The 54,908-nt window shown below is 62.1% G+C and carries 58 protein-coding genes (2 of these 58 only partly in view); 32 read left to right on the top strand and 26 right to left on the bottom strand.

Going from position 1 to position 54,908, the window contains the following annotated elements:
• The 10 genes from AC3IQ7_RS27835 to AC3IQ7_RS27790 form a co-directional block, all read right to left on the bottom strand.
• Nucleotides 1–283, bottom strand: the 5' portion of a protein-coding gene (locus AC3IQ7_RS27835) for a phage virion morphogenesis protein (RefSeq protein WP_489207899.1). 185 nt of this gene lie to the left of the window's left edge; only the first 283 of its 468 coding nucleotides appear in the window; its start codon is at nt 281–283; its stop codon lies beyond the left edge, outside the window.
• Complete coding sequence (locus tag AC3IQ7_RS27830) at nt 280–768, bottom strand: phage tail protein (protein ID WP_489207898.1); 489 nt, start codon at nt 766–768, stop codon at nt 280–282. The genes AC3IQ7_RS27835 and AC3IQ7_RS27830 overlap by 4 nt, the downstream gene beginning before the upstream one ends.
• Complete coding sequence (locus tag AC3IQ7_RS27825) at nt 752–1,264, bottom strand: lysis system i-spanin subunit Rz (protein ID WP_489207897.1); 513 nt, start codon at nt 1,262–1,264, stop codon at nt 752–754. The genes AC3IQ7_RS27830 and AC3IQ7_RS27825 overlap by 17 nt, the downstream gene beginning before the upstream one ends.
• Nucleotides 1,261–1,821 (bottom strand): glycoside hydrolase family 108 protein, encoded by a 561-nt coding sequence (locus AC3IQ7_RS27820; protein WP_489207896.1) that lies wholly within the window; start codon nt 1,819–1,821, stop codon nt 1,261–1,263. The genes AC3IQ7_RS27825 and AC3IQ7_RS27820 overlap by 4 nt, the downstream gene beginning before the upstream one ends.
• Nucleotides 1,821–2,192 carry a hypothetical protein gene (locus tag AC3IQ7_RS27815; RefSeq protein ID WP_489207895.1) on the bottom strand — a complete coding sequence of 124 codons (372 nt, stop codon included), beginning with the start codon at nt 2,190–2,192 and terminating at the stop codon, nt 1,821–1,823. The genes AC3IQ7_RS27820 and AC3IQ7_RS27815 overlap by 1 nt, the downstream gene beginning before the upstream one ends.
• A gap of 73 nt (nt 2,193–2,265) precedes the next feature.
• On the bottom strand, nt 2,266–2,481 hold the full coding sequence (locus AC3IQ7_RS27810) for a tail protein X (protein ID WP_034778648.1): 216 nt from the start codon (nt 2,479–2,481) through the stop codon (nt 2,266–2,268).
• Nucleotides 2,481–2,984, bottom strand: a complete 504-nt coding sequence (locus AC3IQ7_RS27805) for a head completion/stabilization protein (protein WP_489207894.1) — start codon at nt 2,982–2,984, stop codon at nt 2,481–2,483. Before AC3IQ7_RS27805 ends, AC3IQ7_RS27810 begins: the two co-directional genes overlap by 1 nt.
• A 107-nt stretch (nt 2,985–3,091) precedes the next feature.
• Nucleotides 3,092–3,808 (bottom strand): phage terminase small subunit, encoded by a 717-nt coding sequence (gene gpM / locus AC3IQ7_RS27800; RefSeq protein WP_489207893.1) that lies wholly within the window; start codon nt 3,806–3,808, stop codon nt 3,092–3,094.
• Nucleotides 3,808–4,827, bottom strand: a complete 1,020-nt coding sequence (locus tag AC3IQ7_RS27795) for a phage major capsid protein, P2 family (RefSeq protein ID WP_489207892.1) — start codon at nt 4,825–4,827, stop codon at nt 3,808–3,810. The genes gpM and AC3IQ7_RS27795 overlap by 1 nt, the downstream gene beginning before the upstream one ends.
• A gap of 48 nt (nt 4,828–4,875) precedes the next feature.
• On the bottom strand, nt 4,876–5,664 hold the full coding sequence (locus tag AC3IQ7_RS27790; RefSeq protein ID WP_489207891.1) for a GPO family capsid scaffolding protein: 789 nt from the start codon (nt 5,662–5,664) through the stop codon (nt 4,876–4,878).
• Nucleotides 5,665–5,800: 136 nt separating this feature from the next.
• Here AC3IQ7_RS27790 and AC3IQ7_RS27785 point away from each other — a divergent pair, with 136 nt between their 5' ends.
• From AC3IQ7_RS27785 to galE, 8 genes are all read left to right on the top strand, one after another.
• Nucleotides 5,801–7,600, top strand: coding sequence for a terminase ATPase subunit family protein (locus AC3IQ7_RS27785; RefSeq protein ID WP_489207890.1), 1,800 nt, complete (start codon nt 5,801–5,803; stop codon nt 7,598–7,600).
• Entirely contained in the window at nt 7,597–8,661 is a 1,065-nt protein-coding gene (locus tag AC3IQ7_RS27780) for a phage portal protein (protein ID WP_489207889.1), read from the top strand. The genes AC3IQ7_RS27785 and AC3IQ7_RS27780 overlap by 4 nt, the downstream gene beginning before the upstream one ends.
• Entirely contained in the window at nt 8,658–8,873 is a 216-nt protein-coding gene (locus AC3IQ7_RS27775) for a hypothetical protein (protein WP_489207888.1), read from the top strand. Before AC3IQ7_RS27780 ends, AC3IQ7_RS27775 begins: the two co-directional genes overlap by 4 nt.
• A gap of 673 nt (nt 8,874–9,546) precedes the next feature.
• Nucleotides 9,547–10,239: an HNH endonuclease gene (locus tag AC3IQ7_RS27770; protein WP_489207887.1), complete on the top strand. Its 693-nt coding sequence runs from the start codon at nt 9,547–9,549 to the stop codon at nt 10,237–10,239.
• Nucleotides 10,240–10,248: 9 nt separating this feature from the next.
• The gene (locus AC3IQ7_RS27765; RefSeq protein WP_489207886.1) at nt 10,249–10,893 is read left to right on the top strand and encodes a hypothetical protein; all 645 of its coding nucleotides are present in this window, start codon (nt 10,249–10,251) and stop codon (nt 10,891–10,893) included.
• Nucleotides 10,894–10,903: 10 nt separating this feature from the next.
• A complete protein-coding gene (locus AC3IQ7_RS27760) occupies nt 10,904–11,224 on the top strand; it encodes a nucleotidyltransferase domain-containing protein (protein WP_489207885.1) in 321 nt (106 codons plus the stop codon).
• Nucleotides 11,225–11,549: 325 nt separating this feature from the next.
• A complete protein-coding gene (gene trmB, locus AC3IQ7_RS27755) occupies nt 11,550–12,230 on the top strand; it encodes a tRNA (guanosine(46)-N7)-methyltransferase TrmB (protein ID WP_225242755.1) in 681 nt (226 codons plus the stop codon).
• 149 nt (nt 12,231–12,379) lie between these two features.
• Complete coding sequence (gene galE / locus AC3IQ7_RS27750; protein ID WP_489207884.1) at nt 12,380–13,399, top strand: UDP-glucose 4-epimerase GalE; 1,020 nt, start codon at nt 12,380–12,382, stop codon at nt 13,397–13,399.
• Between the two features lie 143 nt (nt 13,400–13,542).
• On the opposite strand, the gene AC3IQ7_RS27745 is transcribed toward galE, so the two are convergent.
• From AC3IQ7_RS27745 to AC3IQ7_RS27705, 9 genes are all read right to left on the bottom strand, one after another.
• Entirely contained in the window at nt 13,543–14,829 is a 1,287-nt protein-coding gene (locus AC3IQ7_RS27745) for a Glu/Leu/Phe/Val family dehydrogenase (protein ID WP_035822630.1), read from the bottom strand.
• A gap of 147 nt (nt 14,830–14,976) precedes the next feature.
• Nucleotides 14,977–15,957 (bottom strand): LysR family transcriptional regulator, encoded by a 981-nt coding sequence (locus AC3IQ7_RS27740; RefSeq protein WP_322425954.1) that lies wholly within the window; start codon nt 15,955–15,957, stop codon nt 14,977–14,979.
• A gap of 44 nt (nt 15,958–16,001) precedes the next feature.
• Complete coding sequence (locus AC3IQ7_RS27735) at nt 16,002–16,496, bottom strand: hypothetical protein (protein ID WP_489207883.1); 495 nt, start codon at nt 16,494–16,496, stop codon at nt 16,002–16,004.
• Nucleotides 16,496–18,319 carry a DNA helicase RecQ gene (recQ, locus tag AC3IQ7_RS27730; RefSeq protein WP_099376332.1) on the bottom strand — a complete coding sequence of 608 codons (1,824 nt, stop codon included), beginning with the start codon at nt 18,317–18,319 and terminating at the stop codon, nt 16,496–16,498. Before recQ ends, AC3IQ7_RS27735 begins: the two co-directional genes overlap by 1 nt.
• A 6-nt stretch (nt 18,320–18,325) precedes the next feature.
• The gene (locus AC3IQ7_RS27725) at nt 18,326–19,171 is read right to left on the bottom strand and encodes an undecaprenyl-diphosphate phosphatase (protein ID WP_086137850.1); all 846 of its coding nucleotides are present in this window, start codon (nt 19,169–19,171) and stop codon (nt 18,326–18,328) included.
• Nucleotides 19,172–19,339: 168 nt separating this feature from the next.
• Nucleotides 19,340–20,488 (bottom strand): MFS transporter, encoded by a 1,149-nt coding sequence (locus AC3IQ7_RS27720; protein WP_489207882.1) that lies wholly within the window; start codon nt 20,486–20,488, stop codon nt 19,340–19,342.
• A 33-nt stretch (nt 20,489–20,521) separates the two neighbouring features.
• Complete coding sequence (locus tag AC3IQ7_RS27715) at nt 20,522–21,292, bottom strand: DeoR/GlpR family DNA-binding transcription regulator (RefSeq protein ID WP_489207881.1); 771 nt, start codon at nt 21,290–21,292, stop codon at nt 20,522–20,524.
• 90 nt (nt 21,293–21,382) lie between these two features.
• On the bottom strand, nt 21,383–21,655 hold the full coding sequence (locus AC3IQ7_RS27710) for a YkgJ family cysteine cluster protein (RefSeq protein WP_099376335.1): 273 nt from the start codon (nt 21,653–21,655) through the stop codon (nt 21,383–21,385).
• A 70-nt stretch (nt 21,656–21,725) separates the two neighbouring features.
• A complete protein-coding gene (locus tag AC3IQ7_RS27705) occupies nt 21,726–22,595 on the bottom strand; it encodes a head GIN domain-containing protein (RefSeq protein ID WP_099376336.1) in 870 nt (289 codons plus the stop codon).
• Between the two features lie 369 nt (nt 22,596–22,964).
• Between AC3IQ7_RS27705 and AC3IQ7_RS27700 the strand changes: the two genes are divergently transcribed.
• The 4 genes from AC3IQ7_RS27700 (at nt 22,965) to AC3IQ7_RS27685 (ending at nt 26,253) form a co-directional block, all read left to right on the top strand.
• A complete protein-coding gene (locus AC3IQ7_RS27700) occupies nt 22,965–23,615 on the top strand; it encodes a TetR/AcrR family transcriptional regulator (RefSeq protein WP_034788763.1) in 651 nt (216 codons plus the stop codon).
• Nucleotides 23,616–23,783: 168 nt separating this feature from the next.
• Complete coding sequence (locus tag AC3IQ7_RS27695; RefSeq protein WP_034788761.1) at nt 23,784–24,434, top strand: protein-L-isoaspartate O-methyltransferase family protein; 651 nt, start codon at nt 23,784–23,786, stop codon at nt 24,432–24,434.
• A gap of 13 nt (nt 24,435–24,447) precedes the next feature.
• Complete coding sequence (locus tag AC3IQ7_RS27690) at nt 24,448–24,771, top strand: rhodanese-like domain-containing protein (RefSeq protein ID WP_034745954.1); 324 nt, start codon at nt 24,448–24,450, stop codon at nt 24,769–24,771.
• A gap of 141 nt (nt 24,772–24,912) precedes the next feature.
• The gene (locus AC3IQ7_RS27685) at nt 24,913–26,253 is read left to right on the top strand and encodes a TolC family outer membrane protein (RefSeq protein WP_099376337.1); all 1,341 of its coding nucleotides are present in this window, start codon (nt 24,913–24,915) and stop codon (nt 26,251–26,253) included.
• Nucleotides 26,254–26,322: 69 nt separating this feature from the next.
• On the opposite strand, the gene AC3IQ7_RS27680 is transcribed toward AC3IQ7_RS27685, so the two are convergent.
• Nucleotides 26,323–26,790, bottom strand: a complete 468-nt coding sequence (locus tag AC3IQ7_RS27680) for a DMT family transporter (RefSeq protein WP_219308336.1) — start codon at nt 26,788–26,790, stop codon at nt 26,323–26,325.
• 92 nt (nt 26,791–26,882) lie between these two features.
• On the opposite strand from AC3IQ7_RS27680, the gene AC3IQ7_RS27675 reads away from it, so the two are divergent.
• Nucleotides 26,883–27,788 carry a LysR substrate-binding domain-containing protein gene (locus tag AC3IQ7_RS27675; RefSeq protein ID WP_489207880.1) on the top strand — a complete coding sequence of 302 codons (906 nt, stop codon included), beginning with the start codon at nt 26,883–26,885 and terminating at the stop codon, nt 27,786–27,788.
• A 4-nt stretch (nt 27,789–27,792) separates the two neighbouring features.
• On the opposite strand, the gene gloA is transcribed toward AC3IQ7_RS27675, so the two are convergent.
• The 3 genes from gloA to AC3IQ7_RS27660 form a co-directional block, all read right to left on the bottom strand.
• Nucleotides 27,793–28,200, bottom strand: a complete 408-nt coding sequence (gene gloA, locus AC3IQ7_RS27670; RefSeq protein ID WP_099376339.1) for a lactoylglutathione lyase — start codon at nt 28,198–28,200, stop codon at nt 27,793–27,795.
• Nucleotides 28,201–28,312: 112 nt separating this feature from the next.
• A complete protein-coding gene (locus AC3IQ7_RS27665; RefSeq protein ID WP_099376340.1) occupies nt 28,313–28,735 on the bottom strand; it encodes an OsmC family protein in 423 nt (140 codons plus the stop codon).
• Nucleotides 28,736–28,885: 150 nt separating this feature from the next.
• Nucleotides 28,886–29,152, bottom strand: coding sequence for a hypothetical protein (locus tag AC3IQ7_RS27660; RefSeq protein ID WP_099376341.1), 267 nt, complete (start codon nt 29,150–29,152; stop codon nt 28,886–28,888).
• A gap of 256 nt (nt 29,153–29,408) precedes the next feature.
• On the opposite strand from AC3IQ7_RS27660, the gene AC3IQ7_RS27655 reads away from it, so the two are divergent.
• The 7 genes from AC3IQ7_RS27655 (at nt 29,409) to can (ending at nt 38,358) form a co-directional block, all read left to right on the top strand.
• On the top strand, nt 29,409–30,365 hold the full coding sequence (locus AC3IQ7_RS27655; protein ID WP_233515979.1) for an NAD kinase: 957 nt from the start codon (nt 29,409–29,411) through the stop codon (nt 30,363–30,365).
• Nucleotides 30,366–30,413: 48 nt separating this feature from the next.
• Nucleotides 30,414–32,081, top strand: a complete 1,668-nt coding sequence (gene recN / locus AC3IQ7_RS27650; RefSeq protein ID WP_322425964.1) for a DNA repair protein RecN — start codon at nt 30,414–30,416, stop codon at nt 32,079–32,081.
• Between the two features lie 149 nt (nt 32,082–32,230).
• On the top strand, nt 32,231–33,340 hold the full coding sequence (gene hemH, locus AC3IQ7_RS27645; RefSeq protein WP_099376343.1) for a ferrochelatase: 1,110 nt from the start codon (nt 32,231–32,233) through the stop codon (nt 33,338–33,340).
• 342 nt (nt 33,341–33,682) lie between these two features.
• A complete protein-coding gene (gene grpE, locus AC3IQ7_RS27640) occupies nt 33,683–34,219 on the top strand; it encodes a nucleotide exchange factor GrpE (protein WP_034788734.1) in 537 nt (178 codons plus the stop codon).
• Nucleotides 34,220–34,310: 91 nt separating this feature from the next.
• Nucleotides 34,311–36,254 carry a molecular chaperone DnaK gene (gene dnaK / locus AC3IQ7_RS27635; RefSeq protein ID WP_034745982.1) on the top strand — a complete coding sequence of 648 codons (1,944 nt, stop codon included), beginning with the start codon at nt 34,311–34,313 and terminating at the stop codon, nt 36,252–36,254.
• A gap of 162 nt (nt 36,255–36,416) precedes the next feature.
• Nucleotides 36,417–37,550 carry a molecular chaperone DnaJ gene (dnaJ, locus tag AC3IQ7_RS27630; RefSeq protein ID WP_034745985.1) on the top strand — a complete coding sequence of 378 codons (1,134 nt, stop codon included), beginning with the start codon at nt 36,417–36,419 and terminating at the stop codon, nt 37,548–37,550.
• A 136-nt stretch (nt 37,551–37,686) separates the two neighbouring features.
• Entirely contained in the window at nt 37,687–38,358 is a 672-nt protein-coding gene (gene can, locus AC3IQ7_RS27625; protein WP_035822585.1) for a carbonate dehydratase, read from the top strand.
• Nucleotides 38,359–38,376: 18 nt separating this feature from the next.
• Here can and AC3IQ7_RS27620 read toward each other — a convergent pair whose 3' ends face one another.
• The gene (locus AC3IQ7_RS27620; RefSeq protein ID WP_099376344.1) at nt 38,377–38,862 is read right to left on the bottom strand and encodes a tetratricopeptide repeat protein; all 486 of its coding nucleotides are present in this window, start codon (nt 38,860–38,862) and stop codon (nt 38,377–38,379) included.
• A 211-nt stretch (nt 38,863–39,073) separates the two neighbouring features.
• On the opposite strand from AC3IQ7_RS27620, the gene AC3IQ7_RS27615 reads away from it, so the two are divergent.
• Genes AC3IQ7_RS27615 through AC3IQ7_RS27600 form a run of 4 tightly spaced genes read left to right on the top strand, consistent with a single transcriptional unit; the run spans nt 39,074 to nt 42,721 of the window.
• On the top strand, nt 39,074–39,958 hold the full coding sequence (locus tag AC3IQ7_RS27615) for a TauD/TfdA dioxygenase family protein (protein ID WP_489207878.1): 885 nt from the start codon (nt 39,074–39,076) through the stop codon (nt 39,956–39,958).
• A gap of 33 nt (nt 39,959–39,991) precedes the next feature.
• Entirely contained in the window at nt 39,992–41,005 is a 1,014-nt protein-coding gene (locus AC3IQ7_RS27610) for an ABC transporter substrate-binding protein (RefSeq protein WP_416208688.1), read from the top strand.
• Between the two features lies 1 nt (nt 41,006).
• Complete coding sequence (locus tag AC3IQ7_RS27605; RefSeq protein WP_489207877.1) at nt 41,007–41,852, top strand: ABC transporter ATP-binding protein; 846 nt, start codon at nt 41,007–41,009, stop codon at nt 41,850–41,852.
• On the top strand, nt 41,849–42,721 hold the full coding sequence (locus tag AC3IQ7_RS27600; protein WP_489207876.1) for an ABC transporter permease: 873 nt from the start codon (nt 41,849–41,851) through the stop codon (nt 42,719–42,721). Before AC3IQ7_RS27605 ends, AC3IQ7_RS27600 begins: the two co-directional genes overlap by 4 nt.
• Nucleotides 42,722–42,733: 12 nt before the next feature.
• Here AC3IQ7_RS27600 and AC3IQ7_RS27595 read toward each other — a convergent pair whose 3' ends face one another.
• Nucleotides 42,734–43,627 carry an HTH-type transcriptional regulator ArgP gene (locus AC3IQ7_RS27595; protein WP_199534205.1) on the bottom strand — a complete coding sequence of 298 codons (894 nt, stop codon included), beginning with the start codon at nt 43,625–43,627 and terminating at the stop codon, nt 42,734–42,736.
• 137 nt (nt 43,628–43,764) lie between these two features.
• Here AC3IQ7_RS27595 and AC3IQ7_RS27590 point away from each other — a divergent pair, with 137 nt between their 5' ends.
• The 5 genes from AC3IQ7_RS27590 (at nt 43,765) to AC3IQ7_RS27570 (ending at nt 50,222) form a co-directional block, all read left to right on the top strand.
• Nucleotides 43,765–46,194 carry a penicillin-binding protein 1A gene (locus AC3IQ7_RS27590; RefSeq protein ID WP_489207875.1) on the top strand — a complete coding sequence of 810 codons (2,430 nt, stop codon included), beginning with the start codon at nt 43,765–43,767 and terminating at the stop codon, nt 46,192–46,194.
• A 4-nt stretch (nt 46,195–46,198) separates the two neighbouring features.
• Nucleotides 46,199–46,822: a trimeric intracellular cation channel family protein gene (locus AC3IQ7_RS27585; RefSeq protein ID WP_099376350.1), complete on the top strand. Its 624-nt coding sequence runs from the start codon at nt 46,199–46,201 to the stop codon at nt 46,820–46,822.
• Nucleotides 46,823–46,919: 97 nt separating this feature from the next.
• Nucleotides 46,920–48,797, top strand: a complete 1,878-nt coding sequence (locus AC3IQ7_RS27580; protein WP_489207873.1) for a beta-propeller domain-containing protein — start codon at nt 46,920–46,922, stop codon at nt 48,795–48,797.
• Nucleotides 48,798–48,846: 49 nt separating this feature from the next.
• Nucleotides 48,847–49,413, top strand: a complete 567-nt coding sequence (locus tag AC3IQ7_RS27575) for a sigma-70 family RNA polymerase sigma factor (RefSeq protein WP_233515980.1) — start codon at nt 48,847–48,849, stop codon at nt 49,411–49,413.
• Nucleotides 49,410–50,222: a hypothetical protein gene (locus tag AC3IQ7_RS27570; protein ID WP_489207872.1), complete on the top strand. Its 813-nt coding sequence runs from the start codon at nt 49,410–49,412 to the stop codon at nt 50,220–50,222. The genes AC3IQ7_RS27575 and AC3IQ7_RS27570 overlap by 4 nt, the downstream gene beginning before the upstream one ends.
• Before the next feature lie 6 nt (nt 50,223–50,228).
• Here AC3IQ7_RS27570 and AC3IQ7_RS27565 read toward each other — a convergent pair whose 3' ends face one another.
• The gene (locus AC3IQ7_RS27565) at nt 50,229–51,374 is read right to left on the bottom strand and encodes an MFS transporter (protein WP_489207871.1); all 1,146 of its coding nucleotides are present in this window, start codon (nt 51,372–51,374) and stop codon (nt 50,229–50,231) included.
• A 283-nt stretch (nt 51,375–51,657) separates the two neighbouring features.
• On the opposite strand from AC3IQ7_RS27565, the gene AC3IQ7_RS27560 reads away from it, so the two are divergent.
• The 3 genes in view from AC3IQ7_RS27560 to AC3IQ7_RS27550 are tightly spaced (at most 58 nt apart) and all read left to right on the top strand, a layout consistent with a single transcriptional unit that may run on beyond the window.
• A complete protein-coding gene (locus tag AC3IQ7_RS27560) occupies nt 51,658–52,425 on the top strand; it encodes a gamma-glutamyl-gamma-aminobutyrate hydrolase family protein (RefSeq protein ID WP_489207870.1) in 768 nt (255 codons plus the stop codon).
• Between the two features lie 58 nt (nt 52,426–52,483).
• A complete protein-coding gene (locus AC3IQ7_RS27555; RefSeq protein WP_099376355.1) occupies nt 52,484–53,854 on the top strand; it encodes a glutamine synthetase family protein in 1,371 nt (456 codons plus the stop codon).
• A 12-nt stretch (nt 53,855–53,866) separates the two neighbouring features.
• Nucleotides 53,867–54,908, top strand: partial view of an aspartate aminotransferase family protein gene (locus AC3IQ7_RS27550; RefSeq protein ID WP_489207869.1) — the 5' portion only. Its footprint extends 419 nt past the window's final position; the window shows 1,042 of its 1,461 coding nt (coding positions 1–1,042); it begins with the start codon at nt 53,867–53,869; its stop codon lies beyond the right edge, outside the window.

The raw sequence follows: 54,908 nt of genomic DNA, 5'->3' as shown, positions 1-54,908 counted from the left end.
GGTCGCCGGTCGCCTTTGCTTTTAGGTGTTTGGCGGTACGAATCTTGGCGAACATGGCCGCCTTCTGCCGCTTGATGCGGCCGTTTTTCCTCTTGAATTCCTTGCGCCGCTTGCGCGCAGGATAGGCCGCGCCATCCGGCCCCTGCTGGGCCTTGATGCGCTGCGCCTGGCTGCGGCGCAGGTCGATGGCCACCTTGTGATTGATGGCGCGGCGCTGGGCTGGCTGCAGCTTGGCCAGCAGCGCCCCGGCCCAGGCTTCCAGCGCGTGCAGGTCGTCGCTCATGGCGTTGCCTCGGGCGTGCGCCATTCGGCCAGCAGGGTGTCGCCGGCGTATAGCTTCCAGAACTCATCCGCGTAAGTCGGCATGTGCTGTATCTCGGCCAGGTGCTTGATGTCCAGGCGCCCGGCCTCGCCGGCCTTGACGGCTACGCGCTCGGTCAGGTCCAGTTTGATGGAAATATCGACCGTTTCGTGGTTGTTGAAGTCCACTTCAAAGGCGATGCCGTGCTTGCGGGTTTCTTCGTTGGCCATCAGGTCAAGCTGGTGGACTTTGAGCCAGGCGATCAGGGCCACCATGATGGCGTCGGCGTCGCCCGCGTAATCGGTCACGATCAGGTTGAGCTTGAAGCGGTATTCGAAGGAGAGGGAGGCGGTGGCCGACGCCACCACGTTGCCCTCGTCGGCGAAGACCAGCAGGCGGTCGGGGTCGCGCTGCAGATCGGGGATGGCGGCGGCCAGGTGCTGGCGCAGGCTATTCGGTTTGTACATGGTAGGTGTCTCGCACGGTGTTGTAGGCGTCGATGCAGGCATTTAGCTGGCGGGTGGCGTCGTCGCCGTCACCGGCAATGGCGTCAAGAGCTGCCGCAGTCGCTGGGTCAAGTTCGGCGCGCGTTTGGTGCTGATCGCTTGCGGCAGCGGCGGCATCTGCAGTTGCGGCGCACTGGCCGCTGGCGACGGGGATTGACAGGCGCACAGCACCGCTGCGCACGTCAGCATTGAAACGGTCGCGTTCAGTTTTCGCATGGGTTTGCTCCTGGGTGAGGTGGTCGGCGCGCTGCGCCAGGGCGACGTCGGCGGCGCGCTCTAGCGTGAGCACGCGGGCGGTGGACTGGGCCAGCGCGGTGGCGGCTGTTGTCTTGTTGGTGGCCGCCGCCCGCTGCAGCTCGGCGATGGCGGCATCCTTGCGCCAGCCCTGCGCCGTCCAGCCCGTCAGGGCGCCGCATAGCACGCAGGCGGCCATCGGGCGCCAGGTGGTCGTGCTCACATGGCCACCCGTTCCTTGATCCAGCCGAACAGAAAACGGCGCTGGGTCTTGTTAGCTTCGGTGATTTCCAGATAGCGCGTTGCCTGCAGACCGTTCAAGGCGCGCAGCAGCACGGTGGCGCCTTCCTGGCCGCGCCATTTCAGGAAGGATGCAAGCGCGCCCAGCGACTGCGTGCCCAGGCGGCCGTCGACGAACAGGGCGGGATAGCGCGCGCCCGTGTCATTGAAACCATTCAGCCAGCGCTGCAGGAACTCGGCCGCGCGGTGCGGCCCCATGTTCACGCCCGTGTCGATCACCTCGGCGCCGATGCCGGCATGCAGGGCCAGCACCTGGTCGAACTTGGGTTCCGTGATGTAGCGGGCCGTGTAGATGGTGCGCGCTATAGCCACGGGCAGGTCGCGCATCGGTCCGGTGTAGCCGTTGGCGCGCGCCACGGCCACGGTGATGCCGAAATTGGTTTCGCCGCCTTTGTCTTGCGGGTCGTTCACATAGCCGCCTTCGGCGCGCAGGATGGCGTCGATGGTGCGCGCGATCAGCGCATTGTCAGAGGTGGCCATCAGTGTTCCTTTGCGTCTTTGACCAGCTCGGCGATGTCCTTGTCGCTGCGGCGCTGGAACCACAGGGCCACGGCACGCGATACCCACCAGCCGGGGGCGCCCACGATCAGGTCGATGGCCGAGGCGTTGACCATGGCGCCGATGGCAGGGACCTGGGCGCATAGAAGCTGGTAGACGGTGCCGCCCAGCAGGCACGAGAACACGCCGGCGCAGGCCAGGCGGGCGACGAATTCGCCCTTGTTGAAGGTGCCGTCGGCATTCAAGGGCGGCAGCACGATGTACAGCATGGCCGCGCCGACCATGCCCAGCGCCGCCTTGAAGCCGTACAGTTTGACCAGGGTGGCGAAACCACCAAACGATTCTGCGGACATTGCTTGATTCTCCGGTGAGAGGGGTGAGAGGGGTGAGAGATTTTTCATGATGGATAAAGGGTAAATGCCAGGATCAGTCCCAAAGCTGCACAAGATCGGCTGCGGCCACCTGGCCCGTGCTGGGCGCCGGCTCGGGCAGGGTGACGACCAGGCCGGCAGGGAGCACGGCGCCGTGGCGCGCCAGCGCGGGATTCATTTCCAGGGTGTGCTCGACGTATCCCGCGCCGTCGCCAAGGTAGCGCCACACCAGGGCGTCTACCGTGTCGTGCTGTTGCGTGCGTACCTGCATCAGATCAATTCCACGGTCAGGTGCGTGCGCCCGACGATATCGGCGATGGCCCATTGCGCATTGCGCCGCTGTGCGCCGGGCGCCTCATCCAGCCATTCCATGCTTTTCTTGTCGCTGACGGACGTGGCCGTGCTGTCGTAGTCGCGGTAACGCTCGATTAGGTCCGCTTTCGCCGTGCTGTAGACAGCGCGCCGGTACTGCGCCAGCAGGCGGGATTCACGGTTGATGTGCGTGGCCGGCACATCCACGAGGGTGGCGATACCGGCAGCGGCCTGCTTGCCTTGCCAGTCGGCCAGCTCGCGGTTGACCTGCAGGATGGCATCGACCACGGCTTGTACCAGGCGCGCGTCGGTGACGGTGCCGTCCAGGCGCATGGCGTCGCGCATATCGGTAAGCAGGATGTCGGGAAACCAGCCGTCGTTCTCGATGATGCCAGGGGGCGGCGCTGGCGGTGCCGGGGCGGCGCCAGGCTGGGTTGACGGGGGCAGGGCCATGAAGGACATACGGGGCGCTTTCAAAAATGGGCGGTGGACGGGGTTCATCAGGTCAAATATCGTTGACGATGCGTGGCCAGAATCCCCCCGTGCCGCCGTGCTGCGGGGGATGCTCTTTACGTGGAACCGGCCGCGCGCTTGATGCGCCGCTCAAGCCGTTCCATATCTTTCTTGACGCCGCAGGACTCCGACAGGGCGCGGGCGCGTTTCAACTGGCCCATGGCCGTTTCCGCCTGTGCCACCAGCGCCGGGGCGATGTCGGTATCGTCGGCCTGATCCAGCACGGCGATCATGGCCAGGCCGATGGCCTTGTGCAGCTTGGCGCGCGCCTGGTCGGGCGCATCGCTGGCGGCCGTCAACTGTTCCACCTGGCCCAGCACCTGCGCGGCGTGCTGCGGATCGGCGGCCAGCTTGCCGTGCAAATAGCCTTCGGCGAACTCGTCCAGCATCAGGGTGGCGATGTCGCGGCTGTAGGTGTCGGGCAAGGTGAATTTGTGCTCCAGGGCGTAGGCGGCCATGACCAGGGCGCGCTCATACTCGCCCGTGTCGATGTGCCACACCAGCAAAGTGGCGAAGACGTCATCCTGCGCACCCTTGCCGCCGGCCAGCACGCCGTCGATCCACTGCGCATAGTCGGGCAGCAAGGTGGCCTTGACTTCGATCTTGCGTTCCACCGACTGGATGGATTTCAGGCGCCGGCGGTCGTCGGACAGCTTGTAGAGCATCATTTCGTAGGCCGTGCCGGTGGTCACGCCTTGCGGCGGCGCGGCGCCGGCCGTGCGCTCGGCCAGCATGCGCGCGCGGTGGCGCAGGGCGGGGGATTGGTTCGCCATTACTTGTCTTTCAGCTCAATGTTTTCCACCAGCGCGGCCAGGCCCAGGTCTTCGATGACGTAGGCGTCGTTGGACGACTCGTAGTTCTCGATGCGGTCGCGCTTGGGCACGTCCTCGACGCGGCGGCGGCGTGCGCCTTCCTGGAAGTAGATCGACAGATTGTCGAAACGCGTAATCAGGATGGCGTTGTCAGGGAAGAAGGGCACGCGCGCCGCCGGCAAGCCACCGATACGCTTCTGGCTGATGATGATGTCGGCCGCCAGGGTTTCCGTGGGCGCCTGCTTGGTGTTGACCAACGGGAAATACTTGTCGTTCAACAGCTTGCGCCCGACGATGGCCACCAGGTTGGTGTCTTCCTGATACCACGGGTCCAGCAGGTTGACGGCATCGGCGACGGCCGCGTCGAGGTTGGCATAGTCGGCGCCGTCCACGTCGCCGATGATGACCTTGCCCGGCATGCCTGCGGCGACCAGGCCCAGCACGCGTTCGGGCGCCTGCTCGCGCAGGTGCTGCAGCCAGCCCTTGTTTACGTCCTGCAGCAGCGGATTGGCGGCCAGGTCGGTGGTGGCCATGACTTTCACGCCATTGAAACCGATGACGATGCGGTCCAGCGCCTGGCGCGTCAGGATGGCATTGGCCACGCGCGATTGAAAGTCCTGGAACTTGGCCCAGGCGTCCAGCTTGGCATAGCTCAAATGCGTGTCGAAGTTGGTTTGCTCGCAGCGGTACTTCGTGCTGTCCATGGTGGACAGGTCGCGCGTTTCTCGTTCCTTGTCCTTGGTGTTGGTGCGGCTGGCAATCGGGCCGGACACGCCCAGGCCCAGTTTTTCGCCTTCCTGCTCGCCCACGCCGATGATGTTCACTTTCGACAGGAACTCGCTCGATTCCTGCATTTTGTTTTCCAGTTTTTGCTGCACGCTGGGCGTGACGCTGAAGGTCTTGGCCACGTTGTCCGTGTCGTTCAGTTGGCCCAGGCGGGTTTCATATTGGCCAAATACCTGGCGCGTTTGCTTTTTCATAAATCATTGCTCCGTTGTTGAATTGGGGTAGGTGGATGGCGCGGGCGCTTAAAACTCGGTCTGCACGGCGCCGTCGTTGCCGGTGGCGGCAGGGCGGCGCGGGCCGTTGCCGGGCGCTTCGTCCATCTGCGCCTTGAAGGTGGCCAGCTCTTCCTGCGTCGCTTTTTGCGCCTTTTCCGCCGCGTCGAGGCGCTTGAGGGTGTCGGCATAGTTGTCGTTGGCGGTGACGACGTGGCCGGCCAGCGCCTGCACGGCTTCGCTGATGTCGGCGAACTGCGCGGCGTCGGTACCGGATTTATTGGAGAAGCGCGACAGCAGGTTTTTCACGGCGTCGGCCAGCTTGATGCCCTGCGGCTCGTCAAATTCCAGCGTCACCTCGACGGCAGAGGTGAACAGGTTGGCGCTTTGCTGCTTGCGGCCGGCGGAAAATTTCAGTGCCTCGGTGCCAAGGCTGGCCGGGCTGTCGGTGACGCCCAGGCCGACCAGATAGGGCTGCGACGAGTCGGCAAAGTCGGGTTGGATTTCCAGGCTGGTGTACAGCTTTTGTTTCGCCTTGTTGATGGCCACCAGTTCGGGCGTGGGTTCGATCTGCGCGAACAGGGCCAGTTTCTTGCCGCTGTCGGTGTCTACTTCCTCGGCTTTCACCGCGATCACGTCGCCGTAAGCCTTGAACTGGCTGTCGGGCAGGATGCCGCGAATGTGCTCGAGCCAGATGCGCGCACCGTAGGTTTTCGGGTTGTAGGTGGCGGCGAGCTGCTCGATGGTGGCGCGGTCGATGTTGCGACCGTCCGTGGTGGCGCCTTCGGTGGCGACGCGGAAGAATTGGGATTTAGGCATGGTGGCGTGTCTCGGTTGATCGGATAACGCCATGGTCAACGTCTTGGCGCCGCGATTCAATGCGCTGCGGGTTGCTATGAGCCTTAGCGACTTTTGCCTTTCCCCGTTCCGCGCGCGCGCGGCCTACGCTGGCGGCATGCTAGCAATTGAACAAAAACCCGAAGAAATAATCGCCGAACTGGCCGTGCCCGAATCCGAGCCGCGCCGTGCTGCGCGCGCCCTCTACTGGAAGGGCTGGCGCATATCGTCCATTGCCCGACACCTGGGAATTAAGCGCAGCACCATCAATAGTTGGAAGGCACGTGACGAGTGGGACGAGGCGCAGGCCATCGAGCACGTCGAGGCAGCGGCCGAGCTGCGCCTGGTCAAGCTGATCGAAAAAGAGGTCAAGAGCGGTAGCGATTACAAGGAAATTGACCTGCTGATGCGCGCTATCGTGCAGGCGGCGCGCGTGCGCCGCTATGAGCAGCCGGGCGGCAACGAGGTCGATCTCAACCCCAAGCTGGCGAACCGCAACGCGGGGCCCAAGAAGAAGCCGACGCGCAACGACTTCAGCGAAGAACAGAAAATCCAGCTGCTCGACGCCTTCCAGGATTCGCTCTTCGATTACCAGAAGGTCTGGTACCGCAACGGCGATCAGCGCACGCGCGCCATCCTCAAAAGCCGCCAGATCGGCGCCACCTGGTACTTCGCGCGCGAGGCGCTGGCCGACGCCATGGAGACGGGGCGCAATCAAATCTTCCTGTCCGCTTCAAAAAGCCAGGCCCACGTCTTCAAGCAATACATCGTGCAATTCGCCCGCGAGGCGGCCGGCATCGAGCTGACGGGCGACCCCATCGTGCTGCCGAATGGCGCGCATCTGTACTTCCTGGGCACGAACGCGCGCACAGCGCAGGGCTACCACGGCAATTTTTACTTCGATGAATTTTTCTGGACGCAGAATTTCCAGGAACTCAACAAGGTGGCCTCGGGTATGGCCATTCACAAGAAATGGCGCAAGACGTATTTCTCGACGCCATCCTCGACCACGCACCAGGCTTTCCCGTTCTGGACGGGCGAGCTGTTCAACAAGCGCCGCGCCAAGGCGGATCAAGTCAACATCGACGTGAGCCACGGCCGCTTGTCGTCCGGTTTTACGGGGGAGGACAAAATCTGGCGCCAGATCGTCACGATCCTGGACGCGGAGCGCGGCGGCTGCAACCTGTTCGACATCGACGAGCTGCGCAACTTCGAATACAGCCCCGACCAGTTCGACAACCTGCTGATGTGCAATTTTATTGACGACTCGGCCTCGGTTTTCCCGCTGGCCGAGCTGCAGCGCTGCATGGTCGATTCCTGGGTGGAGTGGGACGACTACAAGCCATTGCTGGGCCTGCGCCCGTTCGGCAACCGGCCCGTGTGGATCGGCTACGACCCGGCCTTGAACGGCGACAGCGCCGGCTGCGTGGTGCTGGCGCCGCCCATGACGGCCGGCGGCAAGTTCCGCATCCTGGAGCGCCACCAGTGGCGCGGGCAGAGCTTCGAAGACCACGCCGACGCCATCCGCCAGATGACGCAGCGCTACAACGTCGAATACATCGGCATCGATACCACGGGCATGGGTATCGGCGTGCTGCCCATCGTGCGCGGCTTCTTCCCGGCTGTCACGGCCCTGAACTATTCGCCCGAAGTCAAAACGCGCATGGTGCTGAAAGCCAAAAACATCATCAGCAAGGGCCGGCTGGAATTTGACGCCGGCTGGACCGACATTGCGCAGTCCTTCATGGCCATCCACAAGACCCTCACCCCCAGCGGGCGGCACGTGACCTATGTCGCCGGCCGCAGCGACGAAACCGGCCACGCCGATCTGGCGTGGGCCTGCATGCACGCTCTCGATCACGAGCCGTTCGAAGGCACCACCGACAACCACCACTCTTTCATGGAGATTTATTCTTGAGCAAAGCACGACACTTGCGCGCGCGCGGCCAGCAGGCCGAGGGCACGCCATCAACAGCGGCCACGGCGCCGGCCGCCGCCGGCATCGAGGCGTTTTCCTTCGGCGACCCGACGCCCGTGCTCGAGCACGCCGACATCCTCGACTGCTTCGAGTGCTGGAAGAACGGCCACTGGTATGAGCCGCCCGTCAACCTGGCCGGCCTGGCCAAGTCATTCAATGCCGGCGTGCACCACAGCAGCGCGATTCACTTCAAGGCCAATGTGCTGGCGTCTACCCTGATCCCCAGCAAGTATTTATCGCGCGACGCCTTCAAGCGTATGGCCCTGGACTTCCTGACGTTTGGTAATGCCTACCTGGAAGACAGGCCCAGCCGCAGCGGCAAGGCGCTGGCGTACCAGCATGCGCTGGCCAAGTACATGCGGCGCGGCGTCGATCTGGAGACGTATTTCTTCGTGAACGGCTACCAGGCCGTGCACCAGTTCGACAAGGGCCGCGTCTTCCACCTGATGGAACCGGACGTGAATCAGGAGCTGTACGGCGTGCCGCAGTACCTGAGCGCGCTGCAATCGGCCTGGCTCAACGAAGCGGCCACCCTGTTTCGCCGCAAGTACTACAAGAACGGCTCGCACGCCGGTTTCGTGTTCTACATGACGGACGCGGCCGCCAACACGCAGGACGTGGACAACCTGCGCCAGGCCATGCGCGACAGCAAGGGGCCGGGCAACTTCCGCAACCTGTTCATGTACGCGCCGAACGGCAAGAAGGACGGTATCCAGATTTTGCCCGTGTCGGACGTGGCCGCCAAGGACGAGTTTTTCAACATCAAGAGCGTCACGCGCGACGACCAGCTGGCCGCGCACCGCGTGCCGCCCCAGCTGATGGGAATCCTGCCGAACAATGCGGGCGGCTTCGGCGCCGTCGAGCCTGCCGCGCGTGTCTTCGCCCGCAATGAACTGGTGCCGCTGCAGGCGCAGTTCGAAGCGATCAACGAGTGGGCCGGCGTGGAAGTGGTGCGCTTCGCGCCGTATGACCTGGCCACGGGCGGGGAGGGCGCGGCATGAGCGACCATATCGACAACACCGACAAGATCATCTTTGCCGAGGTGGCGCGCGGTCTGGCCGCAGTGCGCGGCCGGCCCGCCCTGGTGGCGCATGGCTGCTGCCACTACTGCGACGAGGCACTGGCGCCCGCGCGGTTGTTCTGCAACGTGGACTGCCGCGACGATTACGAGAAGGAGCAAGCGGCCAAGGCCCGCGCCGGCCGCACAGGATGACCGCCACGCCGCGATAGCCGGCAGGGCAGGGCCGTGATAGTCCAGTCGCGCCAAGGTGCCCCAGCCACCGCACAAGCCGCCCATGAGGCGGCTTTTTCACGTCCCAGCGAATGATGTTGCCTCCGAGGCAGGAAAAAGGTCAGTTTCGGCCCGGCGCGCGCAGTTGTCCCCCCTCCACACCTGCCCGCTATATAGGGGTCTTTTGACTCAAATTTGCAACATGGCCGAAGGCGCATGAGGACTGGTGCGGCGGGGCGAAGAGGGGGCATGCGATTTGACGCATTTTGACGCACTTTGAGCGGTTTTTCGTGTGGGTAGTCCTGTGACCATAGGAAGGACGATTTTCGTATCTTGGGTGGGCCGTACCATAGCTCCAATGTACTTGCGCAACGGGTCCTGTCCAATATTGCCGCAACCTATGTTTTAGTCTGAATCAAGGCTTAATTTTTTGTTAATCATATGTCATTTGAACACTTCAGTATTGTGGAAGGCAGTTCTCGTTTGTTTGCGACGCTGATGCGGGTGTGCACCTGAAAAAACCAAAAACCTATTATTTCTTAAAGTGAAGTTGCTTGACCGCCAATCTCAAGCATGTAAGGATCCAGGTAACTTTCTCTTGGTACAGGTGAGTGCTCAATGGCAAGCACCTGTATCGCCACAATCTCGGAAAAATATGACTTGTTCGCATGGTAGGGTGGCGCTAGCCCCAATGACAAAACTTCGACTATTTGCCGACTCTGGAGGATATTGCGCGAATCCTGGCTGTTGGGAAGAAATTTTCAAAAAATTCGACACGGAAGTTATTCATATTGCGGAGATTGCTCATATCATCAGTGCTGGGGATAAAGGTCCAAGAGCCGATATGCGGTTGACCGATGAGGAGCGAAGTAGATATGAAAACTTGGTGTTGCTTTGCCCTAACTGCCACACAATGATAGATAAGGCCGAAGAAAGTTTTCCTGAACCTCTTATTCTAAGTTGGAAAAAAAGTCATAAGGAGCGACTTGCCGCTCAGTTTGGGATAAAAGTATATTCTTCTAGAGTAGAAGTCAGAGCTGTACTTATTCCTTTTTTTAGGGAAAATAGATTCGTATTTGATAAGTACGGTCCAAATACAGATGAAAGATTTAACCCGGAAAGCTCCATGCCTGCACAGTGGCGTGAAAAAATTCGATCTGTAATCATTCCGAATAACCGAAAGATAATAGGTATTGTTGATGCAAATCGAGGCTTATTGGTCGATGGGGAATTTAATTCTGTCGAGGCATATCGACAACATGTTAATGATTTCGAAGCGAAGCATCTAGGAACCTCTGAATATAACGGCGAGCAGTTTCCTAATGATTTTCAAAAAATATTCGAGTGAGAAAATAATATGGCAGCTACAGGTGATTGGAGTGCACGTTGGTGTGCTGATAAGTTAAAGCACGAAAAGGTTTCAGTGATACGCGTTCTTGATGATAATCTAGTTGAAATGGAAATTGAAGAAATTGGTCGTGTTTTGATAGCTACAATGGCTCTCAAAAGTATTTCTTTGGCAAACTTACCTCCCTCCGCCCTTCGCCAAGATATTGACTTCATTTTAAATATTCCCAAGGATACTTTTTTTCAAGGCGATTTGATAAATTTTGCTGATAAAGTTCCCGTTGGGTTGGGTGGGGTATCCGATCTTATGAGAGCCATAAATAAGAAGGACCTACGTAACTACAAAACACAGGAGAGAGAATTTCTTTTAAGGATACTTTCTATGCACGACTCTGTGGCATCTGTGGAAATGTTGAACAATGCAACTTATATAATCCATAGAAATTCTATGGCTCCCTATCAGATATTGGCTTTGAATGAATACGATATTACGGCGGATGTGGTTAGAACGGGCTTGCAGAGATTCGGGCACAGCCGAACAATTTTTGCTAGTAATCCTAACGGTCGAGTAACCCCTGAGGGGCGGCAAGCAGCTAAGGATGCTGGTTCTCGTGTGGTCGATCTAAGACAATTACTGGGAGCTCTAAATAGTTAATCGAGAGAAATTGATTGCTGATATATTGAAATCCCTTTTGGAAGCTGCACTATCTTTTACTACTGGTAAAATATATTTGTTTGGATCTATTCTAAATTCTAGTTTAACTATTTCAGATGTGGATGTGCTGATTGTCTATACCGAGGAACACGACTTGATTGAGGTGAAATTGCTTATGTCCGACTTAGGCCTTCGCGCTCCAATTGATGTTTTATGTATGGACAGTAATGAGGAACGGTACCTTGATTTTATTGAAAAACAGGGGGCGATATTAGTGACGGAAGTTTTTGAGAGGAATTTTCGCTCCGCTCAATTGGACTCAACCGCTTAGAGACGAGCTGTGTTGAACCCGAATGACCGGGACACGGAGCCGCATCGGTTTTTCATCAAGCGGACGTAACTTGCTCCACAAACGTAAAATACACCGCATGGATGGCCGCTTCTGCGGCTGCTATAATGTCACCTTTGCGGAGCAGAAACGGGCCGCAAGCCCGCATGGTTGTTGAGTTCCTTGTCGAGCTTCCCAAGCTTACGACGAGGGTTCGATTCCCTTCACCCGCTCCATTTTTCGCTGGCGCCTGGCTTGATGCGGCGCGGCCACTTATTTCTCCATTCCCATGTCTTCTGATATCCCAGCAAACGGCCCGGCGCGGCCGATGATGTACGATCCGACCGAACACCGCATCCGCAGTTTCGTGACCCGCGCGGGACGGCTTTCCGTGGCGCAGGCGCGCGCGCTCGAGACCCTGGGGCCGCAGTTCCTGCTGCCTTTCGCCAAGGAATCGATGGATTTCGAGCAGGTGTTTGGCCGCAAGGCGCCCGTGATCCTGGAAATCGGTTTTGGCATGGGCGCGACGACCGCGCATATCGCCAAAGCCATGCCGGAGAAAGATTTCATCGGCGTCGAAGTGCATACGCCCGGTGTCGGCAGCCTGTTGAAGCTGATCGGCGAAGAGTCGCTGACGAATCTGCGCCTGCTGCAGCACGATGCCGTGGAAGTGCTGACGCACATGATTCCCGCCAATTCGCTGGCCGGTATCCACGTTTTCTTCCCCGATCCATGGCACAAGGCGCGCCATAACAAGCGCCGCCTGATCCAGTCGCCGTTCGTCAAGCAGTTGACCGATCGCCTGGCGCCGGGCGGCTATCTGCATTGCGCCACCGATTGGGAAGATTACGCGGTGCAAATGCTGGACGTGCTGGGCGCCGAGCCGCAACTGCGCAATAGCGCTGAGGGCTACGCGCCGCAACCGGCGTATCGTCCGCTGACCAAGTTTGAAAACCGTGGCTTGAAGCTGGGCCATGGCGTGTGGGATCTGGTGTTCATCAAGAAATAACCTGGCGGTTTGCCCACCTGTGCCGTTTGCACGAGAACAAGCCTGCCGCGGCGACGCCGCAGGCTTTTTTAATGCGTGCGCTAGCGTGCGCTGGCTAGGCAAGGCGGGTGAATTGCGGTAGTCTTATCTTTTTTGCATTGGTTGATATTATGTCCAAGAAAATACTCGTGACGGGCGCATCCGGTTTCATCGGTTCGCATACCTGTGTCGAATTGCTCGCTGCCGGCTTTGATGTGGTCGCAGTGGATAATTTGTGCAACAGCGCGCGCGAAGCGATGGCGCGCGTGGAGCGCATTGCCGGCAAAAGCGTACCCTTCTATGAAGCGGACGTGCGCGACCGCGCTGCCATGGCCGCCGTCTTGCGCGAGCACGCCATCGATGCCGTGATCCATTTCGCCGGATTGAAGGCGGTGGGCGAATCTGTGGCGCAGCCGCTGATGTATATGGACAACAATGTGTCGGGTACCGTGGCGCTGCTGGAAGTGCTGGCGGCGGCGAACGTGCAGCGTTTTGTCTTCAGCTCGTCGGCCACCGTGTATGGCGATCCGGAAGCCTTGCCGATCCTGGAATCGTCGCGCCTGTCCGTGACCAACCCGTATGGACGCTCGAAGCTGATGGTCGAGCAGATACTGGCCGATCTCGTGCATGCCGATGCGCAATGGCAAGTCGGCGTGCTGCGCTACTTTAATCCCGTCGGCGCGCATGCCAGCGGCTTGATCGGCGAAGATCCGGCGGGCATCCCGAACAACCTGATGCCCTTCATCGCCCAGGTGGCCGTGGGTCGCCGCGAACGCCTGGCCGTCTTCGGCGATGACTACGCTACGCCGGATGGCACGGGGGTGCGCGACTACATCCACGTGGTCGACCTGGCGCTGGGTCATGTGGCCGCGTTGAACCGCCTGTTTGCCACCGAGGGCGGTTTTACCGTCAACCTGGGCACGGGCCACGGCTACAGCGTGCTCGACACCGTACGCGCCTTCGAAGCGGCCAGCGGTCGCCAGGTACCATACGACATCGTGCCGCGCCGCCCCGGCGACATCGCCAGCTGCTATGCCTCGGCCGACAAGGCGAAGCAATTGCTGGGCTGGCAAGCACAGAAAAACATCGACGACATGTGCCGCGATCACTGGCGCTGGCAGCACCAGAATCCGCAAGGTTACGCAGCTTGACGCAAAGCAAGCACCCATAAAAAATCCCGCTCACACATCAGTGTAGCGGGATTTTTTTTAGAGCGCCAGCAACCCAATGGCGCCTGAAAAATGTCTGGGGCTAGGCGAAGCAACAACGCCCCAGGCATTTTCTCAGGCAGCCATTATGGATACAGGCCGCGCACTTCGCGAGCCTGCAGCACGCGGGTGCATGCCAGGATGAAGGTCGCGGTACGCATCGACACTTTCTTCTCTTGCGACACTTGCCATACCGAATCGAACGCTTCGCGCATGATGCGGGTCAGGCGGCTGTTGATTTCTTCTTCCGTCCAGAAGAAGCTCGAGAAGTTCTGCGCCCACTCGAAGTAGCTGACGGTCACGCCGCCGGCATTGGCCAGAACGTCCGGCACGATCAGCACGCCGCGGTCGGTCAGGATGTCGTCCGCTGCCGGCAGGGTCGGGCCATTGGCGCCTTCCAGGATGATCTTGGCGCGGATGACTTGTGCGCGTTCAGCCGTGATTTGCTGTTCCAGCGCGGCCGGGATCAGGATGTCACAATCGATGCCCCAGAAATCTTCGCGTGGCACGAATGCCTCGGCGCCAGGGAAACCTTCGACGCTGCCCACTTCGGCCACGTGTGCCAGCAATTGCGGGATGTTCAGGCCGCCGGCGTGCACGACGGTGGTCTTGTGGTCTTGTACCGCGACCACTTTCGAGCCGGCTTCAGCGAACATGCGGGCAGCGACGCCGCCCACGTTGCCGAAACCTTGCACGATGACTTTCGCGCCTTCGAGCGACATGCCGACCTTGGCGGCCGCATCGCAACCGACGACGAACACGCCGCGGCCCGTCGCATCGCGGCGACCCAGGCTGCCGCCCAGCGAGATTGGCTTGCCCGTTACCACGCCGGTCGACATATTGCCGCCGATCATGGCGTAGCTGTCCATCATCCACGCCATGACTTGTTCATTCGTGTTGACGTCCGGCGCCGGAATATCCTTGTTCGGTCCGATGATCATGCTGATCTCGCTCGTGTAGCGGCGGGTCAGGCGTTGCAGTTCGTTGCGCGACAGGGTTTTCGGATCGACACGGATACCGCCCTTGGCGCCGCCGTATGGCACGTTGACGGCTGCATTCTTGACCGTCATCCAGGCCGACAGGGCCATCACTTCCGACAAGGTCACGTCCTGGTGGAAGCGCACGCCGCCTTTGCCCGGGCCGCGCGACAGATTGTGCTGCACGCGGTAGCCTTCGTAGTGGGCAATGGTGCCGTCATCGCGCTCGATAGGCACGTCGACCGTCAGGATGCGCTTTGGACGCTTCAGCGTTTCCACCCAGCGCGACAGGTTGCCCAGGTACGGCGTAACGCGGTCGATCTGCTCGAGGTAGACGCCCCATGGGCCCAGGTCTTCAGGATTGAGGTAGGAAGGAAGTGCGTGCTTGCTGGTCATGCTTGATAAGCTCCTGACAATACGAATACGTTAGAGGCACAGCCGAGATGCAGCTGCGCGCAGCGGAACCGCATCGTAGGCGATAGCCTCATGCCCCGGCCAATGCTTTGTGCGCATCCGGTTATGCATTTATTGCATAGTTAGAGGTCAGGAGGGACTTGTGGTGACAGCCGCGCGCCGGCGTTTTTTTCCGCTGCGCGCGGCGTTTTCCTGCGCCTGCACCAGGTACTGCCACAGGCTTTCGACGATCTGCTTGCCAGGGCGCAGGCTGGACGGGCGCTCGCGGTACAAACGGATTTCCAGCTCGATTTCCCAACCTGGTGCACCGCCGTCGGCGCGCGCCAGATGCTTGTATTTGACGTCGCGCATGACGGCCGATTCGGGCAGGAAGGCAATGCCGCGTCCCTCCAGCGCCATCATTTTGAGGCCTTCGGCCATGTCCGTTTCGTAGCAGGTTTCCAGGAACAGGGGCGCCTTGGCGTCGGCCACCAGCAGTTCCACCATGCGCCCCAGGTAGGCATTGCTGGTATAGGAGAGGAAGGGCAGCGGCTCCTTGGCGCTGCCGGGCAGGACGAAGTCGGGCACCTTGTCCTGGCCGCAGCGCGCATACGCGCGCAGGGTTTCGCGGCCCATCACCAGCATGTCGTAGCGGCCCGGATCGAGCTGCACCGGCTGGCGCGGATGGTGATAGCACAGCAGCAGGTCGCAGCCGCCATCGACCAGCTGCAGCACGGCGTCGTGCACGTTCAGGGCCATCAAACGGCTGTTGATCGGCGCAAAACCTTCTTCCAGCGCCGTCAGCCATTTCGGCATGAAGGTCAGCGACAGGGTATGCGGCACGGCGAAATCGACGCTTGTTTGCGTGGCCGCGCGCTTGCCGCGCAACAGGGCGCGCACGCCATTGATCTGCCCCAGCATTTCCAGTGCCTGCTCGTAGAACACGGCGCCGGCTGGCGTCAAGCGCGTGGGGTATGAGGTGCGGTCGACCAGGTCGATGCCGAGCCAGTTTTCCAGCGACTGGATGCGCCGCGAGAAGGCAGGCTGGGTGACGTGGCGCAGGGCCGCGGAACGGCTGAAATTATGCGTTTCAGCGAGCGAGATGAAGTCTTCCAGCCATTTGGTTTCCATCGCGGCAGCATTCCGTTATCAAGGGCAGGGGCAAGGTAAAGTGGTCAGGGTGTCTCGGGCGATGCCGCCGGCTGGTACAGCGCAGCGGGCAGGCCGAAGAAGGACGGCGGGCCCAGCGTCGTGCCATCGAGCGAGCCGCCCGCATTCAAGCCCTTGTTGATGGCCGCCAGCAGGGAGCTGCGGTTGGCCAGATTCTGTATCAGCGCGCGGGGACCGTTGTGGAAGGTATGCTGGGCGATGTCCGCGGCGACGATAAAGATCGGCTCGCGGCGCAGGGGAAACTCCACCCATTCGCCGTCGTCGTCCTGCGCGCAGAAGGTATCGGGCAGGGTCATGTTTTCGGCGCCGGGAAGGTGCGACGCCAGCACCAGGCCGAAGGCTTCCGGCACCACGTCGGCCAGGCGGCGCACGGTGAGGTCGTCCTGCACCAGGGCGCGTACTTGCGCTTCCACCGCATCTTCGGCGTCAGGCTGGGCGCCGAGGATTTTCACAGCCTGATAAATCAGGTCGGACGAGAGTGCTTCCATCAAATCTTCCATCAAATCATCTCCAGGATCATGGCGACGATTTCGTCGCCGTACGAGGCCAGTTTTTTCTCGCCCACGCCGCTCACGCCGCGCATCTGCTCCAGAGAGGTAGGCTTGGCCTTGGCGATTTCGCGCAGGGTGGCGTCGACAAAAATCACGTAGGCGGGCACGTTGTGCGTGCGCGCCGTCTCCACGCGCCACCAGCGCAGCTTGTCGAAGATCGCCTGCTCGCTGGTGGACAGATCCGTCTCGACATAGCCCTTCGCCACGCTGGTGCTGCGCTTGCTGGTTTTCACCGGTTTCTGGTACTGGCGCAGCTGCACCTTCTGGCCGCCCTTGAGCACGGGGCGCGAGGCGTCCGTCAGTTTCAGCGAGCTGTATTGTTCATGGTCGACCGAGACGAGGCCCAGGGCGATGGCCTGGCGCAGGATAGCTTTCCATTCCGCCTCGCCCAGGTCCGAGCCGATGCCGAAGACGGACAGCGAATCGTGGTGCCAGGTCTTGATGCGTTCCGACTCCACGCCGCGCAGCACGTCGATCACGTGACCGCCGGCAAAGCGCTGGTCGACGCGGTAGATGGCCGACAGCAGTTTTTGCACGGGCACCGTGCCGTCGAAGGACACGGGCGGCACCAGACAGGTGTCGCAATTGCCGCACGGCGAAGCCGGTTCGCCGAAGTATTCGAGCAATCGCATGCGGCGGCAGCTGAGCGTTTCGCACAGGCCCAGCATGGCGTCGAGTTTGACACCCAGCACGCGCTTGAAGGTGTCGTCCGCTTCCGATTCATCGATCATGCGCCGCTGCAGCACCACGTCCTGCAAGCCGTAGGCCATCCAGGCGTTGGCGGCCATGCCGTCGCGTCCCGCGCGTCCCGTTTCCTGGTAATAGCCCTCGATGCTTTTCGGCAGATCGAGGTGGGCGACGAAGCGTACGTCGGGCTTGTCGATACCCATGCCGAAGGCGATGGTGGCGACCATGACGATGTTTTCTTCGCGCAGGAAGCGCGCCTGGTTGGCGCTGCGCTTGGCGTACTCCATGCCGGCGTGATACGGCAAGGCGCGGATGCCGCTCTGGTTCAAAAATTCCGCCGTCTCTTCGACCTTTTTGCGCGACAGGCAGTAGACGATACCGCAGTCGCCCGTGTGTTCCGTGTTGATGAAGTCGAGCAGCTGCTTGCGGCCATTTGCCTTTTCCACGATCTGGTAGCGGATGTTCGGACGGTCGAAGGACGAGACGAACTGGCGCGCGTCTTCCAGCTGCAGACGCAGGGCGATTTCGGCGCGCGTCTGCGGGTCGGCCGTGGCCGTGAGCGCGATGCGTGGCACGTCGGGAAACTGCTCGTGCAGCACCGACAGCTTGATGTATTCGGGACGGAAGTCGTGACCCCATTGGGCCACGCAGTGCGCCTCGTCGATGGCGAACAGGGAGATCTTCGAGGCCTGGAACAGGTCCAGGCAACGCTGCGTCATCAGGCGCTCGGGCGCCACGTAGACGACGTCGATGCCGCCCGTGCGCACCAGGCGTTCAATGCGGCTCGCTTCTTCGTAGGTTTGCGTGGAATTGAGGAAGGCGGCGCGCACGCCGACTTCCTCCAGCGCGTCCACCTGGTCCTGCATCAGCGCGATCAATGGCGAGACGACGACGCCGACGCCATCGCGCAGCAGCGCGGGAATCTGGTAGCACAGCGACTTGCCGCCGCCCGTGGGCATCAGCACCAGCGCGTCGCCGCCATGGCTGACGTGGTCGACGATGTCGGCTTGTTGGCCGCGGAAGGCCGGGTAGCCGAAGACGGTTTGCAGCAGGTGCAGCGCGCGCTGGTTAAGATCTTGATTCATAGTGCCTTATTCTGCCCAAACAACCCAGCCGTAGTGGGCGCTGGCCAACACCAGCAAGCCGAACACAATGCGGTACCAGGCAAAAAACGTGAAGTCGTGCGAGCTGATATAGCGCAGCAGCCAGCGCACGCACAGGAAGGCGGAGATGAAGGCGGCCACGGTGCCCAGGCCGAACAGGGGCACGTCGGTGGCCGACAGGATGTCGCGCGCTTTGTACAGCGAGTAGAAGGTGGCCGCCAGCAGGGTCGGGATGGCCAGGAAGAACGAGAATTCGGTGGCCGTCTTGCGCGACAGGCCCAGCAGCATGCCGCCGATGATGGTCGAGCCGGAGCGGCTGGTGCCGGGGATCAGCGCGAACGCCTGCGCGCAGCCCACTTTCAGGGCGTCGAACGGCGTCATTTCATCGACCGAGTTGACGCGCACGGTGACGGGATTGGTGCGCGCGCGGCGTTCCACCAGCAAGATCACGATGCCGCCGATGATGAAGGCCATGGCCACCGGTACCGGCTTGAACAGTGCATGCTTGATCATCTTGCCGATGGCCAGGCCGATGATGGCCAGCGGCAGGAAGGCGATGGCCACGTTCAGCACGAATTTGCGCGATTTGGCTTCGCTGCCGAAGGTGGTCAGCACGCTGCCGATGCGCTGGCGGTATTCCCAGCACACGGCCAGGATGGCGCCGGCCTGGATGGCGATCTCGAAGACATCCATGACCTCTTTCGAGACATCCTTGGTAAAGTCGAGCAGGCTGCCGGCCAGGATCAGGTGACCCGTGGAAGAAATCGGCAAGAATTCGGTAAAACCTTCGACCAGCCCCATGATGATGGCTTTTAACGCAAGAATGAGATCCATAGATGTATAAAAGGGTATAAGTACGGGTATAAGTGACAGGATGGGGTGACCGCGTGGCGCCAGCAATGTGCGCGGGGTCGAAGCTTACCATGCCGCAGGCCCGGCTAGCCGATTTGGGCGCTGGCGGACAGCGGTTTTTTGCCGCTGGCCGCCAGGCGAGGGGAGGCTTCAGGAAGCCTGTTTTGCCGGCGCCACCAGGCGCGCGCTGGCCGCCACCAGTAGCAAGGCGGCGCCCAGCATGGCGAAAGCGATATTCAGGCTGGTGGCGTGGGCCACGAAACCTATCACGGCCGGGCCCGCCAGGATGCCCGCGTAGCCGATGGTGGTGATGGCCGCCACCGCCAGGCTGGCCGGCATGGCATGCTGGTTGCCCGCCGCCGTGAACAGGATGGGCACGATGTTCGCCGCGCCCAGGCCGATCAGCACGAAGCCAAGCATGGCCAGGCTGGCGTGCGGCGCCAGGACGGCCAGGAAGAAGCCTGCGGCGGCGCACAAGCCGCCGAAAGTAAGCACGCGCTTGCCGCCAAAGCGGCTGACCACCTTGTCGCCCGTAAAACGGCCCACCGTCATGGCGATGGCGAAGGCGGCGTAGCCGAGACCGCCCTTGGCTTCTTCCACGCCGCGCGTGGTAGTGAGGAACAGGGCGCTCCAGTCGAGGATGGCGCCTTCGGCCAGGAAGACGATAAAGCACAACAGGCCAATGAAAATGACGGCGCCGTGCGGCATGACGAACAGCGGCGTCTTTTCGCCGGAGGCGGATGCCGTCGGCAGCAGATGGCCTTGCGCCGCGCCCAGCACGCCGCACAGCAGCAGCATCACTACCACGCAGGACCAGGCCGGCGTCAGGCCCAGCCACAGCAGCAGGGCCATGCAGGCCGCGCCGGCGAAGCCGCCCACGCTGAACAGCGCATGAAAGCCCGACATCATGGCGCCGCCGTTGGCTTTTTCGATGATCACGGCCTGGATATTGATGGCCACGTCGAAGGTGCCCATGGCCGCGCCGAACACCAGCAGCACCAGGCCCAGTTGCAGCGGCGTGGCGGCCAGCGCCAGGCCGGGCAGGATGGCGGTCAGCAGCAGGCCGGCGCCGGCAATGACCTTGCGGCAGCCGAAGCGTGCCGTGAGCATGCCCGTAAACGGCATCGCGCACAGCGAGCCGGCGCCCAGGCACAGCAGCAAAATGCCGAGAGTCGCTTCATCGAGGCCCAGGCGCGACTTGGCGTAGGGGACCAGAGGTGCCCAGGCGGCCATGCCGAGGCCGGCAGCGAAGAAGACCAGGCGCGTGGCGCGTTGTTGCAGGGTGCCGGTGAGATGCATGGGGGAGCTTTTCAAGAGTCGGGGTGGATAAAATCAGGCGCGGGCGCGCAACACTTGCACGCCCAGCCGTTCAAAGGCGGCGATGTGGACAGGGTCGGCATCGGCTTCCAGCACCAGGTGCTGCAGCAAGCCCGTGGCCAGCACGCCGAACGGTGCGGCCGTGCCCAGCTTGTCGCTGGTGACGGCCACCACCACCGCCTTGCTGGCGCCGGCAATGCTGCGCTTGAACTCGGCTTCATCGTAGTTGAACGCCGTCACGCCCGCGTCCGCATCGGCGCCGCAAGCGCCGAGGAAACACAGGTCGGGATGCATGCGCTCGACGGTGCGCAGCGCCTGCGGCCCCAGGCTGGCGCCGGCGCGGCGGTCGACCCGGCCGCCAGCCATGATCAGTTCGATTTCCGGACGTTCCATCAGGGCCATGGCAATGGCCGGCGCATTGGTGATGACAGTGAGCGCTAACTCTGGCAGCGCGCTGGCGATGGCCAGGTTGGTCGAACCCGCATCGAGAAACAGCACCTGGCCCGCGCGCACGAGGGACGCGGCCGCCTGCGCCAGGCGCGCCTTGCGTTCCGGCGCCTCCTGTTTGCGCTGGCTCAAGGTGCCGCCGTCCGGCGCCAGCGGCAGGGCACCGCCATACACGCGCTGGCACAGGCCGGCAGCGGCCATTTCGCGCAGGTCGCGCCGTATCGTATCTTCGGAAACATCAAGCTGGCGTGCCAGGTCCAGCGCCAGCACGCGGCCGTCGGCATGCAATTGTTGCTGGATCAGCGCGTGGCGTTGTTTGAGGAGCAGGGTGGCGGACATGGTGAACCTATAAACGTGCAGGAATGTGCATAAATATACGCAAACGTGCAAATGCGGTCAACAGTTATCTGTCAGCCGCCATCGCGCCGTTCAGGGCGCCGTCAGCCGTTCCAGCTCGGCCAGCCAGTGCACCGCGTGTTCGCGGCTGTCGCCGCACATCTCTGCCGATGGCTGCAAGCCGCCGCAAAACGCGGGCCGTGCCGGCTGGCCAAAGATCTTGCAACGGTTGTCATCGGCCAGCTGCACGCAGCGCACGCCCGCCGGTTTTCCCTCCGGCATGCCGGGGATCGGGCTGGTGATGGACGGTGCGGTGCAGCAGGCGCCGCACGAGGGACGGCATGCCAGGGTGGCAGATGGTGACATGGGATTTCAGGCGAACGGGTGAGGAGCCGACAGTATAGCAAGCCGGCTCCCATGCGTCGCCAGGGCGCGTTTAGCGCACGATGCTGACGCGCTTGCCCGACAAAGTGCGGCGGGCTGGATCGCCATGCACGGTGATGCGGCCGGAACCGCTGGCGCGGGCGTTGACTTCATTCTCGACGGTGACGTCGATGTCGCCGGAGCCGTTGCTCGCCAGATAGGCAACATCGCTGCGCAGGGCCGCCAGGTTGACATCGCCCGAACCATTCACGTTGGCGTCGAGGCGCTGCACGACGCCGTTGGCGCTGATGCTGCCCGAGCCGTTGACGGCCACGTTGATGCGCTCGCCGCGCACGCTGCCCAACTGGATGTTGCCTGAACCGTTCTGCACCGCGTCCGTGTTGCCGCTGGAGAGGGCCGCCGCATTGATGCTGCCCGAGCCATTGTTGGCCACGTCGAAGCGTCCCACCGTGCCTGACAGTTCGCTCTTCATCGATCCGCGCTGCTCCAGGCTGAAATCGTCGCCATTGAGGCCGCTGACCACCAGGCGGCCCGAGCCGGAGATATTGATTTTCTTCAATTGCGGCGTCGTATAGATGACGTGGATGCCATTGCTGCTGCGAATGTTCGTATCGCTCCAGAGGCGCAGGGTATTGCCGCTCACGTCGCTGTGGATCTGCGGCTGCAGATTGCTGTCCGCTTCGATCACCAGCGATGCCGTCGGGCCGACGCGCACGTCGATCTTAATGTCGATGCGCTTCATGTTGTCGATGTCGAGCGCGCTGATGTTGCTGACCTGGCGCACGTCGCGGCTCACTTGCCCGTTGCCCTGGATGGCATTGCCGCTTGAATCGGCATAGCGCACTTCGCCATCGTTGGGGTTGATGACGATGGCGCAACCGCCAAGAGCAACGGCACAGCACAGGGCCAGCAAGGTACGCATGGTGTTTCCTTTATGATTGTTTTAAGTAAGTACCAAGAATTTATGCGTACTTGCTTAGTTCAGGACAAGAAAAAAGCCGGCTGCCGCGCCGCGGCTGCCGTGCTGTCGATAGCAAGGTAGCAAATCCGACACGCTTGCTGAGTGGAAATGCGATGAACTGCGCAAAACGGGGCCTGAAACGCATTCTGGTTCACCCGGCGCCACAGGTCCGGTGCCAGAGGAGCTGTCGCCAGCGCCCGCACGGAGCGTACAATACCTGTGCTCGGCGTGCCGGGCGGTGCCCCGCGTCGCGCCAGTGGCCAGCGCTTGACCTTGACGGCAGACCGGTCTACCATTAATGACTCAAAAGTAAGTTACTTGGAAAGACACATGCAAGCCCCGATTGATACCAAGCCCCGCTGGGAGCGGCGCAAGGATGCCCGCCCGCAGGAATTGCTCGCCGCCGCCCTCGACCTGTTTGTCGAACGGGGCTTCGCATCGACGCGCCTGGAGGATGTGGCCAAGCGGGCCGGCGTGTCGAAAGGCACGCTGTACCTGTACTTTGAGAACAAGCAAGAGCTGTTCAAGGCCGTGGTGCGCGACAATATCGTGCAGTCGATCGGCGAGGCGGAAGACAGCATGGCCGCCTCGGACAGCAGCAGCGCCGAGTTGTTGCGCAAGGTGATGATGCAATGGTGGGAAGAGTTCGGCGCCACCAAGCTGGCCGGTTTGACCAAGCTGATGCTGGCCGAAGCGAACAATTTCCCGGAGCTGGCGCAGTTTTACAACGAAGAAGTCGTCACGCGCGGCAATGGGTTGATCGTCAGTCTGCTCGAGCGGGGCATGCAGCGCGGCGAATTCCGCCAGGTCGATCCCGTGCTGGTCAGCACCATCCTCAGCGCGCCCGTCACCATGCTGATGATGTGGACGCACTCCTTCCTGCCGTGCGAGGTCAAGAACATCGATCCGATCGCCTACATGGATGCCTTTATCGACATGAGTTTGCGCAGCTTGCAGGTGGAGGCGCCCGGGAAAAGTTGACATGCGGAGCTTGCCTCTACCGTTCAGTTGCCCCTTTCCAAGGTTCGCCCCCCCAAATCTGCAGATCGTCGCAAATTTCCTCCATTCCCCGCCTTTATGGTTAACATGTGCTTTCAGCCAGTTCAACGATAAAATGGCGGATTATTACTTCACTTACCGAGTCCAAAGATGAATATCGAACAAGCCCGCTTCAATATGATCGAACAGCAGATCCGTCCATGGGACGTACTGGATATCGACGTATTGGAGCTGTTGAACGTGGTCAAGCGTGAAGATTTCGTGCCGGCCGCCTATAAAAACCTGGCCTTCGTCGATACCGAAATTCCACTGGGCGGCGGCGAATGCATGTTGACGCCGAAGCTGGAAGCGCGCATTTTGCAAGACGTAGCCGTCAAAAAGCATGAAAATGTGCTGGAAATCGGCACCGGCAGCGGCTACATGGCCGCTTTGCTGGCGCACAAGGCACGTCATGTGACGAGCGTGGAAATCGTTCCCCAATTGAAAACCCTGGCCGAGCAGACCCTGGCCGCCAACGGCGTGACGAACGTCACCGTGGAACTGGGCGACGGCGCGCAAGGCTGGAGCAAGGGCGCACCGTACGACGTGATCGTCGTGTCCGGCGCCCTGGCCGTGTTGCCGGAAGCACTGTTGCAACAAGTGAAAGTCGGCGGCCGCATCCTGGCCATCATCGGCGAAGCGCCGATCATGTCGGCGCATTTGATCACGCGCAGCTCGGACAAGGCTTACGACACGCGCAAGCTGTTTGAAACCAATGTCACGCCGCTGCAAGCCGTGGCACCGTCGCATTTCCAGTTCTGAGGCGACCGATTCGATGGAGCATTTGAGTGCACCGCAGCTGGCCGCCTGGCTGGCTGACCCTTCCCGCCCGCGTCCGCTGTTGCTGGATGTGCGGGAACAGTGGGAGTTCGACCTGTGCCACCTCGACGGGGCCACCCTGATGCAGATGAATTCGATTCCTGCGCGCATCGATGACCTCGATGAAGACGCCGAGATCGTTTGCATTTGCCATCACGGCATGCGCAGCATGCAAGTGGCGGCCTTCCTGGAGCGCAATGGTTTTGGCAAGATCAGTAATTTGACGGGCGGCGTGCATGCCTGGGCGCTGCAAGTCGACAGCGCAATGCCTAAATACTAAGTTATTTTGCAGTAGATGCACCCAGGCATGTTTTCCTGCATGCCTGCGGAGGCCTGTACCCCGCTCACCCGGCGGGCGCAGGGCAAGCGGTAGCAGATTTTTGATTCCATCAACTTTTGACGACTCCAACGGAGAAATGCAATGCGGAAACCCCTTATCGCCGTGCTGATGACCAGCGCCTTTGTCTCGATGACATACTCGCTGCAAGCGCAGGCGGCCGATCTCATCCAGGTGTACCAGCAGGCGCTGGCCAATGACGCGCAGTATGCCAGCGCGCGTGCGGCCCTGTCGGCCGGGATGGAGCGGGTTCCGCAGGGGCTGGCCGGCTTGCTGCCGCAAGTTGCCGCGTCGGGAACGAACACGCGCGGCAATACCGAGCAGATCGTCCAGAACAATGGCGGCAACAAGATCACCTCGCCGTCCGTGAACATGCGTACGAATAGCTACAACCTGACCCTGACGCAGCCGCTGTTCCGCTGGGACCGTTGGGAAACCTATCAGCAAAGCAAGCTGGCGCAAGCGATTGCGGAAGCGCAATTTGCACAAGTCCAGCAAGATCTGATCACCCGCGTGGCGCAGGCGTATTTCGACGTGCTGAGCGCGCAGGACAACCTGGGCGCCACGCAGGCGCAAAAGGTCGCCACGACGGAGCAGCTGGCATCGGCCAAGCGCAACTTCGAAGTCGGCACGCAAACGATTACCGACACGCACGAAGCGCAGGCGGCCTACGATCTGGTGGTGGCGCAGGAATTTGCCGCCATCAATGACCTGGCCAACAAGCGCAGCGCCTTGCAAACCATCATCGGCGAAGCGCCGACCACCCTGGCGCCGATGCGCGCGGGCGTCGTCATCAGCGCGCCGGAACCGGCCGCCGTCGAGCCGTGGGTGTCATCCGCCGAAGAGCAGAATTACAGCGTCGTCACGGCCCAGTTCAATGTGGAATCGGCCAAGCGCGACATCGGCCGCAACCGCGCCGGCCACTACCCGACCCTGGACCTGATCGCCAACACGGGCCATACCTATTCCTCGGGTGGCGGCAACGGCAACGGCAATAACAACAATGCCATCGGCGTGCAGTGGAGCATCCCGATCTTCAGCGGCTTTGCCGTCACCAGCAAGGTGCGCGAATCGATCGCGCTGGAAAACAAGGCCCGCAATGACCTGGAAACGGCACGCCGCACGGCCTCGCAAGGCGCGCGCCAGGCTTTCCTCGGCGTCAACAGCGGGCTGGCGCAAGTCAAGGCGCTGGAAGCGGCGGAAGTGTCGAGCAAGTCGGCACTGGAGTCGAACCAGCTCGGCTATCAAGTGGGCGTGCGCATCAATATCGACGTTTTGAATGCGCAGAAACAATTGTTCTCGACGCAAAAAGACTTGTCGAAAGCCCGCTACGACACCATCATGAACGGCTTGCGCCTGAAGGCGGCCGCTGGCACCCTGAAGGAAACGGATTTGATGCCCGTCAACGCCTTGCTCGACAAGTAAGCGCGGCCTTGCCCTGAATGAAAACCAGCCCTGGCAACGGTGCTGGTTTTTTTTCGTCTTGAAGTGGTGTTACACGGCGCGGCTGTTGGCGAATTGGGTCAGCACGACACCGGCCACCACCAGCCCCGCACCGGCCCAGTGCAGCGGAGAAATGTGCTTGGCGGCAAAGCCCAGCAAGCCGTAGCGGTCGATGGCCAGCGCGGCAAGCATTTGCCCGCCGATGACGGCCGCCATGAAGGGGCCGGAACCCATGCGCGGCGCCAGCATCAGCGCGGCCGTAATGTAAAACACGCCGGCCGCGCCGCCCAGCCAGGACCAGCCCGGTCCCCGCATGGCGAGACCGACATCGGGCGCCGGTACCCGCCAGACCAGCATCACCAGTGAGGCGAGCACGGCGCTGACGGCCAGCGAGGCGAGCGTGGCCCACAGCGGGTGGCCCAGATTGCGGCCAAGCGCGGCATTCGCGCCCGCCTGGAAGGGGACGACGGCGCCGGCCAGCATGGCCAGCGGGGCAAATACGGTGATCCATCCATGCATGTGTGACTCCATCACTTTGAGTTGATGGAATCATCGTATTATGCTGTCATGATTAAATCCAATTCGTAGTTTGTCATCCAACTATGCACCAAATGAATAATCTGCGCGCTGTCGATTTGAACTTGCTGGTGATCCTGGAAGCGTTGCTCAGCGAGCGCCATTTGTCGCGCGCGGCGGAGCGCTTGCACATGAGCCAGCCTGCCGTCAGTCATGCGCTGGCCCGCTTGCGCCATCTGCTCGACGATCCGCTGCTGCTGCGCGGCAAGGGCGGTTTCCAGCCGACGGCGCGCGCCCTGGAGCTGGCACGGCCGCTGGCCGAAGCGCTGCAAAGCGTGCGTTCCGTGTTGGGCGGTGCCGTCTTCGAGGCGGCCACGGCGCAGCGCGTGTTTCGCCTGGCCATGTCGGATTACGGCGCGGCGCTGATCTTGCCCCGTTTGTTGCGCCGCTTGCGCGTGGAAGCGCCCGGCATCGACCTGGCCATCAGCTATGCCAGCCGCCCGGCCGTGATCGCTGGCGTGCAGGATGGCGAGATCGACCTGGCGCTGGGCGTGTTCCCGCAATTGCCCGAGCAGTTACATAGGGAAACCTTATTCGAGGAAACGTTCGTGTGTGCGCTCGACCCGGCCAGCCTGGCGTCCGGTGAAACGTTGAGCCTGGAAACCTATCTGGCGCGCCCGCACGTGCTGGTGGCGTCCAGCGAAGGCGGCATGGTGGCCGAAGTCGACGCGGCGCTGGCCCAGCTGGGCCAGGCGCGCCGCATCGCCGTGCGTGTGCCGTACTGGACGGTGGCACCGGATGTCGTGAGGGGGACGGGCTTGATCCTGACGGTGGCGCGGCGCGCCTTGCAGGGCAGTGCCGCGCAGGGGCTGGCGCAGTACGCTGCGCCGTTTGCCATCGCGCCGTTTGCGTTTGAAGCGATACGGCATCGCCGTACGGACGGCGATGCGGGGATTGCCTGGCTGCGCGCGGCCATTGCACAGGCCGCCGAACCAGGCTGAGGTATTACAGGCCGCCGCCCTGGCCGTCGAACTTGCGCTCGATCAATTCGATCTTGTAGCCGTCGGGATCGGTGATGAAGGCGATGACCGTGTTGCCGCCTTTCACGGGACCCGGTTCGCGCGTGACGTTGCCGCCATTCGCGCGCGCCGCGTCGCATGCGGCGACGATGTCGTCGGCCGAAATGGCGATGTGGCCATACGCCGTGCCCAGCTCGTAGCTGGTGGCGCCATAGTTATACGTCAGTTCCAGTTCCGCGTGGTCGGGATTCGAGCCATAGCCGACGAAGGCCAGGGTGTACTGGTATTCCGGATTGTCGCTGGTGCGCAGCAGCGTCATGCCCAGGACCTTGGTGTAAAAATCGATGGAGCGCTGCAGGTCGCCGACCCGTAACATGGTGTGCAAAATACGCATCGTAAATCCTTGATGATGATAGGGGAATGGCAGGATTTTATGCGTTTTACGGCTTTCTTGCCGAGACCGCCCCTGCCGCCCGCTGCAACAGGGGCGGCGGACGGTGACATGATTACTCCAGATGGGCATCCAGAGTGATTTCCGTGGCCAGCAATTTGGACACGGGGCAACCGAGCTTGGCGCGCAGGGCCGCGTCCTGGAAGGCTTCTTCCGTGGCGCCGGGAATGGTGGCCACGAGGGTCAGGTGCACGGCCGTGATGGCATAGCTGCCATCGATTTTCTCCAGGCTGACGTCGGCCGTGGTTTTCAGGGCCGTGGCGCGCAGGCCGACCTCGCCCAGTTGGCCGGACAGGGCCATGGTGAAGCAGGCCGCATGGGCCGCGCCGATCAGTTCTTCCGGATTGCTGCCGGGACCGTCCTCGAAACGCGTGTTGAAACCATAGGCTACATTGTCGAGCGCGCCGCTTTGGGTGGAAATAAACCCTTTGCCATCTTTAAGGCCGCCACTCCAGACGGCTGATCCTGTTTTTTTCATGATGTACTCCTTGCGTGGTTCGAGCGTCCATCATGCGCGTGCCACCCTTGCCCTTCCGTTCGTTGTGTCACACAGGGGGCGCATGCGTGGTGCAGGGCTTGGCTGCGCCCGGCGCGTCGCCGGCAAAGTCGCGGTGCCTGACAGTTCGATTCAGCGCGCCTTCTTTGGTTCCAGCTGCGCGTCAGGGCGCGCCTGTTGCGGCGCGGCCGGCTTGACCTTTTCCACGCCGGGCTGGGCGCGGCGGTCCGTGTCGACCAGGCCCTGTTCCAGGTCGCTGGCCGCCTGTTGCATGATCTTGCGCGGGCGCACGTTTTGCGCGTCGGGCGATTCGTCGCGCTCGTGCGGCAGGCGGTCGACGCCGTCATTTTTGACTTTTTCCTCGGTATTGATCTTGCGCTCGCTATGCGGGGTAACCATATGGCCTCCTGACAGTAAAGTGAAACCAGTGTCCCGCCGCGGCAGGCCGCCTGCAAGCGGATTTGTCCAGGCAGGGAGCGCTGGCGCACGCATGGACGATTCTTTTTCTGCGCTACACTGCGTGCAACACCAAGAACGCCCCTTGCGGGCACACGGCAGCCGCACTATACTGTGCATATATACAGTGTCATGCGAAGCCGGCGTGCGATGCGACAGCCTGGGGCGGTTTGCCACCGAATTCACTACCGAGACTCTTATGCCCGTCGATACACCTGCCGAACAGCGCGCCGAACAGCCAGCCCCGGGCGAGCGCTTCAACCTGGGCGCCAAGACCATCGCCCTGGTCGTGCGCCAGAATACGGATGGCATTGCCGAGCCCGTCAAAAGCATCGTCGATTTCCTGCAAGTGCTGGGCCACACGGTGGTCTTCGAGGCCGAGACGGCCGCGCATCTGAACCTGGCGTTTCCCGGCGTGCGCGCCATGTCGCCGGCCGAGATCGGCGGCGCCGCCGATTGCGCCATCGTCATGGGCGGCGACGGTACCATGCTGGGCATTGCGCGCCAGCTGGCGCCATTCGACGTACCCTTGATCGGTATCAATCAAGGGCGATTGGGTTTCATGACCGATATCCCGCTCGAGCGCATGCTGCCCGTGCTGGCGCAAATTCTCGGCGGCCGCTTCAAGGCTGAACGCCGCACCTTGCTCGAAGGCAGTGTACTGCGCGATGGTGTATCGATTCATGTCGGCATGGCCGTCAACGATGTCGTCGTTTCGCGCGGCGGCGGCGCCGGCATGGCCGAGTTGCGCGTCGAGGTCGATGGCCACTTCATGTACAACCAGCGTTCCGATGGCTTGATCATTTCCACGCCGACGGGCTCGACCGCGTATTCGCTGTCCGCCGGCGGCCCCTTGCTGCATCCGACCCTGGGCGGCATCGTGCTCGTGCCGATCGCCCCGCACGCGCTGTCGAACCGCCCCATCGTCTTGCCCGACTCCAGCCAGATCGTCGTGGAAATCGTGCGCGGGCGCGATATCAGCGTCAATTTCGACATGCAGACCTTTGCCAGCCTGGTGCAGCAAGACCGCATCCTCATCCGCCGTTCGCCGCATACGATTACCTTCCTGCATCCGGAAGGGTGGAGTTACTACAACACCCTGCGTGAAAAATTGCACTGGAATGAGTACCCGTCGGGCGAGGGCAAGCTCAGCTAACATTTTTCTCCACGCTAACCCGCGGTGCGCCGCCTAACCACAGAAGCCATGCTCCATACACTGTCCATTCGCGATTTTGTCATTGTCGATACCATTGAACTGGAATTTTCCGCCGGCTTCAGCGTGCTGACGGGCGAGACGGGCGCCGGCAAGTCCATCCTCATCGATGCGCTGACCCTGGCGCTGGGCGGGCGCGGCGACGCCAGCGTGGTGCGCGAAGGCGCGGCCAAGGCCGATATCACGGCCGATTTTTCCGTCAGCGAAGTGGCGCAAGCCTGGCTGGTGGCCAATGAATTCGCCAACGACGATGGCGGCGCTCTGCTGCGCCGCGTGATCGACAATGCGGGCCGCTCGAAGGCGTACATCAACGGCATCCCCGCCACGGCCGCGCAGCTGCGCGAACTGGGCGACATGCTGGTCGATATCCACGGCCAGCATGCGCACCAGTCCTTGCTGAAAAGCGAGGCGCAGCGCGCCTTGCTCGACGGCCAGGCGACGGCGCGCGAAGCGGGCGCGGAACAGGATGCGCGGCAAGTGGCGGCCCTGCACAAGCGTTGGCGCGCCCTCGTGCGCCAGAGAGAAGAATTCGAAACCAACGCCGCCAACGTGCTGTACGAGCGCGAACGCCTGGAATGGCAAGTGGGCGAACTGGAAAAACTGGCCGCCAAACCCGGTGAATGGACGGACATCACGAACGAGCACAGCCGCTTGTCGCACGCGGCCAGCCTGCTGGAAGGGGCACAGGAAGCCCTGTCCCTCATTTCCGAATCGGAAGACCACCCGATCGTGTCGCAACTGTCGGCCCTGAACCAGAAGCTGGGCAAGCTGGTTTCCGTCGATGCGGAATTGCAGCCCATCGTCGACCTGATCGAATCGTCGCGCATTCAATTGCAGGAATCCGTGTACGCGCTGAACAATTATCTGGACCGGGTCGAGCTGGACCCGGAGCGTCTGCACCAACTCGACGCGCGCATGGAAGCCATGCACAGCACGGCCCGCAAATTCCGCGTCACGCCCGAAGAATTGCCGGAGGAACACGCGAAGCTGTCGGAAAAGCTGCAGCACCTGGCGGACGCTTCCGATATCGAGGGCTTGCTGCGCCAGGAAGCGAAGATCGAGGCGGAATACCGCGCCGTGGCCGAGCGGTTATCAGACACGCGGCGTGCCGCCGCCCTGGAGCTGGGGCAAGCCGTCACGCGCGCCATGCAGGAGCTGAGCATGACGGGCGGCAGCTTTGAAATCGCCCTGCACCCGTGCGAACCGGCCGCCCACGGCCTGGAACAAGTGGAATTCCTCGTCGCCGGTCACGCGGGCACGGCGCCCCGCTCCCTGGCCAAGGTGGCGTCCGGCGGCGAACTGGCGCGCATCGCGCTGGCCATTTCCGTCATCACCTCGCATGCCACCACCACGCCGACCCTGATCTTCGACGAGGTCGACAGCGGCATCGGCGGCGCCGTCGCGGAAGTGGTGGGGCGCTTGCTGAAACGCCTGGGGCAGGGACGGCAAGTGCTGTGCGTGACCCATTTGCCGCAAGTGGCCAGCCAGGCGAATCAACATTTCCAGGTGGCAAAAAGCACCCTGGACAATGGCAAGACGGCCTCGCGCATCGACATGCTCGATGCCAAGGCCAGGGTGGAAGAAGTGGCGCGCATGCTGGGCGGCCTGGAAATCACGGCCACCACGCGCAAGCATGCGCGTGAACTGCTGGCAATTTAAACGCAGGCTTAAATCCGGGGTCAGACCCCGGATGCGTTAGCGCTGAGCTTGACGTTAGCGGCATTGAGGGTCTGACCCCAGCACTTCGCTGTTAACTCAATGCAACTATAATAACTGGCTAATCCATCCAACGCCTTCGAAGAGCCTTCATGTCATTTCAAACAGAACCTCCGTACACGCATGGCAGTATCGACCGCAGCGCCGTGGTGCTGGTCAACCTGGGCACGCCCGATGCGCCGACGTCGTCGGCCGTGCGGCGCTATCTGAAGCAATTTTTGTCGGATCCGCGCGTGGTGGAGATTCCCCGCATCGTCTGGTGGTTCATCTTGAACCTGATCATTTTGCCCTTCCGTTCCGGCCAGTCGGCCAAGAAATACGCGTCGATCTGGACACGCGAAGGCTCGCCCTTGAAAGTGCACACGCAAAAGCAGGCCAAGTTGCTGGCCGGCGCGCTGGCCGAGCGGGGCCACGACGGCGTGACCGTGGCCATGGCCATGCGCTACGGTTCGCCTTCCTTGCCCGACGTGCTGGCCAAGCTGAAAAGCGAAGGCTGCGAGCGCATCGCCATCCTGCCTGCCTATCCGCAATACTCGGGCACGACGACGGGTTCCATCTACGATGCCGTGTTTGCCCATTACGCCACCGTGCGCAATGTGCCGGAATTGCGTTTCATTAAGCAATATCACGAGCACGACACGTATATCGACGCCTTGCGCGACTCCGTGCTGAACCATTGGGAAGCGCATGGCCGTCCCGAAAAACTGGTGATGAGCTTTCATGGCGTCCCCAAGCGTACCTTGCTGCTCGGCGACCCCTATCATTGCCAATGCCTGAAAACGGCGCGCCTGCTGGCGGAAAGGTTGAAATTAACTAAAGAGCAATACGTGGTGACCTTCCAGTCGCGCTTTGGCAAGGCCGAATGGCTGCAGCCGTACACGGCGCCCACTCTGGTGGCGCTGGCGCAACAGGGCGTCAAGCGCGTCGACCTGCTGTGTCCTGGCTTTACCAGCGATTGCCTGGAAACGCTGGAGGAGATCGCCATGGAAGCCAAGCATGATTTCGAGACGGCCGGCGGCCAGCAGTTTCACTACATCGCTTGTCTTAACGAAACGCCAGCCTGGATCGCGGGCCTGGCAGAAATTGCGGAGCAGCACATGATTGGCTGGCCGACGATGAAGACGGCGGCGCAGCGCGAGGCGGACAAGAAGGCGGGCGAACAGGCGCGCACGGCGGCCCTGGCCCTGGGCGCGCCGCATTAAAGATAATGATTTTTGACAATTAAAAGCCGCGCTTGCGCGGCTTTGTCACGTCTGGCGCGGTCAAGGAGTTTTCCAAATAGCAACACCGCCAGTGGCGATGGCCGTGGCGGGGCTGGTAGAATGCCCGCTTTGTCGTGGGAAGCCAGGAAATCAAGGGATGTGCGCACGGATCGCTGGTCAAAATGGATAGCGTTTTGTAATACGCTGTAACATGGACCGATGTAATTCTGGTTTTGCCATGCATACCCCTTGAAACAATAGGATATAGCCCCATCTGCCCGTTAGTGTTGTAAAGATAGTTAGACTAACTCATTTAAGTCATTGATTGTAGGAGCTTTTCAGATGCAAGATCAGGAAAACCAAGCTGTACCTAATCCGCAAGCGGACGCCGCGGCGACTGCCCCATCTACTCCCGCAGAGCCTACTTTGGAAGAGCAGCTGGCGAGTACCGAAGCGCGTCTTGCAGAGATGCACGATGCCTTCATGCGCGCCAAGGCTGATGGCGAAAATATCCGCCGCCGCGCGCAGGAAGATGTTGCTAAAGCGCACAAATTCGCAGTGGAAAGCTTTGCCGAAGCCATGGTGCCGGTGAAAGACAGCCTGGAAACGGCGCTGACGGTGGAAGCACCGACCATCGAATCGCTGAAAGAAGGCGTCGAGATGACCCTGAAGCAATTGAACGCCGCGTTCGAGCGCAACCGCCTGGTGGAAGTGCTGCCAGTGCAGGGTGAAAAGCTCGATCCGATGAAACACCAGGCCGTTGCCGTGGTGCCAGCGGAGCAGGAAGCCAATACCATCGTGTCAGTCCTGCAAAAGGGCTATATGATTGCGGACCGCCTGCTGCGTCCAGCCATTGTAACGACCGCGCAAGCAAAATAATCAGAGGGCGGCATCAAGCAAGCCTTGAAACCATGCCGCTTTGCCACATATAAGAACCATCTGAAATCTAGCAAATAAAAGGAAATAAATCATGGGTAGAATTATCGGTATCGATCTGGGAACCACGAATTCCTGCGTTTCCATCATGGAAAACGGTCAACCAAAGGTAATCGAAAACGCTGAAGGCGCACGCACGACGCCGTCGATTATTGCTTATCAAGAAGATGGCGAAATTCTCGTCGGCGCGCCAGCGAAACGCCAGGCCGTGACCAATCCGAAAAACACGCTGTACGCAGTCAAGCGTCTGATCGGTCGCAAGTTCGACGAAAAAGAAGTCCAAAAAGACATCGCACTGATGCCGTACCAGATCATGAAAGCCGACAACGGCGATGCATGGATCGGCGTACGCGACAAAAAACTGGCGCCGCCGCAAATCTCGGCTGAAGTCCTGCGCAAGATGAAGAAAACGGCAGAAGACTACCTCGGTGAAGAAGTCACCGAAGCCGTCATCACCGTGCCTGCGTACTTCAACGACTCGCAGCGTCAAGCTACCAAGGATGCCGGCCGTATCGCTGGCCTGGACGTCAAGCGCATCATCAACGAGCCAACCGCGGCAGCGCTGGCGTTCGGTCTGGACAAGACCGAAAAAGGCGACCGTAAAATCGCCGTGTATGACTTGGGTGGCGGTACGTTCGACGTGTCGATCATCGAAATCGCGGATGTTGATGGCGAGAAACAATTTGAAGTGCTGTCGACCAATGGCGACACCTTCCTGGGCGGCGAAGACTTCGACCAGCGCGTCATCGATTACATCATCGACGAGTTCAAGAAGATCAACGGCATCGACCTGAAAAAAGATCCGATCGCCCTGCAGCGCATCAAGGCTTCGGCCGAGCGCGCGAAGATCGAATTGTCGTCGTCGCAACAAACCGAGATCAACGAGCCGTACATCGCCATGGCGAATGGCGCACCGGTCCACTTGAACCTGAAGATGACCCGCGCCAAGCTGGAATCCCTGGTGGAAGAGCTGATCACGGCCACGATGGAACCATGCCGCATCGCTATCAAAGATGCTGGCGTGAAAGTGTCGGACATCGATGACATCATCCTGGTCGGCGGTATGACGCGTATGCCGAAGGTGCAGGAAAAAGTGAAGGAATTCTTCGGCAAGGATCCACGCAAGGATGTGAACCCGGACGAAGCCGTCGCCGTGGGCGCAGCGATTCAAGGTTCGGTCCTGTCGGGCGAACGCAAGGACTTGCTGTTGCTGGACGTCACCCCTCTGTCTCTGGGTATCGAAACCCTGGGCGGCGTGATGACCAAGATGATTCACAAAAACACGACGATTCCGACCAAGTTCAGCCAGGTCTTCTCGACGGCCGACGACAACCAGCCTGCGGTGACCATCAAGGTCTTCCAGGGTGAGCGCGAAATCGCCGCCGGCAACAAGGGTCTGGGCGAATTCAATCTGGAAGGCATCCCGCCAGCATCGCGCGGTACGCCACAGATCGAAGTGACCTTCGACATCGACGCCAACGGCATCTTGCATGTCGGCGCGAAAGACAAGGCCACCGGCAAGGAAAACAAGATCACGATCAAGGCCAATTCCGGCTTGACCGAGGCTGAAATCCAGAAGATGGTGAAAGACGCCGAGTTGAACGCGGAAGAAGACAAGAAGGTCAAAGAATTGGCCGAGTCGCGCAACCAGGCCGATGCTCTGGTACACTCGACCCGGAAATCCTTGACCGAATACGGCGACAAGCTGGATGCGGGCGAGAAAGAGAAGATCGAAGCGGCGATCACCGACCTGGAAGCAAGCATCAAGGCGGGCGACAAGGCTGAGATCGACGCCAAGGTGGAAGCACTGTCGAGCGCATCGCAGAAACTGGGCGAAAAAATGTATGCCGACATGCAAGCGCAGCAAGCTGCCGGCGGCGCGGAAGGTGCACAGCAAGCTGCTGGCGCATCGGACGCAGGCGCCAAGCAAGACGATGTTGTTGACGCTGACTTCAAAGAAGTCAAAGACAGCAAGTAATGTCTTGCGCTCCCATGAACTGGGGGCAGCCGGGCTGAACGCTACATCGCGGGATTAGCCGCGAAGACCGGCCGAGCCGAGTCGCTGCGCCTAGCGCAGCACTCGACTCGGCTTTTTCGTGTAATTTTTACATCAGTAGATAGACTGCAAGGTGCCGACAACATGGCAAAGCGTGATTTTTACGAGACACTCGGTGTCGCAAAAAATGCTTCGGAAGAAGAGATCAAAAAGTCTTACCGTAAACTGGCGATGAAATACCATCCGGACCGTAATCCGGATAGCAAGGAATCGGAAGAAAAGTTTAAGGAAGTCAAAGAAGCCTACGAGATGCTGACCAATCCGGAAAAGCGCGATGCGTATGACCGTTATGGTCACGCTGGCGTGGACCCGAACATGGGCGGTGGTGGCGGCTTCGGCGGCGGTGCTGGCGGCTTTGCCGACAGCTTCGGCGATATCTTCGGCGACATCTTTGGCGGTGGCGGTGGACGCAGCCGCAATGCGGGGCCACAGGTGTACCGTGGCGCCGACTTGCGCTACAACCTGGAAATTACACTGGAGCAAGCTGCTCACGGCTTCGACACGACCATCCGCGTGCCGAGCTGGGACAAGTGCGACACTTGCCACGGCAGCGGCGCCAAGCCGGGCACCTCGCCAACCACCTGCGGTACCTGCGGTGGCCACGGCCAGGTGCGCATGCAGCAAGGTTTCTTCAGCATCCAGCAAACCTGCCCGAAATGCCATGGCAGCGGCAAGGTCATCACCGACCCGTGCACGCCGTGCGGCGGCGCCGGTCGCATCAAGCGCAACAAGACCCTGGAAGTGAAAATTCCAGTCGGTATCGACAACGGCATGCGTATCCGTTCGTCCGGCAACGGCGAACCGGGCACGAATGGCGGTCCGTCGGGCGACCTGTACGTGGAAATCCACATCAAGCCGCACGCCGTGTTCCAGCGTGAAGGCGACGACCTGCATTGCGAAATGCCGATCTCGTTCACCAAGGCGGCCCTGGGCGGCGAAATCGAAGTGCCTACCCTGAACGGCAAAGTGTCGTTCACGATCCCGGAAGGCACCCAGTCGGGTAAAACCTTCCGCCTGAAAGGCAAGGGCATCAAGGGCGTGCGCTCCGGTTACGCGGGCGACCTGTTCTGCCACGTGGCCATCGAAACGCCGGTGAAACTGACGGAAAAACAGAAAGACCTGCTGCGCGACTTTGAAAAGTCGACGACCGAGGGCGGTGCCAAGCACAGTCCGCAAAGCAAGACCTGGAAAGACAAGGTCAAGGATTTTTTTGAGTAAGCACACGTAATACCATGCGCCGGGATGCTTCAACATCCCGGCGTTTTTTTCATCACGACTGAACAATGTGCGCGCATCGCCGGCCTATGGGTGCGATCTGCCGCCAATTCAGTCGTACGTACACAATGGGAGCGATATGACCGAACAGAAAAATGGCCCGGCCCTGGCGGAACTGCTGCAGCGTAACCGCCGCTGGGCCGACTCGATGGTGGCGAAAGACCCGAACTTCTTCAAGAACCTGGAAGCGCAAACGTCGCCCGAATACCTGTGGATCGGCTGCTCCGACAGCCGCGTGCCCGCCAACGAACTGCTGGGCATGGCGCCTGGCGACGTGTTTGTGCACCGTAACATCGCCAATGTGGTCGTGCATTCCGACCTCAATTGCCTGTCCGTCCTGCAATTTGCCGTGGACGTGCTGAAAGTCAAACATGTCATCATCGTCGGCCATTACGGCTGCAAGGGCGTGCATGCGGCCATGACGGGCACGCGCATCGGCCTGGTCGATAACTGGCTGCGCCACGTGCAGGACGTGGGCCAGAAGCACGAACGCTACCTGGGCGACGTGCTGACCAGCCGCCAGCGCGGCGACCGCCTGTGCGAACTGAACGTCGTCGAACAAGTCTTGAATGTGTGTCAGACCACCGTCGTGCAAGATGCGTGGGAACGGGGCCAGGAACTCAGCGTCCATGGCTGGGTCTATGGCTTGAAAGATGGCTTGCTAAACGACCTGGAAGTGACCGTCACGGCCGGCCATGAACTGGCGCCGCGCATGGCGACCCGCCTGGCCCGCTACGAAGCAATAGCGTAAACGATGCTGGCGCCGTGCTTACGGCGCCGCATTGTCCAGGCGGCCCAGGTAATCGGCCGCCTCCCGCACGCCCTCCTGCGCCGCCTGGCGCAGCCAGGTTCTGGCCTGGGGAATGTCTTGCGGCGTGCCCCGGCCTTCGGCCAGCGCCACACCATAGTGGTAGCGCGCCAGCCGCGCATAGGCCGCGTCGTCATTCGTATGCGCACCGCGCCGCATCAGCGCCGTCGCCTGCTCCAGGTCTTTAGGCACGCCGATGCCCGTTTCATACAGCTGGGCCAGCCAAATCATCGAATACACATCGTTCCAGCGCCGGATGCAATCTTCAAAGATGGCGACGGCGGCCGCATGGTCGCCCGTCTTGTCGGCCGCGTAGCCGTACAAACACTTGATGCGCTTGTCGCTGTGCACATAGGCTTTGTAGCTGAGATCACTTTCACCTTCGCTATTTTGCGCGTGGACGACAGCAGGGAACAGCAAGGCGAGCAGCAGGGCATAGGTGGGCATGGCTTTCCTGGACGATGGTTAAAAATTGGTAGATAAGCAAGTTTCGTGCTAGCTCCGTTCCCCGGCAAAGCCGGCGCAGTTGCGCCATTGCGTGGCAGCCTGTGTGGCAACCTGGCGCAACGCGCCGCGCATATCCATATAGTAAATGCTTCGTTTGCAAGCAAGGCTGGCCGACATACAGTGGACTTCCCCTGACTCTAGTCGAATTCCCATGTCGGCCGTCCTGAAACCCGTGCAGTCCACCAGCCATTTTCGTATCGAGACATTCGATGCGCCCTTGGGCGCGCAAGTGCTGGGGCTGGACCTGGCGCAGCCGCTCTCACTGGGCGACTTCCAGCGCCTGCACCATGCCCACCTCGACCATCACGTGCTGGTGTTCCGCGACCAGCGCATCACGCCGCGGCAGCAAGTTGATTTCAGCCGCCGCTTCGGCCCGCTGCAAATCCACGTGCTGCGCCAGTTCCAGTTGCCTACGCAGCCGGAAGTGCTGATCATCTCGAACATCGTCAAGGATGGCCAGCCCATCGGCCTGGGCGACGCCGGCCATTTCTGGCATTCCGACCTGTCGTACAAGGAAGTGCCCAGCCTCGGTTCCATGCTGCATGCGCAAGAGTTGCCGCAGGACGGTGGCGATACCGTGTTTGCGAATATGCACCTGGCGTGGGAAAGCTTGCCGGCCGCGCTGCGCCATGCCGTACGCGGCGCCCGTGCCGAGCACAGCTATCTGAGCCAGTATGAGGAATTGCGCCGCCGCAACCCATGGCGTCCTGCCCTGACGCAGGCGCAGATCGATGAAGTCACACCCGTCAGCCATCCCGTGGTGCGCGTGCACCCGGAAACGGGACGCCGCGCCCTGTTTGTCAGCGAACATTTCACCACGCGTATCGTCGGCTTGCCCGACGACGAAAGCCGCGCCCTGCTCGACGAACTGTTTGCCCACAGCGTGCGCCCGGAGCACCTGTATGTGCACCGCTGGCAGCCATACGACCTGGTGTTCTGGGACAACCGTTCCCTGATGCATCTGGCGACGGGGTGCCCGCCCGAGCAGCGCCGAAAACTGTATCGCACCACGATTGAAGGCGATGCGCCCTACTGATTTTTCCCTGTAAGCCTGACCCAAGGAGTGTCCATGTTGCCGATCGTTAGTTTTTCCCGCCGCCTGCTTGCCGCCATCGCCGTGCTGTGCATGGCCATGCCCATGGCCCGGGCAGAAGGTCAGATCCGCATCGCGGGCCAGCATGGCATCACCTTCTTGCTGCTCAATATTGCGCAGGAACAAAAGCTGATTGAAAAGCATGGCAAGCAGCAGGGCGTCGATGTCAAAGTCGAGTGGATCACCCTGTCCGGCGGGCCGGCCATCAATGACGCTTTGTTATCGGGCAATATCGATATCGCGGGGGCTGGGCTGGGGCCGTTGCTGACCATCTGGGACCGCACCAAGGGAAGGCAGAACGTGCGTGGCGTGGCCTCGCTGGGCAACTTCCCCTACTATTTGGTCAGCAATAATCCCAAGGTGAAAACCCTGGCGGACCTGACGGACAAGGATCGCATCGCCTTGCCTGCCGTTTCCGTTTCCGTGCAGGCGCGCATCCTGCAAATGGCGGTGGCGAAGCAGTGGGGCGACAAGGAATTCGCCCGCCTCGATAAAATCACGCAAACCTTGCCACACCCGGACGCGGCGGCCGCCATCATCGCCGGCGGCACGGAGTTGACAGGCCACTTCGGCAATTCGCCGTTCCAGGAACAGGAACTGGCGCAAAACCCGAACGCCCACATCATCCTGAACTCGTACGACGTGCAAGGCGGACCCAGCTCGTCGACTCTGCTGTATGCGACGGAAAAGTATCGCAAGGACAATCCGAAAACTTACCGCGCCTTCATCGCCGCCCTGGCGGAAGCGGCGCAGTATGCGAGCAGCAATCCGCAAGGCGCGGCCGACATCTATATCAAGGTGAATAAAAGCAAGGTGGACCGCAATCTGCTGTTGAAAATCTTTGCCAACCCGCAAGTGCAATTCAAGATCGCGCCGCAAAATACCTATGGCCTGGCGCAATTCCTGCACCGCGTGAGCGCCATCCGCAACTTGCCCGACAGCTGGCGCGATTATTTCTTTGACGATCCTGCCATCACGCAAGGAGGCTGACATGAACGCACCCGCTTTTCACCTGGTACGTCCTCCGGTTGCCTTGCAGCCCTTGCTCAGCGTCAAACATGTCAGCCTGGAATACCGCACCGAGCAGCGTACCGTGCGCGCCACGCACGACGTCAGTTTCGACGTGTTCCGGGGCGACCGTTTCGTGCTGCTGGGGCCATCCGGCTGCGGCAAGTCGTCCTTGCTGAAGGCCGTGGCCGGTTTCATCGCGCCGCGCGCGGGCAGCATCGCCATGCAGGGCCAGCCCATCCATAAACCGGGGCCGGACCGTGTCGTCGTGTTCCAGGAATTCGATCAGTTGCCGCCATGGAAGACTGTGCTGGAAAACGTCATGTTCCCCTTGCTGGCCAGCAAGCGGCTGGACAAGGTGGCGGCCCGCGAGCGCGCCCATCACTGGATCGCCAAGGTGGGCCTGGCCGGCTTTGAAGATGCCCATCCGCATACCTTGTCGGGCGGCATGAAGCAGCGGGTAGCCATCGCCCGTGCCCTGGCCATGCAGCCGGAAGTGCTGCTGATGGACGAGCCGTTTGCCGCCCTCGATGCACTGACGCGGCGCAAGATGCAGCAAGAGCTGAGCCGTCTGTGGGAAGAGCTGCGCTTTACCCTTGTGTTCGTTACGCATTCGATCGAGGAAGCTTTGGTCGTGGGCAACCGCATCCTGCTGCTGTCGCCCCATCCGGGCCGGGTACGGGCCGAACTCAACAGTCATCAATTCGGCTTGCACAGCGCGGGCAGCACGGAATTCCAGGCCGCCAGCAGCCGCATCCATGGTTTGCTGTTCGATGAGGAAGTCGCTCCCGTCGGGCAAGCAGAGCCTGTCCACCGGGAGGCCGTATGAGCGCGCTGCTGGAGCCGCCTATCCGCCAGGAATTCGTCTACGCGGCGGCGCCGCCGGCCGGCGTCACCGTCGAGCAGCCGCTGTCGCGCTGGCAGCGTCTGAGCCAGCACGCGCTGTGGCGCAAGGCTTTCATTTTGCTCAGCCTGGCCTTGCTGTGGGAAGGCGCGGCGCGCTGGACGCAGAACGATTTATTGTTGCCCAGTTTTCTGCAGACGGCGCAGGCATTTATCGGCGGCATCGCCAGCGGGGAATTGCTTACGCGCACGGCTGCATCCCTGGTGGTGTTGCTGCAAGGCTATGCGGTGGGCGTGCTGGCCGCCTTCGTGCTGACCCTGCTGGCCGTGTCCAGCCGCATCGGGCGCGACCTGCTGGAAACCCTGACGGCCATGTTGAATCCCTTGCCGGCCATCGCCTTGCTGCCGCTGGCCCTGCTGTGGTTCGGCCTGGGACGCGCCAGCCTGATCTTCGTCATCGTCCATTCCGTGATGTGGCCGCTGGCCCTGAACACGTATGCGGGCTTCCAGGGCGTGCCCGAGACCCTGCGCATGGCGGGCCGCAATTACGGCTTGAACGGCTTGCGCCTGGTGCTGCACATTCTCGTGCCGGGCGCCTTGCCCTCCATCGTCTCCGGCTTGAAGATAGGCTGGGCATTCGCCTGGCGCACCCTGATCGCGGCCGAACTGGTGTTCGGCACGACGTCGGGGCAGGGCGGCCTGGGCTGGTACATCTTCCAGAACCGCAACGAGCTGTACACGGACAAGGTGTTCGCCGGCCTGGCGGCCGTCATCGTCATCGGTTTAATCGTGGAAAACCTTGGCTTTCGCAGCCTGGAGCGCGTCACGCTGAAACGCTGGGGCATGCAGCGCTAGTTCTCACGACAACTATTTCAGCATGCTGCGTGCCGCCGCGATGATTTGCCGCGACAGCTGCTCCATGCGCGGCGATTGCACTTTCCACGTGTGCCAGTACAGGGCCACGTCGGCCGGGGTCTTGGGCGTGAGCATTTCCACCAGTTCACCATCCGTGTTCGCCTTCAATAACAGTTCGGGCACCATGCCGTAGCCGAGGCCATAGCGGATGGCATTGAAGTGCGAGGTGGCGCCCGGCACGTAATGGCAGGGGTAAGCCCCTTCGGGCAGCCCCAGTGCTTCCTGCAGGAACGACGATTGCAAGGTGTCCTTGCGCGTGTAGGCGACGACGGGCGCCGTGCGCGCCGCCTTGCGCGTCAGGCCGTGCGCAAACCACTGCTGGCGGAACGCGGGCGTGGCCACCAGCCAGTAGCGCATCACGCCCAGCGGTTCGGCCGTGCAGCCGCGCATGGGCTTGGCTTCCGTGCTGATGCAGCCGATGGCCATGCCCGTCTCCAGCAAGGTATACGTGTGGTCCTGGTCTTCCACGGTCAGGTCCAGCAGCACGCGCTCGCGTATCAGCACTTCCGACAGGGCCGGGAAGAACCAGGTTCCCATCGAGTCCGCATTCAGCGCGAGCACCAGGGTCAGCGGGGCATCCTGCTGCACCGCCAGTTCCGCCTGCAAGTCCGCTTCCAGCAGCTTGGCCCGTTTCAGGTACTGCATCAGCCGCTGGCCCATGCGCGTGGCGCGCGCGGGACGGCTGCGCACGATCAGCGCATTGCCCAGCTGGCTTTCCAGCGCGCGCACCCGCTGTGAAATGGCGGGCGACGTCAGGTGCAGCCGCAGCGCCGCCTGCTCGAAGCTGCCCGTTTCGACGACGGCGCGAAACGCTTCCGTATGCTTGGGATTGAGATCCATGGCCACTGCCTAACATAAGAAAAATTTATCAATACTAAATAATACTTACTTTTTATAAGGATGGGTGTGTTGCAGTGCACAATGCCTCTTTGATGGAGTGCCGCGCGCCAGCGCGCGGCCCCCTGGCAGCAAGGAATACCACCATGGAAGCACAAGCGAACGACAGCACCACCCGCAAGCCCCAGTCCAAGCTGGCGCGCAATCTGAAATTCGGCCTGGGATTGACCCTGGGCCTGGGCGTGGCCGCCGCCCTGGCGGGCGGCTGGTGGCTGCGCCAGGCGTGGCAGGATTTGCCCGCCGTCGAGCACCTGGCCCAGTACAAGCCCGCGCTGCCGCTGCGCATTTTCTCCAGCGAAGGTGAGCTGCTGGCCGAATACGGCGAAGAGCGCCGCGAATTCCTGCCTTTGAAAGACATCCCGCTGCGCATGCGCCAGGCCTTGCTGGCCATCGAGGATGCGCGTTTCTACGAACACGGCGCCGTCGATTTCTATGGTCTGACGCGCGCCACGCTTGCCAACGTCGTCACGGGCCACCATGCGCAGGGCGCCAGCACCATCACCATGCAGGTGGCGCGCGACTTTTTCCTGTCGCGCGAAAAAACCGTGCAGCGCAAGCTGACGGAGATGCTGCTCGCCTACAAGCTGGAACAGCACTACGGCAAGGACAAGCTGCTGGAACTGTACATGAACCAGATTTACCTGGGCGAGCGCTCCTACGGTTTTTCCGCCGCCTCGAACATTTATTTCGACAAGCCGCTGGCGGACGTCAGCATCGCCGAAGCGGCCATGCTGGCCGGCTTGCCGAAGGCGCCGTCGGCCTACAACCCGGTCGCCAATCCGCAGCGCGCCACCGTGCGCCAGCATTACATCCTGCAGCGCATGCGCGAACTCGGCTACATCACGCCGGCCGAATACACGGCCGCCGTGGCGGAAAAACTGGCGCTGAACAAGGACCGCAACAGCTCCGTGCACGCGGCCGCGTATGCGGTCGAGGAAGCGCGTCAACTGATCCTGCAAAGCTATCCCGAAGGCGCTTACAGCATGGGCCTGGACGTGACGACCACCATCCGCATGGCGCCGCAAATCGCGGCCGACAAGTCGCTGCGCGATGGGCTCTTGAATGCGCAGGCACGGCGTGGCTACCGTGGCCCGGAAGCGCGCCTGGCCGCTTCCGAAGACGGCGTGGCGCGCCAGCTGGCCGCCTACCCGGACAGCGGAGAATTGCGCGCCGCGCTCGTGCGCAAGGTCGATACCGCCGGCAAGCGCCAGCTGACGGCGCAGCTGCGCAATGGCGACGAGATCGTGCTGACGGCATCGGATGCGCGCCTGGGCGGCAAGCTGCAGTGGGATGGCAAGCGCGCCATCGTCGCGGGCAGCGTGATCCGCGTGGTGCGCGACGCGGCGAAAAAGGGCTGGCTGGTGAGCCAGTTGCCCGAGATGGAAGGCGCGCTCATTTCCGTCGAGGCGCACAGCGGCGAAATCGTCGCCATGGCGGGCGGCTTCGATTTCTACCGCAATCACTACAACCATGCCATGCAGGCCTACCGCCAGCCCGGTTCCAGCTTCAAGCCCTTCGTGTATTCGGCGGCGCTGGAAAAGGGATATTTCCCCGGCACGGCCGTGGACGATACGCAGCGCCTGCTGCTGCCGCAGGAAACGGGTGCGCAGCCGTGGCGTCCGCGCAATTACGGCAACAATTATGAGGGCTTCATCAGCGTGCGGCGGGGCCTCGTGCGCTCGAAAAACCTCGTGGCCGTCAGCCTGATGCAGGCGGCCGGCCCTGGCTACGTGCAGCACTACGCCACGCGCTTCGGTTTTGAGGACGCGCGCAATCCCGTCTCCCTGCCGCTGGCGCTGGGCGCGGGCGCCGTCACGCCGCTGCAACTGGCGCAATCGTATGCCGTGTTTGCCAATGGCGGCATGCAGATGCCGCCAAAACTGATCAAGGAAGTGCGCAGCCGCAGCGGAGAAGTGCTGTTCAGCGATGCGGCGCCACACGCCAAGGGCGAGCCGGCACGGGGTACGCAAGTCATCTCCACGCGCAACGCCTACGTCATGGACAGCATGCTGCGCGACGTCGTCAAGAGCGGCACGGGCCGCGGCGCGCTGGCGCTGGGACGCGGCGACGCGGCCGGCAAGACGGGCACGTCGAACAATGCATACGACGCCTGGTTCGCCGGCTATTCCTCGGGCCTCGTCTCCGTCGTGTGGCTCGGCTACGACCAGCCGAAAAGCCTGGGCAACGCCACCGGGGGGACGTTGGCGCTGCCCGTCTGGCGCGACTACATGCAGGTGGCCGTGCAGGGCCGGCGCGAACAGGTGCTGGCGGAGCCGCCTGGCTTGGCGCTGCTCGATGGCGACTACGTGTATGCCGAATACCTGGCCGGCGACTGCCTGCAGGATAACTTTGCCTTTATCCACAGCAGCGTCAGTTGCGGCAGCGGCGGTGCGGACACGCGCATGGCGCACGGTGACGCTGGCGATGGCGGCTCCAGCACGGGCACGAACGAAGCGCGCACCTTGAACGAAGCGCGCGAACGCGAACAAATTCTCAAATCATTTTCGGAAGAGTAAGAGCATGCTGTTATATACGATTTACCTGGTGGCGATTGTTGCCGAAGCGATGTCCGGCGCCATCATGGGCATGCGGCGCGGCATGGACTTGTTCGGCATTTGCATGATCGGCACCGTCACGGCGCTCGGTGGCGGCACCGTGCGCGACGTGCTGCTGGGGCACTACCCGCTGGGCTGGATCGCGCATCCCGAGTACCTGCTGTTTACCATCGGCGCGGCCGTCGTCACGGCTTTTGTCGCGCGCTATCTGCACCATCTGCGCGCCGTCTTCCTGCTGGTCGATGGTCTGGGCCTGGTGGCATTTTGCGTGATCGGCTGCGATATCGCCATGTCGGCCAAGATGCATCCGGCCATCGTCGTGCTGGCGGGGATGATCACGGGCGTCTTCGGCGGCCTGCTGCGCGATATCCTGTGCAACCAGATTCCGCTCGTGCTGCAGCGTGAAGTATATGCCACCGTGGCCCTGTTTACGGGCAGCCTGTACGTGGGCCTGCTGTACTTCAAGGTCGACAGCTCGGTGGCGCAGCTGGCATCCATCGGCGCCGGCTTCCTGTTTCGTTTCCTGGCTTTGCACTTCGAGTGGCGCCTGCCGAATTTCAATGGCGACCGCATACGCGGGTTCGAGTAAGACGGCAGCTTCCTGAATATTTTTATGCGCATTTAACCCCTTTCTCCGCGCCGCTGCGTTTCATGTTGGACAACCCAGCCAAACCGGAGAAGAAGCGATGTCCAGCGCCCTCAAGATCACATTGATACTGTCCCTGCTGCTGTCGGCAGGCAGCCACGCCGCCGGCACGGCGCCGCGCAAGACCCTGGCGCCGTTCGCCAGCGAGCAGGCCTTGAGCAGCTATCTGCAGCAGTTGCAGGCGCGCCAGGCGGCACTGCAAAGGGAACAGCAGAAACTGCAGCGCGCCACGGCGCAGTCCATGTCGGCGCCGCCGGCACCTCCCGCGCCGATGGTGGCGAAGGCCGCGCCGGCAGCATCGGCAGAAGCGGCGGAATCCGTCACCAATGTGCAGACGGCGGGCGTGGACGAAGGCGGCATCGTCAAGCTGCATGGCAAGCACCTGGTGATGCTCCGGCGCGGCAAGCTGTTTACCGTGCAGGTGGGGGGCAATGCCCTGCAGCCCGTGTCCTCGCTCGACGCGTTCGCGCCGGGCAGCGACCCGTCGGGCAGCTGGTATGACGAAATGCTGATCGATGGCGACACGGTCGTGGTGATCGGCTACAGCTACAGCCGCGGCGGCACGGAGATCGGCCTGTTCGACGTCAACGCCGACGGCAAGCTGGCCTACCGCTCCACGTATCACTTGCGCTCCAACGATTATTATTCGTCGCGCAATTACGCGAGCCGCCTGGTCGGCAGCAAACTGGTGTTTTACTCGCCCCTGTCGCTGAACTTGCGCCGTGGCGATCCGTTCGGCGGCTTTCCTGCGCTGCGCCGCTGGCGTCCCGATGCCGTGCCATCCGACTTCAAGCGCATCGCCCCTGCCACGCGCATCTACCGCACCGATGAAGAACCGGAAACGGGCTTCGGCCTGACCCTGCACACGGTCACCGTGTGCGACCTGGCGCAGCGCGACATGCGCTGCGAAGCGACCGCCGTGATGGGGCCCCAAGGCCGCGTGTTTTATGTGTCGGGCGAATCCGTTTTCGTGTGGACCACGCGCCGCGGCAGCGACTCGGGCGTGTTCCGCATTCCCCTCGATGGCAGCGCGCCCAGCGCACTGAAGGTGGCCGGCGCGCCCGTCGACCAGTTCTCATTCCTCGAAAGCCCTGACGGCCACCTGAACGTGCTGCTGCGCGCCGAAGGCCAGGGCGACGCCATGTGGGATGGCGCGCGTGGGCGGGGCGACATGGCCTTGCTGCGCGTGCCATTGGCCACATTTTCCGATGGCCGCGACAGTGCGCCGGCCAGCAGCTACAAGGCGCTGCCCGGCGGTGGCGGCTACGGCTTGCAGAACCGTTATGTGGGTGCGTACCTGTTGTACGGCAATCCGGGAAATGCCGGACGTCGCAAGGCCGACCAGGCCTGGCCGCGCCAGCCGCTGTATGCCATGCGCTGGGCCGATGCGGGCAGCGTGCAAGCCTTGTCCCTGCCGCATGGCGTGGAGCGCATCGAAGCGCTGGGCGATGACGCCGTGGTGATCGGCGCGCAAGGCAAGGATCTGCACTTCAGCAGCATCCGCCTGGGCGCGCAGGCGACGATCGCCACGCGCTATATCCGCGCCGACGCGGCGCAGGGAGAGTCGCGCAGCCACGGCTTTTTCTACAAGCCGCAAGCGGCGGGTGAGGGCATGATCGGCCTGCCCATCTTGAGTGCGGACGAGCGGCCTGGCCTCAACAAGTCAGCCGCCTCCGTCCTGTATCTGCGCAACAGCGGCTTGCAGTTGACGGAACTGGGCGCGCTGGCGGCGCGGCCGGGCCAAGCGCCGGACGACGGCTGCCGCGCTTCCTGCGTGGACTGGTATGGCAATGCGCGGCCCCTGTTCCTGCAGGGCCGGGTCTTCGCCCTGCTTGGCTATGAATTGGTGGAAGGGGCGCTCAGGGATGGACAGATCCGCGAAGTACGCCGCGTCAGTTATGCGCCTGCCGCACGCTGAAGGAGCAGGGAAATTGTCGCTGCCGCGTAGTTCGGCTACACTGGTCCGCATGCCCGACACTTTACTGACCGCGACGGATGAAGACCTGATGCTGCGCTACAGCGCCGGCGACCTGCCGTCGTTTCGCGAATTGTACCGGCGCCATAGCCAGGGCCTGTACCGCTTCGTGGCCTGGCGTGCGCCGCGCCGCGCGTGGGTCGACGAGATCGTGCAGGATGCGTGGGCCAGCCTGCATGTGGCGCGTGCCGGTTACCAGCCGCAGGCGGCGTTCCGCACCTATCTGTACCAGATCGCGCGCAACCGCCTGATCGACCTACTGCGTCAGCGGGAAGGACAGGAACACGATGACGTGGGCGAATTGGCGGACGGGGGCGCATCGCCGCCGCAATCGCTGGAGCAGAAGCAGCAGCATGCGCTGCTGCATGCGGCTATCGCCGCGCTGCCGGCCGAGCAAAAGGAAGCGCTGGTGCTGCAGCAGTTCAGTGGCATGAGCATCCTCGAGATCGCCGTGGTGACGGGGGCGGAAGCGGAAACCGTCAAGAGCCGGCTGCGCTACGCCATGAAGAAATTGCGCGCGGGCTTGGACAGCGCCGCTGGCGCGGGAGGACAGGCATGAATACGCACGATCAAGATAATGAGGAACCGAACGACGCACCGAATGACGAGGAATTGAACGCGCTGCTGGCCAGCCTGCCGCAGCCGGCGCCATCCAGTGTGCTCGATGCGGCCATTCTGGCCGACGCCGAAAAGGTCTTGGCAAAACCCGTTGCCGCCAACGACAGCGCCGATGGCGTGCTGCGCACCTTACCGACCAAAAAATCACCGGACTACCTGCAGCGCTGGCGCGTTCCGCTGGGACTGGCGGCGGCCGTGCTGTTGACGGTGAACCTGATCGGCGTGGACTGGTTCGGCTCGAAGCCGGCGCAATTTCCCGTGGTAGGGGAGCCGGTCACGCAGGAGGTGATGCAGGAAGCCGCACCGGCCGCTGCATCCGGGACTGTGTCTGTGCCGCCACCGCCGGCACCGCGTGCCATGGCCAAGGCGGCACCGAGGCCGCCGGCGCAAGCCGAGCCGGCGCCAGCACCCGTGTCAGTACCCGTACCTGCGCCAGCGCCACCGGCCCCGCCACCTCCTCCGGCAATGCGGGAGGCGATGGAGCAGCAAGCCGCCATGCAGGCCGAGGCCAGCATGCAGCGCCAGGCACCGGTGCAGCGCGCGCTGGCCATGCCCGCGCCCGTCGCGGCCCGTTCCGCCCCGTTGCCGCCACCGGCCAGGCTCGACGCTTCCGTGTGGCTGGTGAAGATCGACGCCTTGCTGAAGGCCGGCGAAGGCAGTTTGGCGCACGAGGAGTGGACGGCGTTCCGGCAGGCGTATCCTGATTACCCGGTGGCCGAGGAACTGCGGCAGCGGCTGGAGAGTAAGTAAAAAACGCTAGACGATCCCCTTCCTGCGTTCCCACACGGCGCTGCCCACGAAAATGGCGGCGCATACCCACATCACGGCCGGCAGGGCGTTCACGCCCACCGATTGCATCAGAACGCCCGTCAGCAGTGGTCCGCCGCCGCTGGTGACGCCCCAGGTGGCGTTGACGATGGCGCTGGCGCTGGTCAGCGACAGCCCCGTGAAACGTTCGCCGCAGGCCACCAGCGCCAGCATGTAGATGCCGCCCGCCGCCGCGCCCAGCAACAGAAGCAAGGTCCACCACAGCCACGGCGTGCCGACGGCGAACGGCAGCAGCGGCAACAGCAGGCAGACGGCCACGCCGCATGCCGCGTGGACTTTGGCGCGGCCGAAGCGGTCGGCCATCCATCCCAGCGCGAATTGCAGGCCCGTGTCGCCCACCAGCACCACGGTGGCCGACAGCAAGGCCAGGTCCGTGCCGATGCCGTGCTCCATCGCGTACAGGGGCAGCAAGCTCAATGCCAGGGTGTCGAACAGGGCGAAGAAGGCGGCACCGAGCAGTATCATCGGCATGCGCGGCAGGATCAAGGTCCACTTCACGCCATGTTCTTCCGGTTCCTTTTCCGGGCCGCTGTTCGAGATCAGCATCAATCCCGGCACGGCCAGCAAGAACAGCAGGCCGCAGGCGGCGAAGCTCCAGCTGATCTTGTCATTGAACAGCGCCACGAGGGCGGGGCCGATCAGCTGGAAAAACGTAAAACTGGTGGTGTATATGGCCACCACGCGGCCCCGTGAATTGTCGGGCGCCAGGCGGTTTACCCACGCTTCGCCGATGGTAAACAGCACGCCCATGGCGCCGCCGAACAGGAAACGCAGCACGCTCCACGCCAGCAGGTGGTCGGTGAACTGCATGGCAATCGTCGCCAGCGAGGCTACCCACACGGCGCCCAGCATGGTGGCGCGCGCGCCGAAGCGCCCCACCCAGCGCGAGACGAACGGCGAGGCGGCCAGGATGCCGAGGGCGCTGACGGCCGTGATCATGCCGATGATGTCCGTGCCCACCCCGCGCTGGTGCAAGGTCAATGCGGTGAGCGGCATGGTGGCGCCCAGACCCAGGCCGACCACGCCGATGCTCACCACGAGGGCGAAGAAGTCGCGCCACGGCATGTGCTTCATGGCTGCCCCCGCAGAGTGAAAAAGGTACTTGAAAAGGCTGTAAAACGGTGTGGATGCATGGGAAAGTAAGGAGACTTTGCCGGTGGCGCTGGTGTTTGGCGGCGGACCGGCATATGATGATTTTAATAGAGGCAATATTGCAAAGCCGTAGTGTAGGCGATGTGTACCGCCGCTGGCCACGTCCATCGGTGTGGCCGCCCCTGCCGGCTCTGCTGTACAGTGAAGCGAGCGGCAGCGCTGTCATGGCGCTGTCATTGGATCGTCACGCCAGCGAGGTAGCTCCATGCGCCGTCCCATCGTTCTCGTTCCCGCCTGCCAGCGCCAGCTTGGCAGCCACGCCTGGCACATGGCGCAGGACAAATACCTGCATGCCGTGCTGCGCGGCGCCGGCTGCATGCCGCTGCTGCTGCCCGCACTGGGCGCGGATGCGGACCTGGAAGCGGCGCTGCACGTCGCCGACGGCGTCATGCTGACCGGTTCCGCCTCGAACGTCGACGCGCGCCTGTATGGCGAAGACATCCTGCATCCCGACCTGCCGCAAGACCCCGCGCGCGACGCTACCACCTTACCCCTTATCCGCGCCGCGCTGGCGCGCCAACTGCCCTTGCTGGCCATCTGCCGCGGCTTCCAGGAAGTCAATGTGGCACTGGGCGGCAGCCTGCACCAGGCCGTGCACGCGGTGCCGGAGATGCAGGATCACCGGGAGAATGTGCTCGACCCGCTGGCGCGCCAGTATGCGCCAGCGCACCGTATCAAGCTGATGCCCGATGGCCGGCTGTCACGGCTGCTGGGCGGCGAGAGCGAAATGATGGTCAATTCCCTGCATGGCCAGGGCATCGCCCGGCTGGCCGATGGCTTGCTGGTGGACGCCCTGGCCGACGACGGCCTGGTGGAAGCCTATACGGTGGCCAGCGCCGCCGGTTTTACCTTGGCCGTTCAATGGCACCCGGAATGGCAGGTGGAAGACAATCCGCAGTCGATGCGGCTGTTCGATGCCTTTGGCCAGGCTTGCCGCGATTACCAGGAACAGCAGCACAAAAAGAAAGAATAAATGACAGGCGCGCCGCCCGCAGTACATGGCGTTTGATCAAGACCAGCGAGAGGGAAACATGGCAATACGCGAAAATTTCACCTATACGGATATGGATTTGTGGCTCAATGAAAAGCGCGTCACGGAAATCGAATGCCTGGTCCCCGACTTGACGGGCGTGGCACGGGGGAAGATCCTGCCGCGCGGGAAATTCACCCAGGAGCGCGGCATGCGCATCCCGGAAGCGGTACTGGGCATGACGGTGACGGGCAATTACCCGGTCGATGATGGCGGCTACGACCGCGCCATTTCCAGTACCGACCGCGACATGATCTTGAAGGCCGATCCCACCACCATCACCATGGTGCCGTGGGCCACGGACCCCACCGCGCAAGTCATCCACGACTGTTATTTTTCCGACGGCGCGCTGGTCGATTTCGCTCCAAGATCCGTGCTGCGGCGCGTGCTGAAACTGTATGCGGACAAGGGCTGGAAACCCGTGGTGGCGCCGGAACTGGAGTTCTACCTGACGGCGAAAAACACGGACCCGGACTTGCCCTTGAAGCCGCCCATCGGCCGCAGCGGCCGGGCCGAGACGAGCCGCCAGGTGTACAGCATCGACGCCGTCAACGAGTTCGATCCCCTGTTCGAGGATATCTACGATTACTGCGAATTGATGAACCTTGACGTCGACACGCTGATCCATGAAATCGGCGCAGGGCAGATGGAAATCAACTTCCTGCACGGCGATCCGCTGGGCCTGGCCGACAAGGTGTTTTTCTTCAAGCGCACCCTGCGCGAAGCGGCCCTGAAACACGATATGTACGCCACCTTCATGGCCAAGCCGATGGCGGGCGAACCGGGTTCCGCCATGCACGTGCACCAGAGCGTCGTCGATGCGAAGACGGGCCTGAACATCTTCAGCAACGAGGACGGTTCGGCCGCGCCCATCTTCAAGCATTACATCGCGGGCTTGCAGCGCTACATGCCGTCGGCCATGGCCATCGTCGCGCCCTACGTGAATTCCTACCGCCGCATCGTGCGCCACACGGCGGCGCCCATCAACATCCAGTGGGGCCTGGACAACCGCACGGTGGGATTCCGCGTGCCCGAATCGGGCGTGCAGGACCGGCGCGTGGAAAACCGCATCATCGGCGCCGACGCCAATCCCTACCTGGCCCTGGCCGTCACCCTGGCCTGCGGCTACCTGGGCATGACGGAGCAGCTGGAAGCGACGCCGATGATGGTGGGCAGCGCCTATGACATGAAGTTCGAACTGCCGCAAGGCTTGCCCGAGGCCCTGCAGCTGCTGCGCGCGGAAGACAAGCTGCGCACGGTGCTGGGCGAGCGCTTCATCGACGTGTATGCGGCCATCAAGGATCTGGAACATCAGGAGTTCATGACCGTCATCAGTCCGTGGGAGCGCGAACATCTTCTGCTCCATGTTTAAGAAAGGATCTCAATGAGCACATCCAACAATCCGCTGGTGCCAAGCGCCGCTTTTGTCTCTTCCGTCGCGCAGAAAAACGCGGCGCCGCAGGTGTATGACACGGCCGCCATCCAGCAGATGGACTCGGCCCACTACCTGCATCCGTTCACCGATTTTAAGGATCTGGCAAGCAAGGGCGCGCGCGTGATCGTGCGCGGCGATGGCGTCTATCTGTGGGATAGCCAGGGCAAGAAGATCGTCGACGGCATGTCGGGCCTATGGTGCGTCAACGTGGGCTATGGCCGCACGTCGATATCGCAAGCCGTGTACCGGCAGATGGAGACGCTGCCGTTCTATAACAGCTTCTTTGGCACGACGAACGTGCCGGCCGCGCAGCTGGCCGCCAAGCTAGCGCAAATCTCGCCGCCGCAGTTCCAGCACGTCTTCTTCACCAGTTCCGGCTCCGAAGGCAACGACACGAATTTGCGCATGGTGCGTCGCTACTGGGACATCCTTGGCTACAAGGAGCGCCACACCATCATCAGCCGCCACAATGCCTATCACGGCAGCACGGTAGCGGGAGCGTCCTTGGGCGGCATGGATGGCATGCATGCGCAGGGCGGCATGCCGATACCGGGCATCGCGCATATCGGCCAGCCCAATTACCTGGAGTCGGGCCATGGCTTGACACCCGAGGCCTTCGGCTTGAAGGCGGCTGGCTGGCTGGAAGAGAAAATCATGGAAATCGGCGCCGACAAGGTGGCTGCCTTCATCGGCGAACCGGTGCAGGGCGCCGGTGGGGTCATCATCCCGCCATCGACGTATTGGCCCGAAATCCAGCGCATCTGCGACAAGTACGGCATTTTGCTCATCGCCGATGAAGTCATCTGCGGCTTCGGCCGCCTGGGGCGCTGGTTCGGTTCCGAACTGTTCGGCATCAAGCCCGACCTGATCACCTTTGCCAAGGGTGTCACGTCCGGCTATGTGCCGCTGGGCGGCGTGCTGGTGGGCGACAGGGTGGCCAAAGTGCTGATCGAGCAGGGTGGCGAATTCACGCACGGCTTCACGTATTCGG

It is taken from the genome of Janthinobacterium sp. GL_088, assembly GCF_057837845.1.
This window is presented reverse-complemented; position numbering and strand designations above follow the sequence as displayed.

Bases quoted from the DNA above. Each gene is read 5' to 3' on its own strand.
- AC3IQ7_RS27830 (WP_489207898.1), bottom strand. From the start codon at position 768: ATGTACAAACCGAATAGCCTGCGCCAGCACCTGGCCGCCGCCATCCCC.
- AC3IQ7_RS27820 (WP_489207896.1), bottom strand. From the start codon at position 1,821: ATGGCCACCTCTGACAATGCGCTGATCGCGCGCACCATCGACGCCATC.
- AC3IQ7_RS27815 (WP_489207895.1), bottom strand. From the start codon at position 2,192: ATGTCCGCAGAATCGTTTGGTGGTTTCGCCACCCTGGTCAAACTGTAC.
- AC3IQ7_RS27810 (WP_034778648.1), bottom strand. From the start codon at position 2,481: ATGCAGGTACGCACGCAACAGCACGACACGGTAGACGCCCTGGTGTGG.
- AC3IQ7_RS27805 (WP_489207894.1), bottom strand. From the start codon at position 2,984: ATGTCCTTCATGGCCCTGCCCCCGTCAACCCAGCCTGGCGCCGCCCCG.
- gpM (WP_489207893.1), bottom strand. From the start codon at position 3,808: ATGGCGAACCAATCCCCCGCCCTGCGCCACCGCGCGCGCATGCTGGCC.
- AC3IQ7_RS27795 (WP_489207892.1), bottom strand. From the start codon at position 4,827: ATGAAAAAGCAAACGCGCCAGGTATTTGGCCAATATGAAACCCGCCTG.
- AC3IQ7_RS27790 (WP_489207891.1), bottom strand. From the start codon at position 5,664: ATGCCTAAATCCCAATTCTTCCGCGTCGCCACCGAAGGCGCCACCACG.
- AC3IQ7_RS27785 (WP_489207890.1), top strand. From the start codon at position 5,801: ATGCTAGCAATTGAACAAAAACCCGAAGAAATAATCGCCGAACTGGCC.
- AC3IQ7_RS27775 (WP_489207888.1), top strand. From the start codon at position 8,658: ATGAGCGACCATATCGACAACACCGACAAGATCATCTTTGCCGAGGTG.
- AC3IQ7_RS27770 (WP_489207887.1), top strand. From the start codon at position 9,547: ATGACTTGTTCGCATGGTAGGGTGGCGCTAGCCCCAATGACAAAACTT.
- AC3IQ7_RS27765 (WP_489207886.1), top strand. From the start codon at position 10,249: ATGGCAGCTACAGGTGATTGGAGTGCACGTTGGTGTGCTGATAAGTTA.
- trmB (WP_225242755.1), top strand. From the start codon at position 11,550: ATGATGTACGATCCGACCGAACACCGCATCCGCAGTTTCGTGACCCGC.
- galE (WP_489207884.1), top strand. From the start codon at position 12,380: ATGTCCAAGAAAATACTCGTGACGGGCGCATCCGGTTTCATCGGTTCG.
- AC3IQ7_RS27745 (WP_035822630.1), bottom strand. From the start codon at position 14,829: ATGACCAGCAAGCACGCACTTCCTTCCTACCTCAATCCTGAAGACCTG.
- AC3IQ7_RS27740 (WP_322425954.1), bottom strand. From the start codon at position 15,957: ATGGAAACCAAATGGCTGGAAGACTTCATCTCGCTCGCTGAAACGCAT.
- AC3IQ7_RS27735 (WP_489207883.1), bottom strand. From the start codon at position 16,496: ATGGAAGATTTGATGGAAGCACTCTCGTCCGACCTGATTTATCAGGCT.
- recQ (WP_099376332.1), bottom strand. From the start codon at position 18,319: ATGAATCAAGATCTTAACCAGCGCGCGCTGCACCTGCTGCAAACCGTC.
- AC3IQ7_RS27725 (WP_086137850.1), bottom strand. From the start codon at position 19,171: ATGGATCTCATTCTTGCGTTAAAAGCCATCATCATGGGGCTGGTCGAA.
- AC3IQ7_RS27720 (WP_489207882.1), bottom strand. From the start codon at position 20,488: ATGCATCTCACCGGCACCCTGCAACAACGCGCCACGCGCCTGGTCTTC.
- AC3IQ7_RS27715 (WP_489207881.1), bottom strand. From the start codon at position 21,292: ATGTCCGCCACCCTGCTCCTCAAACAACGCCACGCGCTGATCCAGCAA.
- AC3IQ7_RS27710 (WP_099376335.1), bottom strand. From the start codon at position 21,655: ATGTCACCATCTGCCACCCTGGCATGCCGTCCCTCGTGCGGCGCCTGC.
- AC3IQ7_RS27705 (WP_099376336.1), bottom strand. From the start codon at position 22,595: ATGCGTACCTTGCTGGCCCTGTGCTGTGCCGTTGCTCTTGGCGGTTGC.
- AC3IQ7_RS27700 (WP_034788763.1), top strand. From the start codon at position 22,965: ATGCAAGCCCCGATTGATACCAAGCCCCGCTGGGAGCGGCGCAAGGAT.
- AC3IQ7_RS27695 (WP_034788761.1), top strand. From the start codon at position 23,784: ATGAATATCGAACAAGCCCGCTTCAATATGATCGAACAGCAGATCCGT.
- AC3IQ7_RS27690 (WP_034745954.1), top strand. From the start codon at position 24,448: ATGGAGCATTTGAGTGCACCGCAGCTGGCCGCCTGGCTGGCTGACCCT.
- AC3IQ7_RS27685 (WP_099376337.1), top strand. From the start codon at position 24,913: ATGCGGAAACCCCTTATCGCCGTGCTGATGACCAGCGCCTTTGTCTCG.
- AC3IQ7_RS27680 (WP_219308336.1), bottom strand. From the start codon at position 26,790: ATGCATGGATGGATCACCGTATTTGCCCCGCTGGCCATGCTGGCCGGC.
- AC3IQ7_RS27675 (WP_489207880.1), top strand. From the start codon at position 26,883: ATGAATAATCTGCGCGCTGTCGATTTGAACTTGCTGGTGATCCTGGAA.
- gloA (WP_099376339.1), bottom strand. From the start codon at position 28,200: ATGCGTATTTTGCACACCATGTTACGGGTCGGCGACCTGCAGCGCTCC.
- AC3IQ7_RS27665 (WP_099376340.1), bottom strand. From the start codon at position 28,735: ATGAAAAAAACAGGATCAGCCGTCTGGAGTGGCGGCCTTAAAGATGGC.
- AC3IQ7_RS27660 (WP_099376341.1), bottom strand. From the start codon at position 29,152: ATGGTTACCCCGCATAGCGAGCGCAAGATCAATACCGAGGAAAAAGTC.
- AC3IQ7_RS27655 (WP_233515979.1), top strand. From the start codon at position 29,409: ATGCCCGTCGATACACCTGCCGAACAGCGCGCCGAACAGCCAGCCCCG.
- recN (WP_322425964.1), top strand. From the start codon at position 30,414: ATGCTCCATACACTGTCCATTCGCGATTTTGTCATTGTCGATACCATT.
- hemH (WP_099376343.1), top strand. From the start codon at position 32,231: ATGTCATTTCAAACAGAACCTCCGTACACGCATGGCAGTATCGACCGC.
- grpE (WP_034788734.1), top strand. From the start codon at position 33,683: ATGCAAGATCAGGAAAACCAAGCTGTACCTAATCCGCAAGCGGACGCC.
- dnaK (WP_034745982.1), top strand. From the start codon at position 34,311: ATGGGTAGAATTATCGGTATCGATCTGGGAACCACGAATTCCTGCGTT.
- dnaJ (WP_034745985.1), top strand. From the start codon at position 36,417: ATGGCAAAGCGTGATTTTTACGAGACACTCGGTGTCGCAAAAAATGCT.
- can (WP_035822585.1), top strand. From the start codon at position 37,687: ATGACCGAACAGAAAAATGGCCCGGCCCTGGCGGAACTGCTGCAGCGT.
- AC3IQ7_RS27620 (WP_099376344.1), bottom strand. From the start codon at position 38,862: ATGCCCACCTATGCCCTGCTGCTCGCCTTGCTGTTCCCTGCTGTCGTC.
- AC3IQ7_RS27615 (WP_489207878.1), top strand. From the start codon at position 39,074: ATGTCGGCCGTCCTGAAACCCGTGCAGTCCACCAGCCATTTTCGTATC.
- AC3IQ7_RS27610 (WP_416208688.1), top strand. From the start codon at position 39,992: ATGTTGCCGATCGTTAGTTTTTCCCGCCGCCTGCTTGCCGCCATCGCC.
- AC3IQ7_RS27605 (WP_489207877.1), top strand. From the start codon at position 41,007: ATGAACGCACCCGCTTTTCACCTGGTACGTCCTCCGGTTGCCTTGCAG.
- AC3IQ7_RS27600 (WP_489207876.1), top strand. From the start codon at position 41,849: ATGAGCGCGCTGCTGGAGCCGCCTATCCGCCAGGAATTCGTCTACGCG.
- AC3IQ7_RS27590 (WP_489207875.1), top strand. From the start codon at position 43,765: ATGGAAGCACAAGCGAACGACAGCACCACCCGCAAGCCCCAGTCCAAG.
- AC3IQ7_RS27585 (WP_099376350.1), top strand. From the start codon at position 46,199: ATGCTGTTATATACGATTTACCTGGTGGCGATTGTTGCCGAAGCGATG.
- AC3IQ7_RS27580 (WP_489207873.1), top strand. From the start codon at position 46,920: ATGTCCAGCGCCCTCAAGATCACATTGATACTGTCCCTGCTGCTGTCG.
- AC3IQ7_RS27575 (WP_233515980.1), top strand. From the start codon at position 48,847: ATGCCCGACACTTTACTGACCGCGACGGATGAAGACCTGATGCTGCGC.
- AC3IQ7_RS27570 (WP_489207872.1), top strand. From the start codon at position 49,410: ATGAATACGCACGATCAAGATAATGAGGAACCGAACGACGCACCGAAT.
- AC3IQ7_RS27565 (WP_489207871.1), bottom strand. From the start codon at position 51,374: ATGAAGCACATGCCGTGGCGCGACTTCTTCGCCCTCGTGGTGAGCATC.
- AC3IQ7_RS27560 (WP_489207870.1), top strand. From the start codon at position 51,658: ATGCGCCGTCCCATCGTTCTCGTTCCCGCCTGCCAGCGCCAGCTTGGC.
- AC3IQ7_RS27555 (WP_099376355.1), top strand. From the start codon at position 52,484: ATGGCAATACGCGAAAATTTCACCTATACGGATATGGATTTGTGGCTC.